This window comes from Limosilactobacillus sp. (assembly GCF_040772465.1).
Taxonomy (GTDB): Bacteria; Bacillota; Bacilli; order Lactobacillales; family Lactobacillaceae; genus Limosilactobacillus.
In genome coordinates, this window is sequence record NZ_JAXGYB010000004.1 from 1 (window position 1) to 57671 (window position 57671).

Sequence of the window (57671 nt, forward strand, 5' to 3'; positions counted from 1 at the left end):
CCGATTATATCGTGGGCCCTGCTGGTTCTTGTGTCGCCATGCTGCATGAGTATCAGTTTATGTTAAAAGATGACCCAGAATATGCACAAAAGGCTAAGGAATTGGCTAATAAGTCATACGAATTTTCCCAATTCCTTTACCGCGTACTTGGGGTTGTCGATGCTGGTGCTGAACTGGATACGGTTGCTACATATCACCGTTCCTGCCACATGACGCGGTTATTAGGCGAACGGGAAACACCATACATCCTTTTGAAGCACGTCAAAGGTTTGGATCTCAAGCCATTGCCACATGTTGAAAAGTGCTGTGGCTTTGGTGGGATGTTCTCTGCAAAGGAACCAGCACTGTCTCAACCAATGGTCGACGAAAAAGTCGACAGTATCGTCAGCACCGGTGCCAAAACGCTGATTAGCTGTGACCCCGCTTGTCTGATGAACATCGGTGGCCGGATGAACCGCCGTGGCATCAAGATGAACGTGATGCACCTAGCCAACGTTCTTAACCACAACGTAGATCCGTCACGGATTAAGTTCGTCAAAGACGTAGACAAAGCTACTATTTAAGGGAGGAATCAGAATGGGACTAGAAACTACTGAAAAACCCTTCCTTGAACGTGTCGAGGAAGCCAAAAAGGATAAATTTATGCAGGGCTCTGTTGCGAAGGCCCAAGACGCACAATTAATCAAGCGTGAAGATGCCCGGGCAGAACTCGGCCACTGGCAGCAGTGGCGTGAACTCGGTGAACAGATTCGGAAGGAAACCGTGCGCTATCTGCCGGACTATCTGGAAGAATTCGCTGATAACGTCGAAAAACAAGGCGGGCACGTCTTTTTCGCTAAAGACGACAAGGAAGCGGCTGCTTTCATTCGTCAGGTGGCTGTCGAAAAGAAAGCCAAAAACATTGTTAAGTCCAAGTCAATGGTCACCGCTGAAATTGGCTTGAACAAACAGTTGCTGAGTATTCCTGGTGTCTCCTTAATGGAAACCGACCTGGCTGAATTTATCCTGCAGGAAGACAACTGGGATGAACCAACCCACATCGTCTTCCCTACCCTGCATAAAAACCGGACGCAGATTCAAAAGATCTTCCAGAAACTAGGCTACGAAGGCGACAATGACCCAAGCACGATGGCTAAGTTTGCGCGGAAGTACCTGCGTAACAAGTTTATCCACGCTGACCTGGGCATTACTGGTTGTAACTTTGCCATTGCTGACAGCGGGATGATCAACCTGGTTACCAACGAAGGTAACGCTGACTTATGTATGGCCATTCCTAAGACTCAGGTTGTCGTAATGGGGATGGAACGGATCGTCCCATCACTGAAAGAAGCCGAAACGCTCGACAACATGCTTTCACGTTCTGCCGTTGGCCAAAAGTTAACCTCTTACTGCACCTTCTGTGGGAAGAAGCAAGATGATGAAAGCGATGGCCCTGATGACTTCTACGTTGTTATCGTTGACAACGGTCGTTCCAAGGCTCTGGGAACCGTCTTTGAACCAGTTCTGCAGTGTATCCGTTGTGGTGCCTGCTTGAACGTCTGCCCAATTTACCGTCATATCGGTGGTCATGGTTACGGATCGATTTACCCAGGCCCAATCGGTGCGGTCCTTTCTCCAATCCTGGATGGCTACGAAAAGTTTGGCGACTTGCCATTTGCATCCAGTCTTTGTGCTGCCTGCACGGAAACTTGCCCTGTTAAAATTCCTTTGCACCATCTCCTGATCGAACACCGGAGAATTATGATGGATAAGATTCACACTGATCACACCTTCACCAACCAGATTATGAAGATCATCGGCGTGGGTACCGGTTCACCATTCCTCTTCAAGTCCGTCTTGCGTTTCGGTCATGTTGGCATGAACGTCTTGACCACTAAGAAACCAGCAAACACCGTTTCCGGTTTCTTGTATCAACAAGGACGTGTCGGCAAGGTCAACCCTCCTCTGCCAAAGCTGATGCTGGGCTGGACCGACTTGCGTGACTTGCCAAATGTTTCTAAGAAGCACAAGAACTTCCGTACATGGTTCAAGCACCACAAGCCTGTCAAGGCCGTTGCTCATCCGCAACCATTGAAGTAAGGAGGACATCAAGATGGAAAAATTAGAAATGGGAAAAGCCAATCGCGAAGCCTTCTTAAATCATTTGGCTAAAAAATCCGGCCGGCCTCGTCACCAATTAAAAGATCATCCCTTTAAACCAATTAATGATCTGCCACACACAACCTTAGCAGGTCACAGTCAAGATGAATTGTTAGATATCGCCGAAAAGAACAGTTCAGCTGTCCACGTGGATTTTCGTACCACTGATAAGGCTGGTTTAGCAGATGTTTTAAATCGCTTCTTGGACGCTAAGAACGCTCAACACCTACTCCTGCCAACTAGTGACAAGTGGTCAAATTTCGACTTAGCCAACTGGTTTAACGACCACCAATCCAAGGCAATGTTGTGGGAACCAGGTGCAACCCGCGCTGAAAATCTCGATCGTGCTGAACAAGCCGATGCTGCAATCGGTTTTGCTGACTACCTCTTAGCAGAATCAGGCACAATTACTGTTGCCACAACTCCAGGTCAGGGGCGAGCCTTCAACTTCTTGCCACAACACTACTTAAGTATTATTCCTAAGAGCCATATCGTTCCTCGTTCTACCCAAGCGATGGACCATTACGATGCTGATATCAAATCTGGCAAATTGAAGACTTCCAACATCAACTTCATCACCGGCCCTTCCAACTCAGGTGACATTGAAATGGTACTGGTTGTTGGTGTTCACGGCCCACTGGACATGACTTACGTCGTGGTCAATGACCTATAAAATTTCATCACATAAAGAAAACGGACAATGGATTTTCTCCACTGCCCGTTTTTTATTCGCCTGAAAAATTAACTAACCTTTCTTTTCATCCTGAATCGCTTGTGGCACCGGATTCTTCATCAGTGCCGCCGCTTGCACTTCGACCGTCGAATTATGGTTTAGTCGTGCGAATGCAATCGCATCTTGTAGTAACTCGCGCACCTGCCATGAACGCTGACCTTCAGCAATCGCGTTCTTGGCTGCCAGTAACTTAGCCCGTGGCATGCACGTTGTCGTATTGCGATCACTGCACAGAGTGACTAATTGCGATAGCCATTGATCACTCTCTTTGTAATTCTGGCGAGCATTAGCAAATTCTGCCATCGCCAGTGTCAATAGTTGAATCAAACCATATTCCATTGGTGAAAGATTACGTAGTGAGTGCGTTAGGTAGCGCTTCAGCTCACCGCTGACCTTGCCATAGAAAAAGCAAGCTCCCTCAGTACCAGCTTTTCGCGAAAGGCAAATGCCTAAAGCAATGTAGGCTAAGTATGAACTGGCTTTTTCATGATCTTCATCATACTGGTCCAGCACTTTGGCGCTCGCCACTAGAACGTCAGACCAGGACTGATTCGTCATCGCCAAGGCTAAGGCACGTAAACCGCAGTAATTAGCTCGCGCCTCATCGTTAGTTAGTTGATCAGGATTAATCTGCTCCAAAAGTTTTAAAGCAGCTGGGTACTTTTCTGTATTCAACGCCTGGACAACTTCATCAAAGACTTGCCTGTTAGGATTAGTTGGATTAGCCTTGCCATTTTCAAGACTGTCGATACTCATTCCGAGACGATCGCACAGTTGACTCAAAATGCCCACAGAAGGGATTTGATCGTTATTCTCAAATTTACTGAGAGTTGATTGGGTGCAAATCCCCTGACAAAGCTTAACTTGTGAAAGACCGAGTTCTTTGCGGCGGTCGACGAACTTTTTTGTGTCGATCATCGCGACCACCCCTCACATATGAATTCCTAAAGAAATCTTGGCAAACTTGGACATCCGGTCAATGCTCCAAGCTGGTTCCCAAACCAAGTTGATCTTACAGTCAGTCACACCATCAACGCTCTTGACTGCTCGTTTAATCGCTTGATCCAGCAGATCACCAATTGGGCAGCCCATCGTCGTTAGCGTCATCGTAACGGTACAAACACCATCGTCTTCGACATCGATGCCGTAGATCAAGCCTAGGTTAACCAGGTCAATCCCAAGTTCTGGGTCAATCACTTGTTCCAGTGCATCTTCGACCTTATCTTCAAGCATGCCGTTATCAATTTTCTTCGCTTTTTCGTCAGACTTTTTTTCTTCAGCCATTATCTTGCCTCCTTAGCCAATGGATCCTTCCATTTCAAAACTAATCAGCCGGTTGAGTTCAACGGCGTATTCCATCGGTAATTTCTTGGTAAATGGTTCAACAAAGCCCATGACAATCATCTGGGTAGCCTTTTCTTCGGAAATCCCACGACTCATCAGGTAATAAAGTTTCTCTTCAGAAATCTTGGAAACACGTGCTTCATGTTCCATGGCAACATTAGAGTTATTAACTTCATTGTACGGAATCGTGTCTGAACTCGACTTATCATCCATAATGATCGTATCACATTCAACGTGGGCCTTGGAACCATCCGCCTTCTCGGTGAAACGAACCTGACCACGGTAGTCGGTTGAGCCGCCACTCTTAGCGATCGACTTGGATACAATTGAACTACTCGTGTTTGGTGCATTGTGAATCATCCGGGCACCAGAATCCTGGTGAATGCCATTAGAAGCGACAGCAATTGACAGCATCGTTCCCCGAGCATTCTTGCCATCAAGGTAAACACTTGGGTACTTCATAGTGACCTTTGAACCAAGGTTACCGTCGACCCATTCCATCGTGGCGTTTTCCTGGGCAGCCGCCCGTTTAGTTTCCAGACTGTAAACGTTGTCGGACCAGTTTTGGATTGTCGTGTACCGGCAATAGGCATTCTTTTCGACATTTACTTCAACGACAGCCGCGTGCAGCGAATCACTGGAGTAGTTCGGTGCCGTGCAACCCTCAACGTAGTCGACACTAGCCCCTTCATCGACGATGATTAAAGTCCGCTCAAATTGCCCGGAATTTTCGGCGTTCAAACGGAAGTACGATTGAATTGGAGTCTTGCACTTCACGCCCTTAGGGACATAAATGAAAGAACCACCGGACCAAACAGCCCCGTTTAAAGCCGCAAACTTGTTGTCCGTTGGGTGCACCAGTTTGCCAAACCATTTCTTAAAGAGCTTCGGGTACTTCTTCAATGCCGTGTCAGTATCAGTGAAGATAATGCCCAGCTTGTCAAACTGCTGCTTCATGTTGTGGTAGACAACTTCAGATTCATATTGAGCTGATGAACCAGCCAGGTACTTCCGTTCGGCTTGGGGAACCCCCAGACGGTCAAAAGTCTTCTTCAGATCTTCAGGCACATCTTTCCAGTCACGGTATTTCTTGTCCGTCATCCGCTGGAAATAAAGCATATCCTTTAAATCAAGGTCTGACAGATCCGGGCCAAACTTTGGCATCGGCATCTTCTTGTATATCTGGTAGGACTTGAGACGAAAGTCCAGCATCCACTTTGGTTCATGCTTAGCAGCGGAAATTTCACGGACGGTTTTCTCTGTCAGTCCACGACCGGTTGAGTATTCAGGCTTAACATCATCGTGGAAGCCATATTCGTAATCTTTATCTTTAACAATATCTGATGCTTTTTCGCTCATATCTCTACTCCTTTGCCTGACTGCTGTCAGCATTATCATCGTCAGCATCTTTTTCCAGAGCACGGGTCAATGCCCACCACGAAAGCGTGGCGCATTTGATCCGGGCCGGGAATTGCATAATGCTGGTTAATGCTTGGGCATCCCCTAATTTAGCCAGTTCATCTGATGAGTGCTTCTTGCCAATGGCTTCGTCAGAAAAGATCTTGGCCATTTCCAAAGCTTCTTCCTTGCTCTTGCCCAGAACTGCATCAGACATCATACTAGCTGAAGCTTGTGAAATCGTGCAACCATCACCCGTAAAGCCTACGTCCGCAATCTTGTCTTGCGAATCTACTTTCAGCTGAAGATTAACGGTATCACCACAGGTCGGATTATGGAGGGTCATTTGGTTGGTTGCCCCCTCAATCTCGCCCTTATGGTGCGGGTTTTGGGCAGCATCCAAAATCACTGCCCGGTACAAATTATTTAGTTTTGACAGTGCCAATTTTGAAGAACTCCTTTGCGTCTTTAATCGAATCCAAGAGCTGGTCCGCATCTTCCATGTTGTTGTAGAGATAGAAACTAGCTCGAGCAGTAGCAGTAACTCCTAAGTCTTTCATCAACGGTTCTGCACAGTGGTGACCGGCACGAACGGCCACCCCATCCATATCCAGAGCAGTAGCCAAGTCATGCGGATGCAAACCATCAAGGTTAAAGGCAACCACGCCGCTATGCTTAGCCGGGTCCTGGGGGCCATAAACGGTAACGTGATCAATCGCCTCCAACTTTGGCAGCAGGTAATCGATGATCTTCTGTTCATGGGCTTGAACCTTGTCCATCCCCAACTTATTGAGATAATCGATGGCCTTGCCTAAGCCAATCGCACCAGCAACATTTTGCGTCCCCGCTTCGAACTTGTACGGTGGTTCAGCAAAAATCGTCCGTTCCCGGCTGACATCGCTGATCATTTCACCACCATACTGGTAAGGTTCCATTTCATCAAGCAATTTGCGTTTGCCATACAGGACACCGATTCCCATCGGGCTCATCATCTTATGACCAGAAAAGGCGTAAAAATCAACATCGAGGTCTTGAACATCGACCTTCAGGTGTGGGGCTGCCTGGGCACCGTCACCGATAAAGATAGCCCCGTGTTCATGAGCCAAAGCAGCTAATTCTTTCAATGGCGTGATAATGCCGAGAACATTAGAAGCATGGGTTACGGAGACGATCTTCGTTTTATCCGTAATCTTCTTCTTAGCGTCTTCCATGTCCAACTGACCATCTTTGGTCAATTCGATGAACTTCAGTGTTGCGTGCTTTTTGATAGCGAGTTGTTGCCACGGCACGAGGTTACTGTGGTGTTCCGCAATCGAAACGACGATCTCATCGCCAGCATGGATATGTTCTTCACCATAAGTGGAGCAAACCAGGTTCAGCCCATCCGTCGTTCCCTTAGTGAAAATAACTTCTTCGGGCTGACTGGCATTAATAAAGTGCTGGACCTTGCGCCGAGCATCTTCATATTCGCTTGTTGCCCGGTTGGCCAGTGTATGCACGCCCCGGTGAACATTGGCGTTATCGTTTTGATAAAAACGGATTAGTTCGTCCAGAACGGGTTGTGGGCGTTGCGCCGTAGCCGCATTGTCAAGATAGGCTAACCGTTCACCATTAACCTTCTGATCGAGAATCGGGAAATCAGCCCGTACATCATCGAACTCAGTCATGTCCCAGCTTCCTTTCCAAAATATCCAACATCTTGTCCTTTAATTCTTCCGTCGGCATGACAGTCAAGACAGCACTCAGGAAACCGCGGATAACCATTCGTTGGGCAATCGGCTCTGGCACACCACGACTCAGCAGGTAGTACATCTGGTTTTCATCGACCTGGCCCACACTAGCCGCGTGCCCGGCATCCACGTCATTTTCATCGATTAAGAGAATTGGGTTGGCATCACCACGTGCATCTTTACCCATCATCAACAGGCGGTTTTGCTGTTCTGCATTTGAACCGTGGGCGCCGTGGACAATCTGGCCAATCCCGTTGAAGATCAGTTGTGAACTGTCGAGGACAACCCCACGTTGATTGATGAGACCAGTCGTGTGCAAGCCACGGTTGGTAACCCGGTTATTGATGCCGACGTGTTGGTTATCTTCAGTTACAGCAATCAGTTTAGAATCGGCTTTGGAACCCTCGCCCAGCAATTCTGAGTCTAGATCACCAAGGGTATTACCGTCGTTCATCAAGCCCACGGCCCATTCAACGTTGGCGTGAGCATCGAGGTGAGCGCGTCGACTATGATACGTGGTCGTCTTAGCAGACAATTCATCCAGAGCTGAGAAGTGTACCTCAGAATCTTCCTGGGCGACCACTTCAACCATCAAGTTGGCACTATTGGCCTTGTCGCCGACCGTCATCAAATGTTGCATGACGGAGAACTTGGAACCCGGAGCAGCCACAATCAGCAAGTGGGAAACCATTGGCTGATTATCCACCGTGCTGTCTTGGACCAGGCTAACTTCAATTGGCTTGTCAACTGTGACACCGCGCGGCACGTAAATCAGGGCACCACCATTGACAAAGGCAGCATGATAAGCAGTAAGACGGTCTTCATCGGCCTTAATAACGGACATGAAGTACTTGTCCAGAATCTTTGGCTGGGTTTTTTCTGCTTCCGCAAAACTGCCACAGAAAACACCCTTTTCTTTTAACTGGTCATCATGGTCCTTAACCACTAATTGGTTGCCGGCGAAACCCATGAAATATGGTTTTTCGGGTTGATCCTGCTTAGCGGCCTGAATAGCCTCTTCACTGGCACTGGGAAAAGCCAGTTGCAATTTGTCGTCCTCTGGCATAATTGGCCAGCCTTTATATGAAAATTCCTGCATGCGAGGCATAGCCAACTGGTTCATTTCTTGTAAAGCAGCCAGGCGTTTTTGCGTAAATTCAGTTGATTCACCAACATCCTTAGCGGCTGCCTGAATTTGCGCCGTTAATTTATCAATATCTACCGTCATAGTTGAACCCCCTAGTCCTCATCATCAGTCAGCTTGACCTTGAGGCCGAGTTCGTCACGCAATCCAGCGTAGCCTTCCTTTTCCAGCTTCTTAGCTAATTCAGGACCGCCCTGGGCAACCAGACGGCCATCCATCATTACATGAACCGTGTCAGGAATAATGTAGTTCAGCAGGCGTTGGTAGTGTGTAATGATCAAGGAGCCAAAATTGTCGCCCCGCATGGAGTTAACACCCTTAGCAACAACCTTCAGAGCATCGATGTCCAAACCGGAGTCGATTTCATCAAGAATGGCAAATGATGGCTTGATCATCAATAACTGCAAAATTTCGTTACGCTTCTTTTCACCACCAGAGAACCCTTCGTTCAGGTAGCGTTCCGTCATTTCATCGCTCATATCGAGCAATTCCAAATTCTTGTTCAATTCCTTGATGAAGTCCATTACGGAAATTTGGTTATCCTTAGGACGACGGGCATTAATAGCGGCGCGCAGGAATTCTGCGTTGGTGACCCCCTGAATTTCCGAAGGATATTGCATAGCTAAGAAAAGTCCGCGACGCGCACGCTCATCGACTGGCATTCCCTTTAGGCTTTGACCATCCAAAAGAATGTCCCCCTGAGTGATGTGGTAATTTGGATTGCCCATAATCGTTTGCGACAGCGTCGACTTACCAGTCCCATTAGGACCCATGATCGCGTGAATTTCTCCCGTATGCATTGTCAGGTTAACACCCTTCAAAATTTCTTTTGTCTGGTGCTTTTCTTCATCAGTAACCGCGACGTGTAAGTCTTTGACTTCTAGCTTTGCCATAAGATTATTCCTCCAATGTCCTATTATCCAGTTGATTTGGAATATTCCAGATTTATTAATATTCCAAACGTATATAAGAATACGATCTAATTATAACGCAATTTAAAATGGTTAAAAGAAAAAATACCCGGTTTCCCGGATATTTCTTATTTTTTGTAACCGTCGTCATTGCCATAGCGCTGCTGTTCTTTAATTACGGCCTCGCCTTTCTCCTTAGGATGACGGATAAATCGGTCTTCACCAGCAAAGATACTGAGATAAGACATGAAGGCAGCATGAAGCTTTGCTCCAATGCGCTTTAATAGATCTTTACCCATGCGAATCACTCCTCAAGATAATTTTACAAAAAAATGCCACCGAAGTGAATCGGTGACATCTTTGATTTATTTACTTGTTTTGCTTCTTCTGCAAAGCAGAATGACGAATGCCATAGATGAAGTAGATCACAACACCGATCAAGAACCATGCACCGGCATAGAGCTTAGCAGCTGAATCCAAACCGATGAAGACAACCAGCGCGGCGATGAAGCCAAGTGCTGGCATCACTGGGTAGAATGGCATCTTGAAGGCCGGCTTGCTGATGTCCTTACCTTCACGTTGACGCAGGGCGTAAATCCCGACGGAAACGAACATGAAGGCAATCAGAGTACCAGCTGAAACCAGTTGTGACAAGAAGGCGAATGGGAACATCGCACTGATAATAACCGTAACGATCATCAATGCCAGCAAAGCGTTGTTTGGCCGGCGTTCCTTATCCAATTTGCCTAAGAAACGTGGCAACATGCCGTCACGACCGAATGAGTAGATCAGACGAGATCCAGCTAACATCATCCCGATGAGGGCGGTTAACATCCCGATAACGGCAATGGTTTGAACAACGGTCGCAACCATTGGGTGCCCTGCCGTCCGCAGTGCCAGACCAACAGGTTCAGCACTGTTTAAGTACTTGTGGTATGGCATCAGCCCAACAAGGACCAGTGATGTAGAAACGAAAAGAACAACGGCAATAACCAGTGAGCCAAGAATCCCACGCGGCATCGTCTTCTGTGGGTTGATAGCTTCGGCTGAGTTTGCAGCAATGGAATCAAAACCGATGTAAGCTAGGAACAGCATTGAGACACCGGCGTAGACCCCTTGCCAGCCACCAAAGGCACCATTAGAAGTCATCTTGTACTTTGGAATGAAAGGTACGTAGTTGTGCGCCTTAACAGCGGTTAAGCCAACAACGATGAAGAGGAGGATCGCAGCAACCTTCAGCACAACCAAGATGTTTTCAACCCGGGCTGCATCGGAAACACCACGACTGATCATGAACGCAACAAAGAGCAGAACAACCACGGCAACCAGGTCAATGACCCCGTTTTGGGTTCCGAAGGCGTTTGATAAAGAAGCAGGCAGTTTCCAACCTAGCGGAGCAATTAAAGCCCGGAAGTTAGATGACAGCCCTGATGCAACGAAGGCTAAAGCAATAAAGTATTCAGCCAGTAATGCCCAACCGGCAATCCAACCGAAAAATTCACCAAAAATGACGTTAATCCAAGAATAGGCTGAACCGGCAAACGGCATCGCTGCAGCCATTTCAGCGTAAGCAAAGGCAACCAAACCAGCGACAACGGCAGCCAGCAAGTAAGAAATTGCAACGGCTGGACCAGTGTGCATAGCGGCAACTTCACCAGGCATCGTGAAAATTGATGCAGAAACAATAGTACCAACACCCAAACCAAGGAAATCACGAACGCGGAGTGATCGAACCAGGTGACTATCTTTATCCTGGTAAACGCTCGGGTCTTCTTTGCGGGTCATGGTTTTCCATAAACTCATATTAGAAATCCCCCTCTGTTCATCAAAATGACATGAATGAACGATATATTAAAATTACATGAGTATATTCTAACAAGAGGCTAAGGATGCGTCAATAGGCAATATAAAAAGCGGCGCTGGAAATTTAATTCCTAAAGCGTCGCTCTTTCTAATGTTATTTTAATTAATCTTTGAAGTGGTGCGGATATTGTTTATCATTTTCGTAAACCAGTTCTGGTTCCTGACTAACCCGCTTGTAGTGATCCAGGGTTGAAATTTGCGACATTTCATCGGCAGTCAATTCAAAGTCGAAAATATCAGCATTTTGCTTGATCCGTGAAGCATGAACTGACTTTGGAATGAAGGAGTTGCCAACCTGCAGCTGCCAGCGCAGAATGACTTGGGCCACAGTCTTATCATGGTTTTCAGCAATCTTCATCAGAACTGGGTTCTTCATCATCTGGCCACGAGCCAATGGTGCCCAGGCCTGAATAACAATACCGTTGTCCTTGCCGAACTGACGCATCGGTGCTTGCTGAAGTTGTGGAGTCAATTCAATTTGGTCCAGGACAGGCATTTCATCTGCCTGAGTCTTCAGCAATTCAAGATGAGCCATCGTGTAGTTGGAAACCCCAATGGACTTAGTGAGCCCTTCCTTCTTTAACTCTTCAAAGGCGCGCCAAGTGTCAAAGAACTTGTTGTGGACTGGCCAGTGAACCAAGATCAGATCGACGTAGTCCATATCAAGGCGTTTCAAGGAGTCCTTCAGTGAATCGATCGCTGGTTGGTAGCCCTGGTTGGCTTCGGCAATCTTCGTTGTTACGAAGTACTTGTCACGTGGCACATTTAAGTTCTTCAGTGCCTGGCCAATCATTTCTTCATTATTGTACATCTGAGCGGTGTCAAAAAGACGGTAGCCAGTTTCATAAGCCGTCTTAATAGCAGTGGACATTTCACTCGGATCAGTAACTTTGTAGGTGCCAAATCCCTCTTGTGGAATCTTGTGACCATCAGCAAAGTTTAAGTAGGTATCGCTAATTGAAGCCATTATTGTCTCCCTCGTTTCTTAATTTCTTACAACGTATTCATTATACCCCACTTTAGTGACAAAAGCGGAATCATTGGCCTTTTGCTGGAGTAGCAGGTGCGACCCTGACGTAAGTCCGCGGTTGATTAGCAGCTGGCCAGCGATATGCCCCTGTCACTTTGATCGTATTATCTTGTCCTTCCCCCTGGTCGTCTTGATCTTCGCTATCGAGAGGAACGAGAACGCTGACATGATCATCTGGCCAGCTCGAACCATCGGAATAGTCGAATGTGGTGCCCGGTTCGACATTTAATAGGTACACATTGAAATTTAGGCTGCCATCCGTCGAAATTGCCTGCAGGTTAATGCCACGTGCCATCCGCTCATTGCCACGAAAGATGGGAGTAGCTTGATAAATCACACGTTGGTGACCCTCGATGGCATGGCGAACCTTGGCTTCGTAAATTGTCTGTAGGACTTGATTGGTGAAGTCTGTTTCGGTAAAGAGATTGCGGGGATTATCCTGGTCGCCACGTGCTTGGCGGCCGTTATACTGCCCAGTTTGAGGATCGATGCCGCCAGTTAGTGAATAAGCAATCAGGTGGCCACGGTTATACACCATTCGTTGATTGCGATTATCGTGCCAGCCTGAAGGATCCGTCTGCTGCTGAATCCGCAATGCCGTATTAGCGTGGTTGTGCCAATTAAGCATGGCAACAGTCGAAGAAGAGGTTCTTCCCAGTGAATCCATTTTTTGGTAAAGCACTTGATCGCGTTGCCAGGATTTCGGGTTAAGAGTCGACTTACCACCATGAACCTGGTAGATGGCACTATGACCACTGGTGAAATTAATTTGAGCTAAGCGCTGATACTGCTGTTGGGTTAATCCGCCAATCTGCTTAGCAGGTCTGGGATCGTGCTCGGCAAAGTGACCACGCTGCTGTAATTGACGCCACTGCGGAACAGCGATTAACAAAGCCATCGTCAAGCAGAATGACAACAAGCACCAGCAAAGCCACGAAATAATTTTGAGCATTCTGCTCATGAAAGCATCCGCCTCCAAAAGAAAAAGCCCACGACGGTCAAAGCCATCGCGGGTTTTTGAAAAGAAATTATATTAGTCGTTAGCCTGTGCATCGCGACGCTTTTCAGCGATACGTGCAGACTTACCAGTCCGCTTACGCAGGTAGAACAGCTTTGCACGACGTACCTTACCATGACGAAGGACATCGATCTTTTCAACACGTGGTGAGTGCAATGGGAAAGTCCGTTCAACACCAACACCGTTACTGATCTTACGAACAGTGTAAGTAGCACTGATCCCGTAACCGTGGCGCTTAACAACGACACCTTCGAACATTTGAACACGTTCGCGCTTGCCTTCAACAATCAGGGCGTGAACACGAACAGTGTCACCAGCACGGAAGTCAGGAATGTCGTCCCGAAGTTGGCTGGCAGTAATCTTTTCCATAAATTGGTTTTGACGCATAATATCTAATCCTTTCACCGACATTCATGCCCATCCTGAACAGCGGAATATCGTTACTCTGGCTAATAAACAGCCACAAATAAATATAACATAAGTCAGGCTAGCAAACAAGGCTTCTGTCAAGCAAATTTACTTACCGCACTGATAATACTACTATGTTAGTCTTCACTTTTAAGCTTAAAGAAAAAAATACAAGTTGTATTGATAAAACATAATCCAATTAAGTGTAATCAGTAACTTCTTCAGAAGATAACCAACTAAGGAATTGCTGAATTTGCAAATCCCATTTGCAATCTCCCTGCTTTTCTTATGTGAAATTATCATCATTCTATATGGTACTGTAGTTAATTCAATGAGCATCTAGCAATTAAAGAACGGCAGCTTGAAGATTTTTAAGTTCAGTCCTAAATAATTTCTATCAGTGCATATAATGACCATTCAGAACAACAAACACTGGGATGGTTTGATATAATGGCGCTGCCAAAATTTTATCTTTGGGGGATTGAGTATGTATTGTCCAAATTGCGGAGGCAAATTAACTCCAGGGGCCAAGTTCTGTCCTAATTGCGGGGTTAAAGTTAGTGCTACAGAATCCAAGGCAGAAAGTGCAGTAATAAAGGGCTTCGTTGACCAATTAAACACTAGAGAGAAACGTATTTTCTTATCTATAAGCTTGGGTTTAATTTTACTGTGTCTAATTGGTGTAGGTTATCGAATGCATTATTCTAAATTATCAAACGTAATGCCCGGTTCTGTTTATAAATATGTAGGACATAATTCACGAGGTCAAAGAGGAACTGCCTATTTGGCAGTTGATCGAAACGGTAATTATAATTTTTGGTTAACCAAAAAGCAAGCTAAAACAATGTCCCAAAGCCGATTTGATAAATTATTAAACAATGTTGATAGTGGCATTGGTAAATCCAAATATACAATTGATGATACCAAGAAAACAGTAACAATGAAGGATTGGCGACTCAAAAATCGTGAACCTGATGCCACAGGCCAATTTCACTTCACTAAAGTATCTAAAAATGAATTACAAGGCACTGAAAAAGGTCCTTTAAGTTGGGACGTAGCTGGGGATGATTCATACCCTACCGTCTATTTCAAAGCAATCAAAATTGGCACAGTGAAGTAGAAATAAGGCAAGTACAAGCATTACTTTATGCTTGTTGAATAATATTTTTTCTAGTAAAAATACCTGCATCTTTAAATTGAGAGGAGAAAGTTGATAATGAACCAAAAATTCTGTACACACTGTGGAGCTAAATTAACTCCAGGGGCAAAATTCTGCTCTAATTGTGGGGCTAAAGTTGGCACCGCTAGTAGTACGACAACGAATGCCAAACTGTCTGACAAATTCAGTAAATTCAAAATAAATAACCGCTACCTGATAGTAGGATTAGTTGTTATTTGCTTAATTGCTATCTTCGGTGGAGTTAAATATCGTAACGATCACTCACTGAATCATGTTTTGCCTGGATCGATCTATAAAATCACTGACAACAATGAAGATGATTATATTTATTTAGCCTTTGAGCATGGGCAATGGATTATGCCGAAACATAACTCCAAAAAGGACTTAAAAACTGTAGAGCAAGAAGGTGTTATTAAATATAATGAGAAACATTATAGTCCTGATAATAAGGAGAAAATGACTTACTCTATCCAAAAGAATATAATGTCGATGTATGAGGTAACTCCACATAAAAAAGAGCTATTCATAAAACTGAAATGCAAGGAAGTGTCACCAAAAAAGCTAAGTGGTAAAGCTATCGGCTATAATGACGATGGTAGCGTTGATGATACTTATAACTTTACCATGACTAAAGTTGGCACAATCAATGGTCAGTAAATCGACATTTTGTTAAGTTGAATTAAACCGCTTGCAGTGTCTTGAGCTCATTAAGCATTCAAATGCTACCATGGATTGGCCTAGAATTATATATTAAAATTGTGTTTTAGAACCAACAGAAATAATCTTTTGGGCAAAATTCAATCATAATTGTGGGGCTAAATTGATGTTATAGAATCTAATAATCAGCTTTTTTTAGCAAGTTTTATACTTTCCCCGCCTGTGGAAATACTTACGACTGTAGTTCTCATATTTACACCAGTCTAACTAAGAAAATATCCTTGCCGATCACAACGATTGACGGGGATGTTTCTGTCTATACACAAGATAAGTTATCCTCACGTAATTAATAACATTCACTGAATAATATTCTTAAAGTTATGGAAGATATTAGGTATGATCTACTAGTTCAAATCAACTGTAGACCTCTAACTGTCCAACCTTTTTAAAACATCTGACAATTTAAATCTGTTCAACTGGTTTATTGCAGTCTGTTAAATAACAAAAAGTTCAGAATGATATCAGACCATTCTGAACTAATCATAAATTGTTTAAAATTGGATTTGGAATTAATTTAGTTTGAAACTTATTCGTCTTCAGAATTTAAAACAACATGAGTATCAACTAACTTAATCGACTGTTTACCTATTTCAGAAAGATGTTTTGCTAGTCCATCATTAGCTTTAGACAAAGCACATTCAATCACCATTGGCAAATTTAATCCACTCACAACTTCAATATTTTTGTTTTTTGAAGCTTCAAGAACAGCAACATTGCAAGGCGTTCCGCCATACAGATCTGTTAACAATAATACTTTTTCTGTAGGTTTGATTTTATTTAATACATTGTCTAACTTCTTTTTTGTTCCTTCGATACCATCATCTGGCATCATATCAACTGTATAAAAGTTTGCCGCATCTCCTGCAATCATCTGAGCAGATTTTAGCATTGCTGAAGCCAACCCGCCATGGCTCATTAGAACTACTTTTACCATTGTGTTATCACCATCTTATAAAATGTCTTTCAAATAAGTTGTCTTATCATCTGGTGTCATTACCGTAGTTATTTCAATGCCGGCATCAAGTAATTTTCTAAAGGCAGCACTTTCATCGGGTGTGACACTAATATTTGGCTTAAGAACTTTAGTTCCTGGACGATGAGACATATTACCAACATTAATAGTAGGAAAATCAAAACCTTTATTAAGAAATGGCAATAAGTCAGTTGGAGATTTGACAATTAATAACACATTTTGTCCTTTATACTTTGAATTACCAATATTAGTTAAGGCTTTTTCAGTGGTAATAATTGAAGATGCAACACCCGCTGGCGTTGCCATTCTTAACATATCCTTTTGGATTTTATTATTAGCAACTTGGTCATTTACAACCATCAAACGTGTAACACCCAATTTATTAGTCCACATAGTGGCAACCTGTCCATGAATTAATCGATCATCAATTCTTATATTGTTAATACCATCCATTTGCATAAATGTCACTTCTTTCTCAGTTATTTCAAAATGCCACAAGCGTAAAGGACAATTGAAAGAACCATAACAATTAAAATCAACCAGATAGGTTTCACATTCTTTTTAAGGGCAACATAAACACCAAATACAAGTAGAGCAGGGATCATGCCTGGCATAATTTGATTTAGTATAGTTGAACCCTTCATCGTAAAATTGCCTTGATGGAAAGCTAATGCAATATGTGCTTTTACCACAGTAGGAATTAAGGCTCCAACCACCATAAGACCAAGAATTGATGAACTTTCCGTCACTAATTTCAAACTACTTTGTAGAGTTTCTACTAATTTAGTTCCTGATACATAACCTGCACGGAACAATGGAAAACTAACAAGTTTCAAGGCAACACTAACAGCGATCCAAAGGAAAATACCTGCTGGATTCCCTTTAATGGCTAGGTTAGCAGCAATTGCACCGAAAATAGTCCAAGGAATTACAACAAATAAACTATCGCCAATCCCAGCGAGTGGCCCCATAAGACCAGTCTTAATAGAAGTAACAGCTTCATTTGTATCTTCACTTGGATTTTCTTCCATTGCGACATTAATTCCCAGAATATATGGAGCTAACCAAGGATTTGTATTAAAAAATTGAAGATGATTAATGACTGAAGCTTTAAGCTTATCAGGCTGGTCCTTATATATAACTTTCAAAAATGGCAACATAGCATAGCAATATGCTAGCGCTTGCATTTTTTCATAGTTAGATGAAACTGAACTTGTAAAGATCCAACGCCATAAAACACGTTTTCCTGCTTTACCACTCTTCATTTGTAAAGATCCCTCTTTATTCATCTTCCATCATCCCTTCAGACATATTACTTCCGTTGCCACTATTCATATTCTTTTGATTTCGCTTAAAGACAATTAATGCAATAGCAAATCCTACTAAAGCAACACCTAATAATGAAACTTTTAAGTAAACTGCCATGACAAACCCGAGAATTAAATAACTGAAGTATTCTTTGGCTGGTAGATAGCGTAACAGTAAAGCAATACCTACAGCTGGCAATAATCCACCTGCAACCGTTAAACCACCAGTTAACCACTTAGGTGTAACACTTAAAATACCCTTGACCAGTGTAGGACCAAAAATTACTGATAAGGCAACAGGTAAACCAGTTGTTAAACAGGTGAGGAATACACCAAACATTTGCATACGACTAATGGTCTTATAATTACCCTTCTTTGCTTCAGCTTCAGAATGATCTACCATCCAAATTCCGATTGTATTACGAAGAACATCAAATTCTACCATTAGTAATGCAACTGGGATCCCGATAGCAATACCTGTAGCAGCCTTTTGCCCAGTAGTGATCGTAATAAAAGTAGCTACTATACTTGCTGTTTGATAGTCAGGAATGGAAGCACCACCAAAGTTACTGATCCCAAGTGACATCAGTTGCAAAGTACCACCAATGTATAGTCCCGTTGGAATATCGCCAAGAACTAAACCAGTAATGAATCCAGCAGTAACAGGTTGATACGTACCAAACATTGTGGAATTCTTTTCATAATTAATAAAGAATCCATATAAAATGATTATCATTATTTGCCATACTTGTGGATGCATATTATTTCCTCTTTTCTGTAAGAGCAGTCTCTAATTGAGAAAAATCAAACGAACTATTGCTTTTAATAAACACCGGAATCTGATCAATATTGGCCTTTACATCTACATTAATACCGCCATTGAACGTCTCATGAGTGTAAGGATTCAGCCAAGTAGTTCCTTTAGGCAGGTAAACATTTCTACTCGTCTGTCCTTGGTAAATTATTGGAGCAACTAATACATCACTACCTAACATATAAGTATTATCAACACTCCAAGATTTGGAGTCTTTCGGAAATTCATAAAATAGTGGCCTCATTATTGGAAATCCATATAAATGAGCTTCATTCATTAATCTTTCTAAATATGGTCTAAGACTTTCACGGACGTGTAAAAACTTAATCAATATATTTTCGACAGTTTTACCATAGGACCATATTTCGTTAGGAGCTCCTGTAACCATTGAACCGCCACCCTTATGCGATAATGGTTTACTATGTGGCTGTCTGTCTCCATGAAGTCGCAAAATCGGTGAAAACGTTGCGTACTCAAACCAACGTAGCAAGAGTTCCCTAAAGTTTTTGTCTGTAGGTACTCCACCATGAAAGCCACCAATATCAGTTGTCCACCAAGGAATACCCGCGATTCCAACATTCAATCCTGTATTAACTTGATTTCTCAGTGCTCTAAAACTTGAATCTATGTCTCCAGACCAGACAAGTGCACCATATTTTTGTGCTCCAATCCAAGCACCTCTTACCAATGTCACTACAGGATTGGAAGAATCAAGTTGTTTGCGCCCTTCATATACCATTCGAAGATATTCATTAGGATACAGATTACCTATTTCTTCAACAGTTCCTCCGTAATAACGATAATTATCAAAGTCGTACACTGAATAGCCAGGTTCAGCGACATCTAGCCAGTAGTAATCGATGCCATTTTTTGCATAATTATTTTGTAAAAGTGACCATACATACTTACGGGCTTTAGGATTGGTCATATCAACAAATACTGTATTCCCCTGTATTTGCATGGTCATTGATATGCCACGGTTAATTTTGACTAAATATCCTTTTTCAAAATAAGTATTATAGTTTCTCGCATCATTTTGTACTGTTGGCCATACTGATACCATCGGTTGAATATGATATTTTTTCTTCAACGTAGATATCATTTGTTTCGGGTTTGGCCAATAATTTTTATCAAAACAGTACTCGCCTTGAGCTGGCCAATGGAAATAATCAATAGCAATAACAGAAGGAGTAATTCCCTTCTCCTTATATTTATTTGCTACTTCAAGAACTTCATCTTGTGTTCGATACCTTAGTTTGCTCTGCCAAAGTCCTAACAATTGAGGGGGCATCTCTGGAGGACGACCTACTAACTCCGTGTACCTCTGGGTAATCTCTTTCGGACTATCTCCTGCTGTAATCCAGTAATCAATGCGATCGCTAGAATTCATAGTCCATTGTGTAACGTTTTTGGCAAACTCAACCTTACCTATACCCGGATTATTCCAAAGAAAGCCATAACCTAAACTAGATATATAAAATGGAATGGAAATTTGAGAATTTCTTTGTGCCAGCTCCAAAACATTAAATTTTTGGTTCAAAAATGGTTGTTGGTATTGGCCCATTCCAAAGATCTTCTCAGACACGTTAGATTCAAACCTTTGAATTACCTGGAAGGAACTACCTTTAGGGTGAAATTCTCTTGGTTTTAACTTCAGTGTTGAATTAAAATCATTTGTGATTTGAACCTTTCCAGCATCCTCACTACCATCATCATGTTTAACAGCCCTTTGTCTTACATATTCCTTTAGCAATACTTTTTTATGCTTGTCATAAAAAGTGAGTCGATTACGGTGATCAAGCTGCACAGATATTTTTCCGTTAATTAATTCAGCAGCATCACTACCTATTTTTCTAACATCAACACCTTTTGTATCTAATTGTTTCAAGTCAGGGTGGTAAAATTCATCATTCATGTTTTGATCAACATAATCCCTAACACGAATGCTGTTATCACCCCAGGCCTCAACTACTAACAACTCATCATTCAGACGCAAAGTAATAGATGTTTTCGAAATATCTATCATCTTTTGCCCCCCTATGGAGACTCTTCTCTTTATGTCATGTAAGTTAATTGGTTGTTTAAACTAACCATAATCATGTTAGCATACCCCCCCCGATGTAAACGCTTTATCGGGAACTGCTAGTAAACACTTGTCAAAAAATGTCTGAATTTGTTCATAAATCCACAGACTGTCTACAATGATCTAGCACAATCCTAAATTGTATAAAAAAAGCGTTTCATAGCTGCTAATTTTGCAGCAGTTGAAACGTATTTTATAAAAGCTACTTCATTTTGAATTGTCATCTTATGACATTGTTAAAACATCTTGGACAGTTGATGCAATCGAACACTTTGTTATGATGCAAGTATAAAAAGAATTAAAACATACCATTTTACGAAAAATTTCTTAAGAAAAAGCCCACGATGGTCAACGCCATCGCAGGTTTGTGAAAAGAAATTTTATTAGTCGTTAGCCTATGCATTGCGACGTTTTTCAGCTATACGTGCAGACTCATTTAGCCTGTAACATCCCTTACTTTGGCGCATCCGGATCCTCATCAATCTTAATATCCTGCAGCATCCGCTTCTGTTCCGTCGTCAGTTTGACTTTCTTCAGAAGATCTGGTCGCCGCAGGTAAGTCCGTCGCAGTGACTCCTTCATTCGCCATTGCCGGACTTTTCCGTGATCCCCACTGGTCAAAACAGGTGGGACTTCCATACCCCTAAAGTTAGCGGGACGCGTATACTGCGGATACTCCAGTAAGCCATTGGTGAACGAATCATCCATCGACGACTCTTGGTTGCCGAGGACACCGGGAACGAAGCGCACCGTGGCATCGATCATCACCATGGCTGCTAATTCGCCACCCGTCAAGACATAATCGCCAAGTGAAGCTTCATCGGTGACAAGCTGACGAATTCGTTCATCATAACCTTCATAGTGTCCACAAATAAAAGTCAGGTGATCCTCTTGCGACAGTTCTTGAGCGTAATCCTGGTCAAAGCGACGACCAGCAGGGTCCATTAAGATGACACGTCCCTTTTGATAGCCTGCTTCCTGGGCTGATTTTTGCACTGCATCATAGGCATCAAAAATGGGCTGAGCCTCTAGCAACATACCAGCACCCCCGCCAAAGGGGGCATCATCCACGTGGTTATGTTTGTCAGTCGTATACTTGCGGAAATCCGTCACGTTTATATCTAGAAGATCCTTTTCACGCGCCTTGCCAATGATCGATTCACCAAGGGTTGCCTGAAACATATCAGGAAATAGGCTTAAAACATCAATTCTCATGGCTTTATTCCAGTCCTTCCATCAATTCCACAGTCACTTTGTGGGCATCTAAATCAACTTTTTTGACAACATCGGGAATATTAGGCAAAAGCAAATCCTTTTGTTTTGGTCGAGCCACGACCCAAACATCGTTAGCTCCCGTTGGCATAATTTCCTTGATGGTACCTAGTTTTTCACCATCAACTGTTTCCACATCGAGACCGATAATCTGGTGGTAGTAATACTGACCTTTGGGCAACGGTTTGAGTTGGTCACCAGCCACTTCGAGTTCGCAATTATGGAAAGCAAGCACGTCGTTAATGTTATCCAAGCCTTTAAACTTAACCAGCAAAAACTGTTTTTGGGGACGAGCACTTTCCACAATCACATCCTGGCGTTGCCCGTCAGCTAATTTAATCGATAACTGCGAACCTTCAGCAAACCGCTCTTCTACAAAATCCGTGATGACCATCACTTTGACTTCGCCGTGAATACCATGAGTGTTGATAATCCGCCCAACTTCGTAATATTGCATTCGTGTCTCCTTATTAATATGAACAAAAAGAACCGCAGGCAAGCCAATGCTTGCTGCGGTCCTCCTCAGTTAGTGACGATAATCTTTAATCCTAAACCGAATTTTTTTAGTATTTGCATGACGATTGCGACTACCTTCAACGATAGTTCGCAACGCAGCAGCCACATGTCCTTGTCGGCCAATCACGCGGCCAACATCGCTCGGAGCGACTGATAAGTAGTACCGGCGATAACGACCCTTGTCATCTAAGCTGACCTTAACCGCATCGGGGTGCTTGATTAGTGGCGTCACTAAAGTTTTAATCAATGCTTCAGGATTGATTTCAGTCATGAATGCTCATCACTACTTCTTTGCGTACTTAGCTTCGTGGAACTTTTGCATCACACCAGCAGCTTGCAGCATGTTGCGAACCGTGTCTGATGGTTGAGCACCCTTGTTCAGCCAGTCAAGAATAGCATCTTCATCAAACTTAACTTGCTTTGGGGTAGTCAGTGGATTGTAAGTACCAACAGCAGTGATAAAACGACCGTCACGAGCGCGACGTGAGTCAGCAACTACGATCCGGTAGAATGGGTTCTTCTTTGAACCCATGCGCTTCAAACGAATCTTTACGGACATCGACCTACACCTCCTCAGATATTTTTAACATGTTTAAATATACCAGCCTTATCCCCAATTGTAAAGTAAATTTCCTTAACAGTTAGAAAAATCATCTAAAAAGTTGAGGTAAGGGCGGATATTCCAATGCTTTTTGAACTTAGAATATTCATTTTGCCTCTTTAAAGCATGAATATCGTCACTTGTTATGATAACGGATACTTTTCGTGTCATAATACTTATATATTATTGGAATATTGAGGTGCATATTAATGGATAATATGTCAAGTCAACACAGAATCATCAACCATATCGACCGGCTAGCAATTCCAATTGCCCGGCGTCTCCATGACTTAGGCTTACATAATGGAGTGACGGTACGCATAGTTCGTCAGTTTCCTTTTCACGGGCCAGTTGTAATTGAGTACCAGCGGCAGCGAATTGGTTTACGCTACCCCCTCTTTGCATCAATCACGGTCGATGATCATGAGTAAAACAGTTGCTTTCATCGGTAATCCCAATACCGGGAAAACCACCATATTCAACTTTATCAGTGACCAGTACGCTTATGTCGGCAACTGGACCGGCGTAACGGTTGAAAAGAAAGTTGGTCAGCTGAAACACAGCAATACACAATTAGTGGACCTACCAGGCGTCTATTCACTGAGTCCCCTGACCAAAGACGAATCGGTGGTCACTAACTACCTATTAGATGAAGAACCAGACCTTATCCTCAACGTGGTCAACGCTAACCAGTTGCAACGCAATCTCCTATTGACGATGGAACTGATCGAACGCGGGTGTCCGCTAATCTTGGATCTTAACATGATCGATGACCTCCACCGCAGTGGCTACGATATCGATGCAAAAAAGCTAGGAAAGATCTTGGGATGCAAAGTTGTCGCCACCAACGCCCGTAACCACGAAGGCGTGGATAAGTTGCGCAGCGCTATTACTGCTGAGGAGCGGTTGGGGCACCCTCACCGAATTACTTATCCAGAAGAAATTGAAAAGGCAATTGCTATACTTCTGCCAAAAATGACGAAGAAGTACCAGCTCGATCCTGCATATACGCGCTGGCTCATCATCGAGGCTTTTAACCACAATACAGCTGTGCGTAAGTTTGCGGGAAAACATCATCTGGACGTCCTGACCGAGTATGCTAAGCAAGCTGACCAGCAGAAATTTAGTGAGAAGATATACGAGACTCGTCTCCACTTTATCCAGCAACTAATTAAGGATTGCTTGGTGGTCAACCTTTCCAACAAGCGGCCTTCGCTGACCGCCAAAATTGACCGCATTGCCACCCATCCCCTTTTAGGACTTCTCGTCTTTGTTGGCATCTTTTGGTTGATTTTTAAAATCAGCTTTGACTGGGTGGGCACCCCTTTGTCAGACATCTTAGACGCCTGGATTTCCGGGCCAGTCTCCACAGTCACTTCTCACTGGCTAACCTCTGTCGGTGCTCTCCCTGTTCTCCGCTCGTTAATCGTCAACGGGATCATCACGGGTGTCGGCGGGGTCTTGGTTTTCATTCCCCAGATTTTCGTTCTCTTTGCCTGCATCACCATTCTGGAGGACTCTGGCTACATGGCACGTGCCGCACTGGTGACCGATCGATTGATGCAAACGATTGGTTTGAGCGGTCAGTCATTCATCCCGTTGATCATCGGCTTTGGCTGTAACGTTACCGGGATTATGGCAGCACGGACAATTCAGCAACCGAAAGAGCGTTTAGTAACAACGCTGATCGAGCCTTTCATGTCATGTTCGGCCCGTTTACCAATCTACAGTCTCTTTGTGGCGGCCTTTTTCCCGAAACACCAAGCCGTCATTGTGCTTTCCTTATATTTTCTTGGGATTGCCGTTGCGCTCCTGGTTGCCAAAGTTTACCAGATCATTTTTCATTTGCGACATGAATCGCTCTTCGCCATCGAATTGCCGGAATACCACCTGCCGCGATTGGAAATCGTCTTGCATGGTACCTGGGACAAGGGCAAGGGATTTGTTCACAAAGCCGGTACTGTCATCTTTGCCGGCACCGTTTTAATTTGGTTCTTGACCGACTTTTCAATGCACGGTTACACTACCCACGCCGACGCCAGTTTTGCCGCAGCCATTGGCCACGCTTTATTGCCGCTTTTCCATCCAATGGGTGTCACTACTTGGCAACCGATCAGTGCCCTCGTGACTGGTGTCCTCGCCAAAGAGGTCATTACCTCTAGCATGATGGTGATGTTCCACACATCCAGTCAAGCTTCATTGATCGCCTCGATCGGCCATTTCTTCAATCCAGTTGCAGCTTATGCACTGTTGGTATTTATTCTTTTGTACACACCATGCTTTGCGACGATCGGTACAATCAAGGCTGAGACTGGCAGTTACAAGTGGCCCGCCTATTCAGTTGCGTCTAGTTTAATTATCGCTTACTTAGTTGCCACCCTTATTTTCCAGCTTGGCAGCTTAATCCTGTGAGGTGTTATTGATGAAAATTTTGGTAAATCTAGTCATCGTCATTTTAATTGTGGGTCTCGCTGCCTGGCAACTCGTCAAAACATTCAAACGAGCCAAAAAAGGCAAATGTGCAGCCTGCGATTACAAATGCCCCATCAAACAACAGATGGATCCGATGAAAATGCATTCCCTCAAGCATTAACTAGTATTTGATACTGTACAAATCTTTAATTTATAGTATGCTAGAAGTTATGAGGTGATCGTCAATACAAACCGTTCGACCACTAAAATCTTATTTTCTCTGAGGAGGTTTTACGATGCTCCAAACAATCAATTTGAAGAAGGGCATGGTATTTAAGCAAGGCACCAAGTTATTCCAGGTTATGGAAATTAACCACCACAAGCCTGGTAAAGGTAACACCTTGATGCAAATGCGGATCAAGAACGTGCGCAACGGTGCGATCGTTCAAACTACGATGCGTCCATCCGAAAAGGTTGAAAACGTTACTATCGATAAGAAGGACGCTCAATTCCTTTACAACGAAGAAGACAACTACGTCTTCATGGACCTCGAAACGTACGACCAATACAACATCGACAAGGCCCAAATTGCTACCGAAGTTCCATACCTGGTTCCAAACATGAACCTGACTTTGGAATTCGTTGGTTCCGAACTGGTTGGTGTTGAACTGCCAGCCACTGTTACCCTGAAGGTTGCTAAGACTGAACCAATGATCAAGGGTGCTACTATCGATGGCGGTGGTAAGCCTGCTACCATGGAAGGTGGCCTGGTTGTTAACGTTCCTGCCTTCGTTAAGAATGGTGACGAAATCATCGTTAACACAACTGATGGTTCATACAAGTCACGTGCTTAATTCAAATTAATCACATTAAAAAAGCTTGTCGGTTTTCACGCCGGCAAGCTTTTTTGCGTTATTTACTATTATTAGGAATTGGGTCCTAAGTTAATCGTGCGACTTAGTCTTCGCTGTCACGAACAGCCTTCAAACTTGAACCAAAGATCTGTTCAATAGTAACTGGGTCGCGGTGGTCAAAGAACTGACTTTCACCCTTGTCTAATTGAGCAATGGTCTTCATTTCATCGTCACTCAGTTCAAAGTCAAAGACGTCGATATTTTCTGCCATCCGCTTCTGGTGAACAGACTTTGGAATAACCGTGATGCCACGTTGAAGAAGCCAGCGCAAGATGACTTGGCCGTTAGATTTGTTGTGGTTAGCAGCAATCTTTGCCAGAGTTTCGTTAGTAAAGATCTGGTGCTTACCTTCGGCAAATGGGGCCCAAGCTTCCACCCGGACATCTTCATCCTGGTTCAATTTCACTTCCTGCTTTTGTTGATACCAAGGGTTAACTTCAATCTGGTTGATGGCTGGCTTAACGGGCATCGTCAGTTCAAGGTTCTTGAGTTGATCGGCATAGAAGTTCGAAACACCAATGGCACGAATTTTACCGGCTTTTTGTGCTTCTTCCAGTGCGCGCCAAGCACCCATAGTGTCACCGTAAGGTTGGTGCAGCAGATAAAGATCCATGTAGTCTAGACCTAATTTTTGCAGTGAAGTATCAATTCCTGCCTTAGCCCGCTTGTAGGAGAAGTCGGAAACCCACAGTTTCGAAGTAACGAAGATCTGGTCACGCGGAACACTGCTTTTCTTAATGGCTTTGCCAACAGCTTCTTCGTTTTGATAAGCTGCAGCCGTGTCAATCAGACGGTAACCAGTATTCAGGGCATCAGTAACAGCTTGTTCAGCCTGACTGAGATCAGGAACCTGGAAAACACCGAAGCCAAGGGTTGGCATTTCGACACCATTGTTTAGTTTTACAGTTGGTACATTTACATCAGACATATTTTAATCTTCCTTTCAAAATCCTTATTGATTAGCTGATGACTATATAGTAATAGCAGTTAGTACAAAACAAAATTGCTAATAAGGAATGGTGGTATACGTTTAACGTATTCTCACTCGTATGCATCCTAGTTATCAGCATTCACACAAGATAAGTATTTCTCATTGCTAACAATCATTCTTATAATAGAAGGAGAACAAAGGAGTGATTGAAAGATGGAATATCAGAACCTTGGAAACACTGACATCAAAGTCTCCAAACTCTGTGTCGGTTGCATGAGCTTTGGCAAGGCCGGCACTATGCACGACTGGACGGTGGGGCCTGAAGAAACGGAAAAGATCGTTAAGCACGCCTTAGACCTTGGAATCAATTTCTTTGACACGGCCAACGTCTATTCTAAGGGAACCAGCGAAGAATACCTGGGTCACGCCATTAAAAATAACGTTGCTCGTGACAAAGTGGTCATCGCTTCAAAAGTGTACTTTAACCCTGGTCGCCTTTCAAAGGAAGCCATTCATCGTGAAATCGATGGTACCCTTAAACGTCTTGGCACTGACTACCTAGACCTCTATATCATTCACCGTTTTGACTATAACACCCCGATTGAAGAAACGATGGAAGCCTTAAATGACCTGGTCAAAGCCGGTAAAGTGCGGGCAATCGGTGCTTCTGCTATGTACGGTTACCAATTCTACAATATGCAACTTGCCGCTCGTGACAACGGTTGGGCGCAGTTCCAAACCATGGAAAACCACTACAACCTGCTCTACCGTGAAGACGAACGCGAGCTCATCCCGATCTGCAAGCAAATGAACGTCTCATTGATGCCGTACAGTCCCCTCGCCGGTGGTCACCTCACCCGTCCAACGTGGAATGCTGACACGTTGCGCAGTAAAACCGACCGGGTTGCGATGGGCAAATACGACGGAATGGAAAAATATGACATTCATATCGTCGAACATCTTCACAAAATCGCTGAAAAGTACAATGCCCCAATGGCTGAAGTAGCCATCGCTTGGGAATGGGCCAAGGGAATCACGTCACCAATCATTGGTGCCACCAAAGCCCACCACTTCGATTCTGCGGTTAACGCCCTCAAGCTTAAATTAACCGACGAAGACATTGCCTACCTCGAAGAGCCCTATGTACCGCACCCGATTATCGGAGCCATCGATCATAACCCGGCAGCTGGGGTTACCCTCTTGAACAAGAAATAAATAAACCTCATAGACGCAAAAAGCTTGTCAGCCATGGTGTTGATCACCATAACTGGCAAGCTTTTCTTTTTCACTTTACTTCAACAATTTGTAGAATTAATCCTGCTTTCGCTTCTTTCCCAAAATCATTGCAGCCAGTGCGGAGATAAATCCGGCACCAGTCAAAGCTGCGACAGCACGGTCATTGCCAGTTTGTGGCAAGCGTGCCTGGCGCTGACCTTGAGCACTAGATGCATTTTCTTGGTTTGCAGCATCGTTACCAAACATCTTAGTTGAAGTTCTGGTTGACCCTTCTAGCTGTCCTTCTCCATTAGCGTGATTACCATGTTGAACAGGTTGCCCAGTCTCTCCTGGAATTAAACCATTATCATAATTAGAACCTGGATGCTGCGGCTGACCTGGTTCGTGGTGATGCAAACGATCATTAGAATTGTTTGCGTTTGGATTATCAGGGTTCAGTGGATGAACTGTTGTCGAAGGATTGGTCGGTTGGGTCGGCATGGACGGCTGACTCGGCTGCGATGGCGTTGATGGCTGAGTCGGTTGACTCGGTTGCGATGGCGTCGTTGGCTCTGATGGCTGAGTCGGTTGACTCGGTTCTGACGGCTGGCTTGGCTGTGACAGCGTTGATGGCTGAGTTGGTTGACTCGGCTTGGACGGCGTTGATGGCTGACTTGGTTGACTCGGCATGGACGGCTGGCTCGGCTGTGACGGCGTCGTTGGTTGGCTTGGCGTAGATGGCTTTGTCGGTTGAACCGGAGTGCTTGGTTTGATTGGTTGGGTCGTATAAGTAACGGTGAAGTTGAGATCATTACTGTCATAACCAACAGTTTGGCTAGGAATAGAGCTCTGATCAGCATCGTAACCATCAATAACGGGACTAGCAACCGTCTCAAAGGTTTGACTAGCGACAGGTAGCCAAGTTGTGTGCCCAGTTACCTGGTCATTTGTGCCATGCTGAGTAAAGTGCAGTGTCTGAACGTTACTATTGTATGCCTTTGACCCATTACTGAAGACATAGTGGATAGTTTCAGTAACTGCACGACTTCGACTAGTAGGTTGAATGCCATGCTTGAAATGAACCTCATATGTCTGATCTACTGCTGGATCATCATCAAAGATAAGTTCCTGACCATTAGTTGAGTCTGAAACGAGTTGATAATGCTGATTCTTATACATCTGAATATCAGATTTGGTGTTGTACTTACTGTCGGCGTTGCTCAAGCCATCTTTACTGATAGTCTTCAATACCTTGCCAGTCGTATCATCAATGAACTTCACACTAAGTTTTTGACTCTGTGGTGTGTAAGTAACGGTCTTGATGATATTATTTGAATTAAAGTTGGCGGTAATAGACGGAATAAATGCGGTGTCTGCTGTGTAACCCTTAATATCCGGACTATCAACCTGCTTGAAGCTCTGATTCTTTGCATTTGTCCAAGCAGTATCACCAGTTACTAAGTCCCTTATCCCACTTTCAGTGAACTTCAGAGATTGCACATTATCCTTCGGCGAAGTTGTGCCATCAACCATGACATAGTGAACTGTCTCCGTGACCGTCTTGCCACGGTTAGTTACTTCAGTGCCATGCTTTAAATGAACTTCATAAGTCTGATCTATTGCTGGATCAGCATCAAAAATAAGGTCCTGACCATTAGTTGAGTCAGAAACAAGTTGATAATGCTGACTATCATATACCTGAATATCGGATTTCGTGTTGTATTTGCTATCAGCATTCGTCAGACCAGCTTTATTAATGGTCTTCAAAACTTTGCCTGTCGTGTCATCAATGAAATGAACGTTCAGCTTTTGGGATGTCGGTGTGTAGTACACGGTCTTGATAATATCCTTAGAGTCATAGTTAACAGTTGTTGTTGGAACAAATGCAATATCAACTGTGTAACCCTGAATAGCTGGACTGACTACTTTTGCAAAGATCTGGTTATTTGCTGGTGTCCAGCTAGTATGACCAGTGACTAAGTCAGTTACACCATTTTCAGTAAACTTTAAATATTGAACTATATCCTTAGGTGCCTTCGCACCATCAGCCATGACGTAGTGAATTGTTTCAGTAATGTTCCTGTTTCGAACAGCTGTAGTGGTCTCATGTTTCAAATGAACCTCATAAGCCTGATCAGTTGCTGAATCATCATCAAAGATCAGATCCTGACCATTAGTTGAGTCTGAAACAAGTTGATAATGCTTATCCTTATACGTCTGAATATCATCTTTAGTGTTGTACTTACTGTCAGCATTGCTCAATCCAGCTTTATTAACAGTCTTCAAGACTTTGCCAGTAGTATCATCGATGAACTTTACATTCAACTTTTGATCTTCTGGTGAGTAAGTTACCGTCTTATTAATGTCCTCTGAATCATAGTTGACGGTTGCTACTGGGACAGAATTGATATCAGGAGTGTAACCCTTAACACTTGGACTGTCGACCTGCTTAAAGTTCTGACTCTTGGATGATGTCCAAGTAGTATTGTTGGTTACCAAATCAGTGGTTCCGGATTCTGTAAAGTGAACCGTTTGAACATTATCACCCGGTGCTTTAGTACCGTCAGACATGACGTAATGGATCGTTTCCTTAACATCCTTTTGACGACTCGTCCTAGCAGTATTATGGGTCAAATGAACTACATAACTTTGATCAACCGTTGGATCGGTATCAAAGAACAAATCAATGCCGTTAGTTGAATCACTAACCAGTTTGTAATGATCTTTCAGATAACCGTCAATATCATCCTTCGTGTTGTAATTACTGTCACCATTCGACAAACCGTCTTTGGTAACCGTCTTTAAAGTCTTTCCGGTAACATCATCAATAAACGTTACGGTTAACTTTTGGGCTACCGGTGTGTAGGTAACCGTCTTAGTAATATCCTTATCGCCAAAACCAACCGTCACACTTGGCTCAGTGGATACATCAGGAGTGTAACCCTTAACACTTGGACTATCGACCTCCTTAAAGCTCTGGCTGTCAGCTGGTGTCCAAGTAGTCTTTCTGGTTACCAAATCAGTGGTTCCGGATTCCGTAAAGTGAACTGTTTGAACATTGTCGCTCGGTGCTTTCGTACCGTCTGACATAACATAATGGATCGTTTCTTTAACATCCTTTGGACGACTAGCTTGTGCCGTTTCATGCTTGAAGTGAATCGTGAAGATCTGAGTTGTTGCATTATCGTTATCATATTCACCAAAAATGGTTGACCAATCAATCTTTGAACTATCCTTATTGCCCAAACTAGTCTTGTCACTATCCTTAGTAACGCCATTGAATTCATAGTGATCTTTAATTAAATTATTAATGTTTTTTGCAATATCTTGGAAAGCAATATGCGACCCACTATCACCACTGGCAACGACAGTAGCTGGCATATTAGTATTGGTTGGATCATCATCATCTACATATCTTAATTGGGCTTTTTGAATAGATTGCTTCTTAACATAAATAATGTAAGAACTTGGATTTGCCTTGTTAGCAGTGCCAAAGTTGTATGAACCGATCTGTGATGGATCAAAACCCTTAATTTCAGTTTCTGTACCATCTTTGCCAACACTGACTGCTTTGACAAAGTCATAACCTGATAAGCCATTATAAGCAGATTGAGCATCATCAAAATGAATCGTCGTTCCAGTGGCTCCCTGGAAGATTACACTATTAGCAACAGCTTTCTTAGTTGCTAAATCTTCAAAACTCAAAGTATTTGTCACAAGGTCACTAGCGGAACCACCACCGGTAACAGAACCATTGGCATTATAGAGAATTCCAGCAGACCATTTGCCACCGTAAACTCCAGAAGGACTACCAGCTTTGCCATTTTGATAAGGTGTAAAGACTGTTCCAGCGATTGGCAAGGATTTCAAATCATTCATCAATGCTTCATTATCAGTTTTGGCGCCACTATATGTATCAGTGTTGACAACATTATCTTCATCTTGTGCATAAGAATTGATTCCCATTGGCATTGTAAAGCCACTGGCTGTCGCCTCCACAGTATTAACACTACTATTTTCCTTAAACTCAATGTCTGGATTAGTCGTCGGATCAAGGTTGACTATTTTGACATGCCACTTACCAGTTAGTTGGGATCCAGTATCAATTTTTTGGAAAGTTACCTCAACTTTTACTTTTGGTTTGGCTCCAGCTTTAGTTTGAACATTAACAAAAATGTTTGGATCAGAGCTTACACTGTTCTTTAAGGAACGAGTATCATCCGTCGCAATTTCATCTTCTAGTTTCTTTTGCATATCTGCCGCACTAGTAAATGTGTAATGTACCAAGCCAGTCGGATCTTTCGTTACTGTTGTCTGGATATCAAATTCATCACCCAGGTCTTTGGTAGAAAGCGATACTGCCGTATTGCTATACCAAAAAGTATCGACACTAACGTTGCCTTTACTATCCCAAGTTCGGTTATAACTACCCACACTGGATGCTCCAGTCTTTAGGTTGCCAATACCAGCGTTCTTAGCAGTATAGATGTAAGTGCCCTTAATTTTATAACCACTAGTAAACGTTTGACCATTGATATTGATATCATCGTGTGGGAAGTAATCAAAAGTCGTACGATCCTTACTCAGATCATTAGTAGCCTGATAAATATAGCTCGTGTGGTCATTAATAGAAGAATGAGTATTGTCATTTCTAGATGCATCTCGATTAGAGCCCCATTGCAACGTTACCTGCACATTAGGATTGCTCAATGCTGCACCCTTATCATTAAAGACGATCCGATAATAAGTTCCCATATTATAAGCTTTACCAATAACCTGTCCACCATCTTCAACTTGGAGTGGTTTATTGGATAATTTGGTATCATAAAGTTTATAAGCTTGACGACCATTATCATCTTTGTACGGCACTCCTAAGTGGACATCAATATAATCACCGTTATGTATGTTGCCTTTTAACTGAATATTCATTGACAACTGTTCATTACCAACAAAACTGGAATTACTTACATTGTTAGTAGTAGCCGATATTTTATTAATCTGGAAATTGTTAGTGCTCATTTGATGCAAGCCAGGTGCAACTGTATAAGCAACCTCACTATTTTTGTCATACCATTGGGCACTATTAAAACTGCCTGTATATGTACGAATATATTGGTATGTTTGACCATTACTCAATGTAATTGAACCAGTGCCACCACCTGCACTGCTATCACCATAAGCATTTATGTTCTTATTAATTGGCATCAAAAGTGGTGACCACTGATTATAAGTATAAGTTCCACCTGCACTAGGATTCAGTTTAAGTGATGCCGTAATAGATAGAGGGTTGCTATAACTTGGTGTTTCTGCGAGGCTAAGCAGGAAAACTTTTTCTTCATTTGGGCCTACATTTCCAAGATCTTGAATATTTATATCTAGTCCAGCATCGGTTCGACTAAAAGCCAAACCAGTATTTTTAAATGTATTGTCTGTTGAAGCAATTTCAAAACCAGCAGGAATCATAAGCAAATATTGCGTTTTACCTTGAAAATCTTGAGAATTTTCAACATTTGTGCCATTCCAACTTTGAATTTGATACTTAATAGTTGATGTGGTTGAAGTATCAGCTACTTTATAAACTGCATCAGCAGCATTTCCATCCCATTTTCCTGTGACATTATTCGGTTCCCAATCAGTAGTTCCAGTATAAATGGGAGTATTAACCTGAATTTTGCTGTTGGCTAAACCATTTGCTGATAAAACACTAGATTTAAAGCTATTAGGTGAAACAATTTGTTTGTTTGAATCATTAACGGATTGAAAATCTTCAGTAGCACTGGAAGCAGCCGAATTCAATGCTCCAATATCAGTTTTTAGATCAGTCTGCTGACTCGGCTGACCACTAACCGATGTATTGATTGCAGCCGCACTCCCCTGGTTGCCGCTCTTCAAAACAACTTGCTTATTAGCATTGCTCGAATCCGCATTTGCCGAAACTTCAGTTTGTTGATCTGCCTGTGCTGCAGGAGCATCAGCATTGGCAACCACACTTTGAGCACCCATAAAGAAAGTCGTTCCCAACAGGACGGAAGCGACGCCGACAGTAAGCTTACGTAAGCCAAACCGTTGGCGTTTGTTAATATGTTTTAAATTAGCTTGTTTTTGATTATTTTTCGATAACATTTTTCGCGTACTCCCCCAAATGAACTTTTCTTTCACACAGCTCAATTATAACGCGATTAACTTTTTAAACATACTATTAACGATTTTTTATAAATTAAAGATAGCAACTACTACTCTAGCAACGACTCCACCATTGAAATAAAAACGGCACAAATGATATCTTCATCATAGATATAATAAAAAAGTGTCCCACTATTGTGAGACACTTTACCACATATTCAATTAATGCCGCCGGCGACGCAACTTGCGCAATTTCTTGTACTTGCGCTGCTGGTTTTTCTTGATACCACGTGCCATCCGGTTCATCGCCATCTGACCCATCTTACCACCAGGCATCTGACCACCAAACATGTTGGATAAACCACCCATGTTACCGTTGGAAACCTGCTTCATCATCTTACGCATTTGATTAAACTGCTTAATCATCCGGTTAACTTCGACGATTGGCCGACCCGCACCAGCAGCGATCCGACGCCGCCGACTCGGACTCATCAGATCAGGATTTTCACGTTCCTCCTTGGTCATCGACATCACGATGGCCTTCAAGTGAGCCATTTCCTTTGGCGGAATATTGACATTCTTCAAAGCAGGATTATTGGCCATCCCCGGAATCATCTTCATGATATTTTCCAGTGGGCCCATCTTATGCAGCTGATCGAGCTGTTCCACGAAGTCATTGTAGTCGAACGTGTTCGACCGCATCTTGTCCATCGTTTCCTGGGCAGCTTCTTCGTCGTAGTTCTTTTGAGCCTTCTCGATCAGGGTCATCATATCACCCATGCCGAGAATCCGTGAAGCCATCCGGTCCGGGTGGAAGACGTTTAGATCAGTCATCTTTTCGCCTTCACCGACGAACTTAATTGGCTTACCAGTGACCGAACGAATCGACATGGCAGCACCACCACGGGTGTCACCATCGAGTTTAGTGAGGACAACGCCGGTGATATCGAGCTTGTCATCAAAACCCTGTGCCGTATTAACGGCGTTTTGCCCAGTCATCGCATCGACGACAAGCAGGATTTCATTGGGCTGCGCCACTTCTTTGATGTTTGCCAGCTCATCCATCAACTTTTCATCGATCTGCAGACGACCAGCAGTATCGATGATCACGTAGTCGTTATGCTTTTCCTTGGCTTGGGCTAACCCGTCCTTCACGATTTGGACAGGATCAACGTCGGTACCCTCTTCAAATACCGGAACGTCAATCGAATCAGCTACCTGCTGCAACTGGGTGATAGCGGCAGGACGATAAACATCGGCTGCAATAAACAGTGGCCGCGCCTTCTGGTCATTCTTCAGCTTCAAAGCCAACTTACCGGCAGTCGTCGTCTTCCCGGCCCCTTGCAACCCGACCATCATGATAATGGTTGGAATGTGCTTGGCCTTGTTCAACGGAACAGCTTCTTCACCCATCAACTTGGTCAGCTGTTCATTAACGATCTTAACGATTTGTTGAGCTGGGTTCAGTCCCTTCAGAACCTCAGCACCAGCTGCTTCCTGGCGAACAGTCTTAACAAACTTTTTGACAACACTGAAGTTGACGTCCGCTTCAAGCAGTGCCAACCGAATTTCGCGCATTGTATCGCGTAAGTCCGCCTCAGTGACTTTTGGTTTGCGGCGGAGCTTTTCCATCGCCTTCTGGAGACGTTCAGTTAATCCTTCAAATGCCATTATTAAAAACTCCTGATTGCTAGTTTATTTGACTCTTCAAATTTACGTAACCGATTATATCATAGCCAACCACGGAAATAAGCTAGGATGCCTCATTGCTCTCTATTCCGCTTCCAAATGATCCAGCTGACCGATTAAATGCTGCAACTCATGGTCATCACCATAGTGTTTCTTCGCATACTCACTCAGTTGGTCCAACTTGTAATTGCGCAAGTCAAATTCTAGTGCAAGATGCAATTTAGCTTCATAACCGGTCAGAATTTTTTCAGTCCGGCGAATATTATCATAGACAGCCTGACGACTGACCTGAAAGTTTTCTGCAATTTCACCAAGAGAATAATCATCCCCGTAGTAAAGCTGCATATATTCTTGTTGCTTCTTAGTTAAAAGTGGGGAGTAGAACTCCAGCAAGTCGTTAATTCGCTCGTTTTTTTCAAGTTCCATCCCAGCCACCTCCTAGTTCGTGGTAACTAAGCCTTTGAACAGTCCGTAAACAAATTCTTCGGCGTTAAAGGCTTGCAAGTCGTCAACCTTTTCACCTAAACCGACGTATTTGACCGGTAAGTGCAATTCATTGCGAATAGCTAAGACAATCCCACCGCGGGCCGTTCCATCCAGTTTAGTGAGGATAATCCCGGTCACATCCGTATTCTGCTTAAAGAGCTTAGCCTGGCTGAGAGCGTTTTGCCCCGTCGTAGCATCAACTACCAGCAATACTTCGTGGGGAGCTGCCGGAATTTCTCTGGTGAGGACCCGCTTCATCTTGGCCAGTTCCTTCATCAAGTTGACCTTATTTTGAAGACGGCCGGCCGTGTCGACCAGTAAGATATCGTAATTTTCCGACTGGGCTTTCTTAACGGCATCATAAACAACCGCCGCCGGATCACCATTTTCTGGTCCCGTCACGATATCAACGCCATCGCGCTTGGCCCAAACATCAAGCTGTTCTGTGGCACCGGCACGGAAAGTATCAGCAGCCGCCAAAATCACTTTCTTTCCTTGGCGCTTATACATCGCAGCCATCTTGCCGATAGTCGTGGTCTTGCCGGCACCATTAACCCCGACAAACATAATCACGGTTGGGCCTTCTTTGGCGAAATTGATAGCAGAGTTCTCGCCCTTGCCAGCTTTCTCGTATAGATCGACCATCTTCTCAATGATGACGTTAGAAACTTCCTGCTTGGTTTTCGCATTTTGTAACTTTACTTCATCCCGCAACTCGTCGGATAGCTGTGTCGTCATATCGACACCAACGTCAGATTCAATCAGCAAATCTTCCAGATCGTCAAAGAAGTCTTCATCAACGTGCCGAAAGTTAGCAAGAAAGCGATTGAGACGAGCTCCAAATCCATGACGTGACTTAGCCAAGCCGGCATCATACTTCTTTTCAACTGTTTGGTTAGCGTCTTCTTGATCTTCATCTTTTTGTTCAGCTGCTGTCTCTTGTGTGTTAGCTGAATTGCTTTGTGATTCAGACTCCAGTGCAGATTCACTGACTGATGGAGCGACGCTTTCGGTTGTTGATTGTGTTTGACTCAGACTGACAGAATTGCTCTCGCTATTTAACGACTGACCTGCCACCGATTCGCTCGTCTCAGTGCTGAAACTTGTGGAAACAGCAACTGATGTCGAATTGACAGATTCACTATGTTCTTGAGATTGATCACTAGCTTCTGCTGCACTAGCTTGACTCAGACTTACCGAACTGAGAAATTGTTCACTTAAACTCTCAACTACAGAAACGCTAGCACTTTCGCTTTGTTTCTTCTCATCTTTTTTACGGTGACGACGAAATATATCAAATAAACCCATGATAAGATCCTTTCGTTAGTTATTGCTGCCCGTTTCCGCTGCTGAAAGAGCATCAGCTACGTCGACAGAAACCATCTTTGACACACCAGATTCCTGCATAGTCACACCATACAAAACATCAGCGTTCATCATTGTGCCCTTCCGGTGGGTAATCACGATGAACTGGGGACCGTCATTGCCAAATCGTTCAAGATAGTGTGCAAAGCGGTCGACATTCACCGCATCCAAAGCAGCTTCCGGTTCGTCCAGAATGGCGAACGGTACCGGACGAACTTTGAGAATGGCGAAAAGCAAGGCAATGGCAGTCAACGCTTGCTCACCGCCTGATAAAAGCGATAACTGCTGGTTACGTTTGCCAGGAGGCTGCGCCATAATATCAACACCAGTCTCGAGCAAATCATCAGGATCAGTCAAAATTAACTTAGCCCGGCCACCCTCAAAGATATCGCTGAAAGTCTGTGAAAAGGCCGCTGAAACTTTATTAAACGTCTCCAAGAATTGGTCTTTGACTTGCTTATCAATCGCATTCATGGTCGTCAGTAATTGATTTTTGGCTGTAACCAAATCTTCACGTTGGCTTGTCAAAAAGTCATAGCGCTCTTTAACTTGATGATATTGATCAATGGCACCGACGTTAACCTCACCCAGTTCGCTAAGACCACGCTGCAATAACTTTAATTTTGTGGCCACCGTTTGGTCATCCGCGTCACTGACATTCTGCTGGGCTTCTGCCAACGACATACTATAACGTTCGCTCAAACGATTCATGCCACTGTCAATTGAGGCCGCTAGCTGGGCATGTTGGTTATTTAACCGGTTGAGATCGTCGACCGTCGCATTCTGCAATTCACGGAGACGTTCTAGTGACTGACTATGATCTTTTATTTGCTGGTCAATTTCAGCCAACTTATCAGCATTCACTTGCTGATCCCTTTTAGCTTGTGCCAAATCTTTTTTGCACTCAGCCAGACTAGCCGTTGATGATTTCTGATCATCGTCACTGGAATGATCATCGGCCTGAATTCGTGATTGGTCAGCATGATTTGCCGTGATGGCTTGCTTGTTTTCATCTGATGATTTCTGTAAAGCTTTGAGTTCACGTCTTAATTGAGCCCGCCGCTCACTAGCAACCGCCAACCATTGTTCTTCCTGGTGAATTTGTTCAGCATTATTGCTTGCGTTATCAGCCAGTTCTTGCTGATGCTTTTGGGCAGTTGCAACCTTTTCTTTCACATCAGTCAATTCGGCCTGAACATTGTCCAAGTCCGTTTGTAATTGTTTCTGCTTCTGAAGATACTTACTGTGACCTTCTTCTTGTGAAGCACTTTGGTACTGCATTGCATCCAACTGACGTCGCAGGTTAGTCAGCTGATTCTGGGTCACCTTTTGGCTGGCCTGCTCATCATTGTACTTAGCCTGCAACTGAGCATAACGATTTTGCAACTGATCCAAAGATTCGCGCTCTGCTGTGCGACGTGCATCAAGCTGTTGAACTTCTTTTTCAGCTTTATTAGCAGAAGCTTTAACCTGATTCAACTCGTCTTGCATAGACTCAGCCTGGCGTTTTTGCGTTAAAAGGCCCATCCGGTGTTGACGATTGGCACCACCAGTCATCGAACCGCTAGCATTGACAACCTGACCGTCAAGCGTAACGACCCTGGCCTGGTGGTGGGCCGCCCGGGCAATCTGCGTCGCGTGGTCCAGGTTATCAGCAATTACCGTTGTTCCTAAGAGGTGGTCGACGACTACCTGAATGTTCGCCTGGAACTTAATCAGTTGGTTTGCAACGCCGATGTAGCCAGCTAATCTATCTAAACCCATCGGCCGCAAAAGCCGTCCCCGACTCAGTGTATCTAACGGCAAAATAGTGGCTCGTCCGGCACGGTGTCTAACTAGATAATGAATGATATCCTTAGCCGTTTGTTGATCAGAAACAACCAATTGCTGCAACTGACTACCCAGTGCTGTTTCAATAGCGGTCGTCAACTTAGCGGGAACGTTAATCAACTCACTGACTGAGCCCAACAAATGAGGAAAAGATTGTCTTTGTTTAAGTACAGCCGCTACACCATAGTAATATCCGGAATAGTCGGCTTGCATTGAACGGTAGTTTTTAATCCGACCTTCAGCTGCATGAACATCCCCAAGCAGTCGATACCAATCATGCTGCGCCTGCTCATAGCGCTGTTGAATTTGCTGCAAACTATCCTGATTATATGACAGCTGATCATGAATACCCTGCAGCTGTTCACTATCTTTAGTCAATGTATCTGCCGTCTGATGAGCTTGTTGCTGAAGCAAAGCCAAACGCTGACGACTAGCCTGCAACTGGGTATCATTTTCGTGTGCTTGCTGAGCAGAACGGTCGTGAGTCTGCTTGGCAAAAAGCAACTGGTTGTGTAAGTCCGTTGATCGCTGCATCAAATCAATCTGATGGTTGCGTAACTGTTCGATCTTCGCTTTGACAGCTGATTCCTGTTCTGCAGAAGATTGAGATTGGAACTGTTTCAAGGTTTGCTGGTGCTGTTCAATCGTGGCTTGCTGTTTTGCCAGTGCCTTTTTCTGTGAATTGATCTGTTCACTCAGTCTTTGCCCTTCCTGCTGAAGATCAACGAGCTGATCGCGCAACTGAGCCAGCTGCTTTTGCCGCTCTTCCCGATGAATTTGGGCCATCGACTGTTTATTATTCAACTTAGCAATCAACTGGGTAATGGACAAGACCTTAGCTGCCAGCTGATCCTTGTCTTGAACCCACTGACGTTGCGAATCCTGCAAGGTTGTGAGCTTAGACGATGACTTCTGAATTTGTTGGCCGTAATCATCATCTTGTTCGTGAACCTGCTTCAATTGCGCCTGTAAATTGACAAGTTGTTTTTGTTTCGTGCTGATTTGACGAACGGTCTGGGTCCGGTCATAGAGGTCAAATTGCTTTTTTTGTTCCAGATAATCCTGGGCAATCCCGGCCTCTTCCTCGAGCGGATCCAGTTGTCCCTTCAGTTCAGCGACAATATCATTGACCCGGTTAAGGTTATCATTGGTATCAGCCAATCTTTTCTGAGCGGTTGTTTTATTTTGCTTATACTTAGCCACTCCGGCAACCGTTTCAATGATTTGACGCCGGTCTGCTGGTTTCCCGTTGAAAATGGCTGCAATCCGCCCTTGCGAAATGACAGAAAAGGATTCCCGGCCAAGCCCTGAGTCAATAAAGAGATCATTAATATCTTTAAGACGTACCTGGGAGCCATTAAGCAAGTATTCACTATCGCCATTGCGGTACAACTTACGTGTAACTTCAATCTCGGTGTAATCACTTTGCAGGTAGTGGTCGCTGTTATCGAACTTCACCGAAACCATCGCTCGATTGAGGGGCTTTCTATCAGCTGAACCATTGAAAATTACGTCGGCCATCTTATCGCCACGCAAATTTTTCGCAGACTGTTCCCCCAGAACCCAGCGGATAGCCTCAATCAAGTTGCTTTTACCACTGCCGTTGGGGCCAACGATACCAGTAATGCCCGGCTCAAATTTGATAATGGTTTTATCTGCAAATGATTTAAAGCCATTCAGCTCTAACGACAACAATTGCATAATGAACTAACTTTCGCCCCTAATTTTTTTGACGCAAACTATCGAGTGCTGCTTTAGCGGCAGCCATTTCGGCATGCTTCTTGGAACTGCCTTGTCCCTGGCCAATTTCCTGACCATTAGCGGTCACGTTAACCTTAAAGACCGGCTTATTTTCGGAACCGCGTTCAGCCAAAAGATGGTATTCGATGTCGACATCGCCGTGCCGCTGTAAGAACTCCTGCAGACTGGTCTTCGAATCGACAGCGTGGTCGAACCAACCCATGTCGAGCTTTGGAAAAATGACGCGGTGAATAAACTTTTCAACAGCGTCTTTTCCTTGATCCAGATAGAGGGCGCCGATAAAGGATTCGAAAATGTCACAGAGCAGTCCAGAACGGTGACGTGCGCCTGCCTTTTCCTCGCCCTTGCCTAAGCGAATGTACTGATCAAAGTGACATTCTTTAGCAAACTTGGAGAAACTGTCCTCACAAACCATTGCGGCACGCAAACGTGTCAGCTTACCCTGTGGCAACTGAGGATAGCGCTTGTAGATATATTCTGAGACGAACAATTGCAAAACAGCATCGCCCAAAAATTCAATCCGTTCGTAAAACTTCAAACCCTGATTGGGATGTTCATTAACGTAAGATGCCTGTGTGAAAGCCTCAGCTAACAAATCCCGGTTATTAAAATGGATTGAAAACTCATCAGCTAAATAGTGCTGGAGCGCGGTGATGTCATCCATTTCCTAATACCTCCTTGTCGAAAAAAGACCACGGGTTGTATCGGCCGTGGTCAATCTACTCTTATTTATCGTTTTGGTGAGCGGCAATGTAGTCAACGACTTCGCCGATGGTGCTGAGTTTTTCAGCTTCCTCATCTTCAATTTGTTGGCCAAACGTGTCTTCCAATTCCAACATAAATTCAACGAAATCAATGGAATCGGCGTTTAAATCAGTCCGCAAATTCAAATCTTCCGTAATTTTAGCGCGATCAACATCGAAATGATCGGCCACAATGGACGATACTTTATCGAAAATTTCCTTTTTTTCCATTTTGATTGAACCTCACATTTGATTAAACAATACACTGCTTATTTTATTAGTTTTGTTCTTGATTGTCTATGCTTTTTGCTTGGTTTTGTTGACTAAAGAATTCAACCGTCTGCTCAATCATCTTCGTATCAATCATCTGGTGAATTTGGGCAATCGTGCTTGCCACAGCCTTCGCATCTGAAGCACCGTGGGTCTTAACAACCGGAGCTTTTAAGCCTAATAGCACCGCCCCACCATAGGTAGAAGATGACATCGAATGACCAATCTGGTGCAGCACGGGACGCAGAAGCAAGTAAGCTAATTTGGCCCGCAAGCCACCGTTTTCGATGCCGTGCCGAATCAAATTCATCAAGACTTTGGCGGTGCCTTCGGTGGCCTTTAAAGCAGCGTTAGCAGTCCAGCCATCACTGACGAGGACATCAACCTTACCGTTTAACAAATCGCCGCTTTCGATATTGCCGACGAAGTTAAGATCTTTTTCATTGTGTAAGTCTTGCCAAACTGCCTTATGCAGAGTATCACCCTTATCTTCCTCTGCACCATTGTTTAGGAGACCAATTCGTGGATTCTTGACGTTAAACATCCGCTCAGCATAAAAGCGGCCCAGGTAAGCGAACTGAACCAAGTTCTTTTCTTTGCTCTCAGCGTTGGCACCAGAATCCAGGTAAACCATCTGCTGACTAGTGGCGTTAGGATTGGCCACCGGCAGAACACTGGTCAAACCGGGACGGCTAATGCCCTTAATTCGGCCCACAATAAAAATACCCGCTGCTAAAACAGCGCCGGTGTTACCAGCAGAGAAAAAGGCATCCGCATCACCATTCTTAACGGCTTGGGCAGCCCGGACAATTGAAGAATCCTTCTTATGACGAATTGCCTTAACTGGTTCTTCACCCATGCTGATTTCCTGTGTTGTTGGCACAATCTTCAACCGGTCCTGATTCTTGATCAACGGCTTCACCTTAGCAGGATCGCCATAAAGGTCGAAATCGATGTCATCAAAACGATCGCGGGCCTGCTCAACCCCTTCGATGATAGCTTGGGGAGCATTGTCGCCGCCCATCGCATCAACAGCAATTTTCATAATAATCCTCCTACTTAGTTTCTCAATCTCAATCAAAGTGCGTCGCTAACTGGTGACGCTGCAAATAAAGCACCAGTGGCTGATTCTCATCCTGTTCATCCCAGCCGGGCGTGCGCAACAAATCCTCAGCGTCTTGACGGGCTAACTGCAAAATTTTGAGATCACCGACCGGATCACCAATTTTAAAATCGGGAATTCCAGACTGCTTGTTGCCCAAAACATTACCGGAGCCACGTAGTTCGAGGTCGCGTTGAGCAACCTTAAAGCCATCGGTAGTGGCAACCATGGTGTTCATCCGTTCCGCACCTTCGTCCGTTTTTGGATCAGCAATCAAGAGGCAGTAACTCTGCCGATCACCCCGACCGACACGGCCCCGCAATTGGTGCAACTGAGCCAAGCCAAATCGATCGGCATTGTAAATCATCATGACCGTCGCATTCGGGTTATCAACCCCAACTTCAACCACCGTCGTCGCAACCAGGATCTGAATCTGACCATCTTTAAATTGTTTCATCACTTGTTTTTTTTCGTCATCGTCTAATTGACCATGCAATAAACCAACTTTGTAACGATCACCGAAGTATTTGGCGAGCTTTTCGTAGAGTTCAGTGGCATTTTTTACGTCCAGTGATTCTGATTCAGCAATCAGTGGACTGACAACATAAGCCTGAGCACCATCAGCGAGCTGTTCTTCCAAGAATTGCAGCGCAGCCGGCGATTGATTCGAACGCAACCATTTTGTGATAATTGGTTTTCGGCCAGCAGGCATTTCATCAATCACTGAAACGTCCATTTCACCATAAGCAGTAATGGCCAGCGTCCGTGGTATCGGCGTGGCCGTCATAGCAAGGACGTCAGGGCGGTTACCCTTTTCACGCAGCAATTGTCGCTGATGAACCCCAAAACGGTGCTGTTCATCGATAACCGCCAGGCCGAGATTAGCATAGTCTACTGAATCAGAAATCAAGGCATGGGTGCCAACAATTAAATTAATCGACCCCTCCTTGATCCCAGCAATCAGTGCTTGATGTTGCTTTGACTTTAGCGATCCGGTCAGCAATCCGACGTGTACCGGTGTACCATCAAAAATTTTAGCTAATTTTGCGGCATGCTGTTCGGCTAAAATTTCGGTTGGTGCCATTAAGGCAGCCTGATAGCCGGCATTGATTGTCGCGTAGATCGCAATAGCGGCAACGATGGTCTTGCCAGAGCCGACGTCACCTTGCAACAGGCGATTCATTTCGTAAGGCCTTCGCAAGTCACGGCAAATTTCGTTAACGACCCTTTTTTGTGCCTTGGTCAGTTCAAACGGAATCGTTTTGATAAAAGCCTTCAGTTCATCATTATGGTAAAGAATCCGGTTGCCAGCAACCTGTTCGTTAGCAAGTTTTGTTGCTTGCAGTCGCAGCTGAAACAAGAAAAATTCTTCATAGCTACCTGTTCGTCGTGCAGCTTTCAAAGTCGATGTATCATGTGGAAAATGCAATTCCCTGATCATATCGCGTCGCTCCATCAACTGGTAACGGTGACGAAGATTGATCGGCAGCAAAGTTGCAATTACGTCTTGATACTGGTTATAAGCAAGCTTGATCAGTTTGCGCAACGTTGTTTGACGAACGTGTTTGTTGCTGGGGTAGATGGCTCCCAACTCGTCTTCCTTATCCGTAGCTTGTTTTGTAATGAGTTTCGTACCAAGGATTTGTTGACGGGCTGCTTCCCATTTGCCCAGAATGGTCACCTCGTCATTAAGGGCCACCTGCTTTTTAAGGTATGGTTGGTTAAAGAATGAGACCATGACGACATTTTGATCGACCAATACTCGGAAACTGAGGCGGTTTCGGCGATAACCAAAACGCGAAAGAATGGGCTCTGACATCACCGTGCCAGCGACCGTCACCTTTTGTTTGTCCTTAGCAGTAGTCAAATCAGTCGGTGCAAAATCATCGTAGCGGGCCGGATAATGACTAAGAAGATCAGCAACGGTATGGATGTCCAGTGTTGCTAAATTATCAGCCATCTTGGGGCCAACGCCCTTGAGTGCCGTGACTGGATCCTGTAAGCTTTTCATCCTAACACCTCCCGTCAACTTGCTCAGACTGCAAGGTACTCAAATATTATTTTCAACAATGTATCAACTAAGATAGCAATGGGCCCCAGTTCAGCCGTAGCTGGACACTGGAGCCCCATTGTTATTCAACGCATTGTTTATCAGCATTCACTGACCAAGGCTGCCAAGTCTTATTCGACAGAAATTAGATAAGGATAAACCGGCTGATCGCCTTCATAAATCTGCACATCTAATTCGTCGTCAAAGCCCATGACGGCATCTTGGATCTGTTTGGCTTGGTCTTCATCACCATCAGAGCCATAGATAATAGTGACAACTTCACTGTCTTCATCAAGCATCCCGTGAACCATCTGAATTGCAGCCTTGACTAAGTCAGGATCAGTGTTGGTAATGGTGCCGTCGACAATGCCCATGTAGTCGTCTTTCTTAATGGAGCGTCCGTTGATCTTAGTATCACGAACCGCAATCGTTACTTCTCCACTCTTGACGTTTGCACAGTTAGCTTCCATGGCATCATGATTCTTTTGTAAATCACTTTCCTGGTTGTAATCAAGCAAAGCAGTCAGTCCCTGTGAAATGGACTTAGAATGAACTACCTTTGTCGGAATTTTAGCCACATCAGCGGCTTGGTCTGCGGCCATAAAGATATTGCCGTTGTTAGGCAAAACCAGCGCTTTCTTAGCACCACTATTGTTGATGGCATCAGCAATATCCTGAATGGATGGGTTCATCGTCTGACCACCGTTAATCACGTGGGTCACGCCCATGCTCTTAAAGAGCTTAGCAACGCCGTCCCCAGCGCAAACCGCAATCACCGCGGTTTCGGGAGCTTCTTTTTCTTCCTGTTTAGCAGCGGCAGCTTCTACTGGATTGTTTGGCTCTTCTTCGTCGTGCTCCATAATTTGTTCTTGTTGCCAACGCATGTTGTCAACTTTAACGGTTTGCAGATCACCGAATTCTTGACCCCATGACAGAACCTTGCCAGGATGTTCTGTGTGAACGTGGACCTTGACGACTTCGTCATCATTGATGACTAGCAAACTATCACCTAAGTTAGCCAGGTAGTCGTAGAAAGTATCGTAATCAAATTTACGATCAACTTCTTTACCCCGACCCAGACGCACCATCATTTGGGTGCAGTAGCCATACTTAATGTCGGCCGGATCCAGTTTGCCCTGTGCACTTTGGTGGTGCTTTGCATTGATCATTTCATCAATCTGGGCATTATCTGGGACTGAACCTTCATCAACGCTCTTGCCAGTCAAAGCATCATAGAAGCCCTGCAAAACAAAGACCAAACCTTGGCCACCTGAATCAACCACGCCAACTTCTTTCAGAACTGCCAGCAAATCAGGGGTGGTCTTTAAAGCCTTTTCCGCTGCATCTAGCATAACCTTCATCACAGCGATGACATCCGTGTCAGGATTTTCTTTAATGTCGTTAAGGCCCGCCTGTGCAGATTCACGAACGACAGTTAAAATCGTTCCTTCAGTGGGTTTCATCACGGCTTTATAAGCTGTTTGAGCACCGGCTGCGTACGCATGGACCAATTCTGCTGCGGTTAGAGTCTGCTTACCTTTGACATCCTTGGAAAAGCCACGAAAAATCTGGGATAAAATGACGCCAGAATTACCACGTGCCCCCATCAAAAGGCCCTTAGCTAATGCAGCGGCTAAGTCGCCGACAGCGGTGCTGGTTTCATCACGTTCGTACTTAGCACCACTAGCCATTGACATACTCATATTAGTGCCAGTGTCCCCATCCGGTACCGGAAAGACGTTTAATGAGTTAATAAACTTAGCCTGTTGATTCAGCTTAGCTGACGCAGCCTGCACCATCTTACCAAATTCAAGGTTGGTTATTTCCTTTACTGCCAATTCAAATGCCTCCCGCTGTAACTAATCACTAACAACCCGTACACCTTGGACAAACACGTTGACTGAGCTAGCCGAAATTCCCAGCATTGATTCAAGGTTGTACTTAACTTTTTGCTGGACGCTCTTGCAAACTTCGGAGATCTTCGTTCCATAGCTCACAATAATGTTAACGTCCACTGAAATGCCGTTATCTAGTTGACGAACCACAACACCCTTGCTGTAGTTCTCGCGGCGCAGGATCTGGTTAAAGCCATCCCGAACAGGATTATGGCTGGCCATCCCAACTACCCCGTAGTTGTCTGTTGCAGCGCCACCAACAACTGTCGAAATTACATCGTTAGCAATGTCAATTGTACCAGCGTGCGTCTTAATCTTTACCGCCATCGTAACGGCCTCCTTGTTTAATTTGTGCGTAATCAATTGTTGTTATTTTAACATATGGTACGCTAAATAAAAAACCGTCCGCCAAAGCTGCGAACGGTTGAGAAATTAGAACCCGAACTAAGCGCGGGTAACCTTGCCTGACTTCAGGGTACGTGCAGAAACGTAAACCTTCTTTGGCTTACCGTTTACCAAGATGGTAACCTTTTGCAAGTTAGGCTTCCAGCTACGACGGTTGGCATTGAGGGCGTGTGAACGCTTGTTACCAAACCGGGTACGCTTGCCAGTGAAATAATCTTTAGCCATGGTTTCCCCTCCTCTGCTTTCATTTTTCGCCACGCATTTGCGCTTTAACTCACTTAAATAATTTACCATAGCCACATCACGATTGCAACAATTAGTTTCAAGTATTTTTGCTTGACAGCTTATTCAGGCTGTCCTGAATGGTCAGCCGAAACGTCGCGCGACTGGATAACCGCAACGATTCCGGAGCCAAGTGAAAAGTGGTTGACGTCACCAACAAATTCGTTGCTGGCCCATGATACCGGCACTTGGCTATCCCAATGCTGAACTAATCGAGTATATTTTTCATCAATCAGTGTCATATCCTTTACAGCGGTCAAATTGACGAATGCCAAGTACTTCATCGATGGCAATTTTTTGATAGCATAATTGCCTGGTTGATAATAACGAACCACGTTGCCACGGTCGATAATACATAAACGGGTTAGTACCTGATCAAATGGAGCAATCAATGGCAAAAACAAGTTATTGAGAAAGTGATCAATTCGTCCGCCAGTAGCACCCCAAAGGTTAACTTGTTCAAAATCGAAGTGATCGAGAACCGCTTTGATGCCCAGTTGGGTATCAGTATAATCCTTGGGCTCAGGTGGGAAAGTCCGTACCCTTCCGACTGCTTTGACGACGGCTTTTTCTTCTTCCTTCGTACTCGAATCGAAGTCACCCAGGGCATAATCTGGCACCATCCCCATCTTAACGAGGCGGACAGCACCTTTATCAACAGCTACCCATGGTTCCTGGCGATGTGCAACTACCAAGTCCCAGGGAATTAGCTCTTCAGGGCCCCCAACCATTAAATTGACAACGCGGACTTTTTCTTTTTTCTGGTTTTGCATCTTAACATCCCATAAAAAGATTTCCCTAGCACACAATCACCTGGCACTAGGGAAATAAATCATTAGCTAAATTATGATTACAAACTATTTAGTAGCGTTCTTAATGGCGTTAACCCGTGCAACCGGATCATCAGAGCCAAAGACGTATGAGCCAGCCACAGCAACCGTTGCACCAGCCTTGTAACAATCAACAACGGTCTTATCGTTGATACCACCATCGACTTCGATGTCGTAGTCGTAGCCCTTTTCCTTCTTGATTTCGTTGAGTTGAGCAATCTTGTCAACAGTTTCTGGTAAGAACTTTTGACCACCGAAGCCTGGGTTAACGGTCATAACCAACACTTGACCAACCATGTGCAGAACTGGTTCAACCATGCAAACAGGAGTACCAGGGTTCAGTACAACTTCTGGCTTCATCCCGTGGTTCTTGATCAGCTGCATTGCCCGGTGGATATGCTTAGTTGCTTCGACTTGAACACCTAAAATGTCTGAGCCGGCATCAGCGAACATCGGAATCAGGTGTTCCGGGTTTTGAACCATCAGGTGAACATCCACGGTCATGTTAGTGATGGCGTTAACAGCCTTAGCAAAGCCTGGGCCGTATGAAATGTTAGGAACAAAAGTACCATCCATCACATCGACATGGACGTATTCTGCTCCACCCTTTTCAACTTTTTCAATATCCCGCTGCAGGTTCATGTAATCTGCACTCAAAATTGAAGGCGCAACTTTAATCATTAATGATCTCTCCGTTTCTCATATGTTGGTTTGCGGTTGGCAATTAACTCCTGAAACTGGAGATAGTTGTCATAACGCGACTCCATAATTATACCATCACTGACGGCTGCTTTCACTGCACAACCCGGTTCCTTCATGTGGAGGCAACCGCGAAAGCGACAATTAGGCGCTACTTTAGCCATTTCAGGGAAGAGTTTTGGCAATTCTTCCTTGCTTATCGATAAATCTTCGTAGGACGAAAATCCTGGAGTGTCCGCAATCAAAGCTTCTCCAACGCGTAACAAGCTAACTTTCCGGGTTGTATGACGGCCACGCTTCAGTGCGGTCGAAATTTCACCCGTTTTCAGGTTTAATTCTGGTGCTAGGTGGTTGAGTAAAGTCGATTTGCCAGCTCCAGTCTGACCCATCATCGTGACAACATGACCATTCAGCATCTTTTGAAGGCGTTGCATCTGTTGCTGATCAAAAGGATCGCGAGCAGCAAAGACTTCATAGCCTGCATCCCGGTAACCAGCGGCTATCGGCAAAAAGGATGACCATTCATCATCACTAGCTAAATCGGTCTTGGAGAAATATAACAATGCTGTAATGCCTTGCTTTTCTAATGCCACTAGTTGCCGGTCCAGTAAATTAGTTGACATTGTGGGCTGAACAACCGCTGTGACAACAACGGCCATCTCAACATTGGCCACCGGAGGTCGACGCAGTTCATTAACCCGCGGCAAAACCTTCAAAAGATAGCCATGCTGATCATCGTCGCTGCTGAACTCGACCCGGTCACCAACAATCGGTTTAATGTTCCTAGCACGGAAGTTTCCCCGTGCCCGTGTCCGATACAGGTGGCCATCACTCAAAATATCATAAAAACCGCTTAGTGATTGTTGAATAGTTCCTTTCACAAAGTCCTCCTAGCCAGTGATATTGGTTGCACTCATGATCGTCCGTCCGTTGCGAATAACCCGGTAAGAGCCGGTTTGCCCCTTCTTCAACGTAAACGGCACGTTAATCGTTGTTTCCTGATTGATTGTAATATCCTGATACTCCATCGTCAGGTTGTGGTTAGCGTCGGCAATGTAAACCTGAACCCGGTTTTCGCGCTTGCCTTCGTTGCTATCAAATGGGATATTGATCTGAATATTGGTAGTCCGCGTTTGGTTACCAGATGTAGCAACCCCAACCGTTAGAGTATCACCGGATGACAATTTAGAACCAGCTCGTGGCGTCTGACTAACCACGTGGTTGGTTGCCACTGTCTTTGAACGCTTTTCGGTCGTGGTCAACTGCAAGCCATACTTATTAGCAAAGTCCTGAACGTCACGAATGTCCCGGTTCTTAAAGTTAGGAATCACAAACTGCTTTTTCCCTGCGCTAACCGTCAGAGTCACTTGATTGTGATTGGGTTTAATCACAGAATCTTTGCTGTAGTTTTGGGAAATAATAGCTCCTTGATCGACATTGTTAGAATAACGTTTCTTAACGTGTACGACAAAGCCCTTTTCCTGCAAGTCATCACTTGCTTGGTTGGCAGATTGACCGACATAGCTTGGCATCTTGAATGACTTCACGCCTGTGCTGACAACCAAATTCACAGCCTGGTTGCGTTTCACATGGCCATCAGGATGGTTAGTGCGAATAACATGGTTAGCAGCGACATCACGGCTAAATGCGGTTTTAACCGTCCCCACTTTAACGTGGTCCTTTTGCAAATGCCGACGAGCGGCTTTTTCACTCATTCCTGTGACATCAGTAAACGGAATTTCCTGATTGTAATACCATCCGACACCAATCCCGGCAATGACGACAATCCCGGCCACGCTAGCAATCAGTTGTCGCTTATAGCGATGCCAAAAACTAGGCTTGCGCGGTTTTGGCTTGTCATCTTCAGCCTCGTCCTGGTCAGCTGCTTGTTCCTGACGCTTCTTGCGTAGTTCATTGATGTCCAGCACTTTCGTTTCACCATCATCATCATGGTGCAATGTAAATGGCTGCTCATTTTTGCGCGCTGGATCCAGCGATGTCTTAAGATCATCAGCCATGGCTTTAGCCGATTGGTAGCGATCTTCCGGACGTTTCGCGGTGGCATGCAGAACGACGTTTTCCAAAGGTTGCGGAATTGACGGGAATTGTGAGCGCACTGAAGGTACATTATCCCGTGAATGCTTTAAGGCAATTGAAACGGCGTTTTCACCTTCAAATGGTACTGTTCCGGTCAATAATTCATAAAGAATAATACCCAAAGAATAGATATCTGACAGCGATGTTGCCATACTGCCACGCGCCTGTTCAGGCGACAGGTAGTGAACAGAACCCAGCAAAGTATTAGTCTGGGTCATTGAGTTAGCTGAAGTCGCTGTGGCAATGCCAAAATCAGTAATTTTAATATTTTTATTGTCATCGATAAGGATGTTTTGTGGCTTCAAATCACGGTGAATAATTCCATGCTGGTGGGCTACTTCAACCGCTGAGAGCACTTGCTCCATAATATCGATCACTTGAGGAAGTGGAATTGGGAAATACTGGTTAATGTACGCTTTAAGGTCCATCCCATCAACATATTCCATTACCATGTACTGCATTCCTTGATCAACACCCACATCATAAACACCTACAATGTGAGGATCGCTCAACTGGGTAGTCGCCATTGCTTCGCGTTCGAAGCGGTGACGCGTCTTCGGGTCATCACGTAGATCAACCCGCAGCAGCTTGACAGAGACGTATCGATCAAGAACCAAATCCCGGGCAAGGTACACGTTTGCCATTCCACCTTCACCAAGTGACCGGACGATTTGATACCGGTTACTAAGCTTATATCCAGGCTTCATTTTTTTATAACCTCTCCTGGTCTTGTTGACTGATTAATACGGTGATGTTATCCGGTCCACCCGCTTTATTAGCCATTTTAATTAATTGGTTACACTTTTTGGTCAGTTTTTTATTTGAACTAAGAACCTGACTAATTTGTGTCTTATTAACCAAATTGGTTAGACCATCCGTACAAAGCAAAAGCTGGTCCCCGTTTTTAAAAGGAAAACGGTTAACGTCAGCATTAGCACTCGGTGAAATACCGATTGCACGGGTAATAATATTTTTTTGTGGTGAGCGGGCGGCTTCTTGCTCAGTTAAATCACCATTTTTAACTAATTCGTTTACCAGAGAATGGTCAATTGTGATTTGCGTCAACATATCGCCGTGCATAATATAGCCACGGCTATCACCGATATTGGCAACCACCACAGATTCTTCAAAAAAGACGGCGGCGACAAGCGTTGTGCCCATCCCCCGGTATGAACTTTTTTCTTTTGATTTTTTTAAGACTTGATTGTTAATTGATTGCACCTGCACAGATAGCCATGAACTTGCTTCATTTTCATCGCTAGGTGCGTCGCTCATGAAATCACGACCAAGGCTTTTAATGGCTATTTCCGCTGCCAAGTCACCACGTTGGTTGCCACCAATACCATCAGCGACAACTGCTAATTGTGGGCCCTGTTCACTAGTAAATTTGGCCACCCGGTCTTGATTTTGTGACCGTTGACGGCCGATATTTGATTGGAAAGCAGTTCTCATTGTCTCCCGAAATTTCCCTTCTAGCGGATCCGACACAAACTGCTGATAAAGAAGCCATCGCTTCCCACGTCACTAGGCAAAATTGTCAGTGTAGCAGTTGCTCGATCGTCTTTCACTTCCCGCACGGTACGAGTTTTTATCAATTTAAAATCAGGGTGATCTTGCAAGAATGCTCGAACGGTCCCATCATTTTCTCGCTTTAACAATGTGCAGGTGCTGTAAGTTATTATACCGCCCTTTTTGATCTTTGCAGCAACAGCATCAAGAATTTCCAACTGAATTCGGTGCAGATGCTCACTATCCGCGCGACTTTTATCGTAGCGGATCTCGGGTTTACGTCTTAACAGACCAATACCGCTGCAGGGAGCATCAACTAAAATAGCATCAAAAGTATTATCGTCAAAAATTTGGCCTACTTTGCGACTATCCATCTGCTGAGCATTAACTTGGTCTACCAATCCCATGCGCTGGGCATTACGTTGAATTAAGCGGATTTTATTGGCATGAAGGTCTAGAGAAGTGACTTGGCCGCCTTTTTCTGGATCCAACTGTTCTGCAATCTGAGTAGTTTTGCCACCTGGGGCTGCACACGCATCCAAGACTTTCATATCAGGCTGCAGGTCCATACTCTCAACCGCCAGTTGGGCACTTTCGTCCTGAACCGTCACTAAACCCTTGGCAAAAGCCGAACTCGCCAAAACATTGCCGCTCTCAACAACTAAACCATTAGCAGCCAGCTGACTCGGCCGCGCTTCTATTTTTTCATTTGCAAGCGCCGAGATAACCTTAGTTACGGTTGTCAGAGCGGTGTTAACCCGAACAGCTAGGTGAGCTGGGCGGTTAAAACTATTCAAAACCTTTTCTGCTACTGCTTGTCCATAATCATGTACCAAGTTGTCAACTAGCCACCGTGGTTCACTGGTGCTAACGGATAGACGTTCGCGTGGATCCTTAAGCTCATCAAAAGAACGCGCGCCTTTGCGCAAAAAAGCGTGCAAAATGCCCGTTACTAAACGCCTAGTACCAGGGTTGCCCTTTGCTTTGGCAATATCGATGCTTTCATTAGTAACAGCATATGCAGGCAAGCGGTCCAAATAATGATATTGATAAATGGCTGTCCATAAGAGCACCCGAACCCAATTATCAATTTTTTTACGGCCAATAAAAGGCTCAAGCCAATAATCAAGTGTTAATTTGTGCTGCAACACTCCGTAAACAATGTTGGTCATTAAATGACGGTCGGCATCGCTGAGCGGATGAGTCTGCAAAACCTGATTGAGTTGAAGATTCGAATAAGCGTGCTGCTTAGTGACCCGGTCCAAGACACCAACTGCCAACCAGCGTGCATTGTTTTTACTTATTGCCATCGGTTACTGCCTGAAATCCTTCCTTTAAGTTTTGGTGTCCATTTAAATATGGCGTAATTGCCATCTTTTGCTTACCGGCTGGCTGTAATTCGTTGATTTGATATGTGGTTCCCTGACCTGCCGCCAAAACCAAGCTATGTTTGGTGACACGCACAACCTGCCCGGCTGCCAGCGTTGTCTTTTCATCCAGTGGGGTCACGTCATAAATTTTGGTTCTCAAACCATCGACGATCATGTTAGCAATTGGAAATGGCCGCAACCCACGCACCTTATCATCAATCTGTTGAGCAGTCATTCGGTAGTCGATGCGTTCCTGCTGACTGCTGATGTTAGGAGCAAAGGTAACTTTAGCTGGATTCTGTTTAACCGGCGTGATGTCGCCAGCCAAGAGTTTTGGTAAGGTCGTCAGCAAAAGATCGCGGCCCAGCAAACTCAGCTTATCAAACATCGTTCCGGAATCATCTTTAGCGGTAATTGGAATCGATTTTTGGGCAATGATGTCACCGGCATCCATCTTCTTAACCATGTACATAATTGTGACTCCGGTCTCAGCATCCCCATTAATTACCGAATATTGAACTGGTGCGCCACCACGATACTTGGGGAGCAATGAACCGTGAACGTTAATGGCTGCGACCTTAGCTGCCTGCAGCAATTTATCAGGCAGAAACTGGCCAAAGGCAGCCGTAATAATCAGATCAGGATTGATCTCAATCACCCGGCCCATCTCTGGGCTATGGTTGATCTTTTCCGGTTGTAAAACTTCGATCTGTGCTTCTACTGCTGCCTGCTTAACTGGTGAAGCACTCAAAACATGCTTACGCCCCACCCGCCGATCGGGCTGGGTGACGACAGCTTTTACGTCATATTCAGGACTGTCAATTAAACTTTTTAAAATTGGGACGGCAAACTGCGGAGTTCCCATGAAAACAACTGAGGTCATATTTACAATCTCCTTACATAAAGTACTGTGGATCCGGATCAATCGTGATTTGCACATCACGAAAGTTTTTCTGCTGGTTAGTGTTTAATACTTCCGTCAGCAATTGATGCAGTACCGGATCATTTTTATATTTGATCACAATTTGGTAGTAGTAGCGGCGTTTCATCCGGGCAATAGGTCGCGGCGATGGTCCCAGTACTACCGTTGAAGGGGCCAGGTTCGTTTGGAGCTGTTTGGCAATCTTATTAATTGCTCGCAAGGCTACCGCTTGATCTTCATGGCTAGCCATCAGCTTAACCGCATAGTAGTAAGGCGGGTAACCCGCGCGATAACGAAGGTTCATCTCCGTAGCAAAAAATCTTTCGTAATCATGCGCCTGAGCAAGCTCAATAGCATAGTTAGTGGGGTTAAATGTTTGAATCACCACGTAGCCGGCCTTATCAGCACGGCCAGCGCGACCGCTGACTTGAGCCAAGAGATCAAAGGTGTGTTCGCTAGCACGAAAATCAGGCAGATCCAAGCCCGTATCCGCATTGAGGACCCCAACCAAGGTCACATTGGGGAAATCCAAACCCTTAGCAATCATCTGCGTCCCCAGAAGAATATCAGCCTTGTGCTCGCCAAATTCCTTTAGCAGTCGCTCGTGCATACCCTTGCGACGAGTCGTATCAACATCCATCCGAATGACGCGTGCCTGCGGTAAAAGCCGCTCAAGCTGGGTAGCAACTTTTTCGGTTCCTGTGCCATAATAACGAATCTTATGACCATGACAGTGGGGACAGATGCGCGGAATGGGTTCTTCGTGACCACAGTAATGACAGCGCATCGTGTGGCTAGCCATGTGAAGTGTTAATGAAATGTCACAGTTAGAACATTTCAGGACGAAGCCACAGTCGCGACACATCACAAAGGAAGAAAAGCCACGCCGATTCAACATCAAAATACTTTGTTCGCCCTTCTGCAGACGATCAGCCAGCAATGAAATTAAGCGCGGGGAAAAATCCGTTTCCCCCTCACGTTGTACTACTGGTCGCATGTCGACGATTTCCGTTCTCGGCAGTGGGTGGTGATTGACCCGGTGCCGCATCCGTAAAAGATGGTAAACCCCAACGTGAGCGCGGCTCCGGCTTTCGAGACTCGGTGTCGCTGAACCCAAGACGACAACGGCCTGGTTGTATTGACCACGCCATTTTGCGACCCGTCGTGCTTGATAGCGAGGTGTATCCTCCTGCTTATAGTTTGGTTCATGTTCTTCATCGATAATTATCAAACCAAGGTGGTGGAGCGGCGCAAAAATTGCTGAACGGGCGCCGACGACAACCTGCGCTTCACCCCTTTCGATCCGCCGCCATTCGTCATAACGCTCACCGCGGGAAAGGGAACTGTGCAGTATGGCGACTCTGTGGCCAAAGCGCCCGCGCAGTTGATGCACCATCTGGGGTGTCAGTGAAATTTCAGGTACTAGCATGAGGGCGGTCTTACCTTGTTCCAACGCTTTGGCGATTGACTGCATATACACTTCCGTCTTGCCACTGCCGGTCACCCCTTCTAATAGGAAGGGTTTAGTATCACCGTCTTGAATGGCCTGACTAATTGCGTCAAAGGCCTTTTGTTGTTCTTCATTCAAAT

Annotated in this window: 52 protein-coding genes (1 of these 52 running past the window's edge); 10 read left to right on the forward strand and 42 right to left on the reverse strand. The window is 44.5% G+C overall.

Features of this window, described 5'->3' with window-relative positions; all coding sequences use genetic code 11:
- The 3 genes from AB3114_RS04745 to AB3114_RS04755 form a co-directional block, all read left to right on the forward strand.
- Positions 1–563 (forward strand): heterodisulfide reductase-related iron-sulfur binding cluster (locus tag AB3114_RS04745; RefSeq protein ID WP_367342121.1); only part of this gene is annotated, 563 nt, incomplete at its 5' end.
- Between the two features lie 13 nt (positions 564–576).
- Complete coding sequence (locus AB3114_RS04750; RefSeq protein WP_367342122.1) at positions 577–2079, forward strand: LutB/LldF family L-lactate oxidation iron-sulfur protein; 1503 nt, start codon at positions 577–579, stop codon at positions 2077–2079.
- 28 nt (positions 2080–2107) lie between these two features.
- Positions 2108–2812 (forward strand): lactate utilization protein C, encoded by a 705-nt coding sequence (locus tag AB3114_RS04755; RefSeq protein ID WP_367342322.1) that lies wholly within the window; start codon positions 2108–2110, stop codon positions 2810–2812.
- A gap of 72 nt (positions 2813–2884) precedes the next feature.
- Here AB3114_RS04755 and AB3114_RS04760 read toward each other — a convergent pair whose 3' ends face one another.
- From AB3114_RS04760 to rplS, 12 genes are all read right to left on the reverse strand, one after another.
- Complete coding sequence (locus AB3114_RS04760; RefSeq protein WP_367342123.1) at positions 2885–3790, reverse strand: helix-turn-helix domain-containing protein; 906 nt, start codon at positions 3788–3790, stop codon at positions 2885–2887.
- A 12-nt stretch (positions 3791–3802) separates the two neighbouring features.
- Entirely contained in the window at positions 3803–4105 is a 303-nt protein-coding gene (locus AB3114_RS04765) for a metal-sulfur cluster assembly factor (RefSeq protein ID WP_367342323.1), read from the reverse strand.
- Positions 4106–4168: 63 nt separating this feature from the next.
- The gene (sufB, locus tag AB3114_RS04770; RefSeq protein WP_367342124.1) at positions 4169–5575 is read right to left on the reverse strand and encodes a Fe-S cluster assembly protein SufB; all 1407 of its coding nucleotides are present in this window, start codon (positions 5573–5575) and stop codon (positions 4169–4171) included.
- A 4-nt stretch (positions 5576–5579) separates the two neighbouring features.
- Complete coding sequence (sufU, locus tag AB3114_RS04775; RefSeq protein ID WP_367342125.1) at positions 5580–6059, reverse strand: Fe-S cluster assembly sulfur transfer protein SufU; 480 nt, start codon at positions 6057–6059, stop codon at positions 5580–5582.
- On the reverse strand, positions 6037–7281 hold the full coding sequence (locus AB3114_RS04780; RefSeq protein WP_367342126.1) for an aminotransferase class V-fold PLP-dependent enzyme: 1245 nt from the start codon (positions 7279–7281) through the stop codon (positions 6037–6039). The genes sufU and AB3114_RS04780 overlap by 23 nt, the downstream gene beginning before the upstream one ends.
- Complete coding sequence (gene sufD / locus AB3114_RS04785) at positions 7274–8572, reverse strand: Fe-S cluster assembly protein SufD (RefSeq protein WP_367342127.1); 1299 nt, start codon at positions 8570–8572, stop codon at positions 7274–7276. Before sufD ends, AB3114_RS04780 begins: the two co-directional genes overlap by 8 nt.
- 11 nt (positions 8573–8583) lie before the next feature.
- Positions 8584–9381, reverse strand: coding sequence for a Fe-S cluster assembly ATPase SufC (gene sufC, locus AB3114_RS04790; protein ID WP_367342128.1), 798 nt, complete (start codon positions 9379–9381; stop codon positions 8584–8586).
- 146 nt (positions 9382–9527) lie between these two features.
- Entirely contained in the window at positions 9528–9698 is a 171-nt protein-coding gene (locus tag AB3114_RS04795) for a hypothetical protein (RefSeq protein WP_367342129.1), read from the reverse strand.
- 70 nt (positions 9699–9768) lie between these two features.
- Positions 9769–11202 carry an APC family permease gene (locus tag AB3114_RS04800; protein WP_367342130.1) on the reverse strand — a complete coding sequence of 478 codons (1434 nt, stop codon included), beginning with the start codon at positions 11200–11202 and terminating at the stop codon, positions 9769–9771.
- A gap of 163 nt (positions 11203–11365) precedes the next feature.
- Positions 11366–12229, reverse strand: a complete 864-nt coding sequence (locus AB3114_RS04805; protein WP_367342131.1) for an aldo/keto reductase — start codon at positions 12227–12229, stop codon at positions 11366–11368.
- A 70-nt stretch (positions 12230–12299) separates the two neighbouring features.
- Positions 12300–13253, reverse strand: a complete 954-nt coding sequence (locus tag AB3114_RS04810) for a DNA/RNA non-specific endonuclease (RefSeq protein WP_367342132.1) — start codon at positions 13251–13253, stop codon at positions 12300–12302.
- A 72-nt stretch (positions 13254–13325) separates the two neighbouring features.
- The gene (gene rplS / locus AB3114_RS04815) at positions 13326–13697 is read right to left on the reverse strand and encodes a 50S ribosomal protein L19 (protein ID WP_367342324.1); all 372 of its coding nucleotides are present in this window, start codon (positions 13695–13697) and stop codon (positions 13326–13328) included.
- 508 nt (positions 13698–14205) lie between these two features.
- On the opposite strand from rplS, the gene AB3114_RS04820 reads away from it, so the two are divergent.
- Positions 14206–14838, forward strand: a complete 633-nt coding sequence (locus AB3114_RS04820) for a zinc-ribbon domain-containing protein (RefSeq protein WP_367342133.1) — start codon at positions 14206–14208, stop codon at positions 14836–14838.
- Positions 14839–14934: 96 nt separating this feature from the next.
- On the forward strand, positions 14935–15555 hold the full coding sequence (locus AB3114_RS04825; RefSeq protein WP_367342134.1) for a zinc-ribbon domain-containing protein: 621 nt from the start codon (positions 14935–14937) through the stop codon (positions 15553–15555).
- Between the two features lie 586 nt (positions 15556–16141).
- On the opposite strand, the gene AB3114_RS04830 is transcribed toward AB3114_RS04825, so the two are convergent.
- The 9 genes from AB3114_RS04830 to rpsP form a co-directional block, all read right to left on the reverse strand.
- Positions 16142–16549, reverse strand: a complete 408-nt coding sequence (locus tag AB3114_RS04830) for a PTS sugar transporter subunit IIA (protein WP_367342135.1) — start codon at positions 16547–16549, stop codon at positions 16142–16144.
- Positions 16550–16564: 15 nt separating this feature from the next.
- Positions 16565–17047: a PTS sugar transporter subunit IIB gene (locus AB3114_RS04835; protein ID WP_367342136.1), complete on the reverse strand. Its 483-nt coding sequence runs from the start codon at positions 17045–17047 to the stop codon at positions 16565–16567.
- 20 nt (positions 17048–17067) lie between these two features.
- Complete coding sequence (locus AB3114_RS04840) at positions 17068–17877, reverse strand: PTS system mannose/fructose/sorbose family transporter subunit IID (protein ID WP_367342137.1); 810 nt, start codon at positions 17875–17877, stop codon at positions 17068–17070.
- Positions 17870–18655: a PTS mannose/fructose/sorbose/N-acetylgalactosamine transporter subunit IIC gene (locus tag AB3114_RS04845; protein WP_367342138.1), complete on the reverse strand. Its 786-nt coding sequence runs from the start codon at positions 18653–18655 to the stop codon at positions 17870–17872. Before AB3114_RS04845 ends, AB3114_RS04840 begins: the two co-directional genes overlap by 8 nt.
- Before the next feature lies 1 nt (position 18656).
- On the reverse strand, positions 18657–20735 hold the full coding sequence (locus AB3114_RS04850; RefSeq protein WP_367342139.1) for a TIM-barrel domain-containing protein: 2079 nt from the start codon (positions 20733–20735) through the stop codon (positions 18657–18659).
- A gap of 510 nt (positions 20736–21245) precedes the next feature.
- On the reverse strand, positions 21246–22007 hold the full coding sequence (gene trmD / locus AB3114_RS04855; protein WP_367342140.1) for a tRNA (guanosine(37)-N1)-methyltransferase TrmD: 762 nt from the start codon (positions 22005–22007) through the stop codon (positions 21246–21248).
- Positions 22008–22011: 4 nt separating this feature from the next.
- Entirely contained in the window at positions 22012–22521 is a 510-nt protein-coding gene (gene rimM, locus AB3114_RS04860) for a ribosome maturation factor RimM (RefSeq protein WP_367342141.1), read from the reverse strand.
- Positions 22522–22590: 69 nt separating this feature from the next.
- Positions 22591–22851, reverse strand: a complete 261-nt coding sequence (locus AB3114_RS04865) for a KH domain-containing protein (protein WP_367342142.1) — start codon at positions 22849–22851, stop codon at positions 22591–22593.
- 12 nt (positions 22852–22863) lie between these two features.
- A complete protein-coding gene (gene rpsP, locus AB3114_RS04870; protein ID WP_283584340.1) occupies positions 22864–23139 on the reverse strand; it encodes a 30S ribosomal protein S16 in 276 nt (91 codons plus the stop codon).
- 251 nt (positions 23140–23390) lie between these two features.
- On the opposite strand from rpsP, the gene AB3114_RS04875 reads away from it, so the two are divergent.
- From AB3114_RS04875 to efp, 4 genes are all read left to right on the forward strand, one after another.
- Positions 23391–23612, forward strand: coding sequence for a ferrous iron transport protein A (locus AB3114_RS04875; RefSeq protein ID WP_367342143.1), 222 nt, complete (start codon positions 23391–23393; stop codon positions 23610–23612).
- On the forward strand, positions 23605–25593 hold the full coding sequence (feoB, locus tag AB3114_RS04880) for a ferrous iron transport protein B (protein WP_367342144.1): 1989 nt from the start codon (positions 23605–23607) through the stop codon (positions 25591–25593). The genes AB3114_RS04875 and feoB overlap by 8 nt, the downstream gene beginning before the upstream one ends.
- 10 nt (positions 25594–25603) lie before the next feature.
- Positions 25604–25774 (forward strand): FeoB-associated Cys-rich membrane protein, encoded by a 171-nt coding sequence (locus AB3114_RS04885; RefSeq protein WP_367342145.1) that lies wholly within the window; start codon positions 25604–25606, stop codon positions 25772–25774.
- A 115-nt stretch (positions 25775–25889) separates the two neighbouring features.
- Positions 25890–26447, forward strand: coding sequence for an elongation factor P (gene efp / locus AB3114_RS04890; protein ID WP_367342146.1), 558 nt, complete (start codon positions 25890–25892; stop codon positions 26445–26447).
- A gap of 103 nt (positions 26448–26550) precedes the next feature.
- On the opposite strand, the gene AB3114_RS04895 is transcribed toward efp, so the two are convergent.
- A complete protein-coding gene (locus AB3114_RS04895) occupies positions 26551–27435 on the reverse strand; it encodes an aldo/keto reductase (protein ID WP_367342147.1) in 885 nt (294 codons plus the stop codon).
- A gap of 216 nt (positions 27436–27651) precedes the next feature.
- Here AB3114_RS04895 and AB3114_RS04900 point away from each other — a divergent pair, with 216 nt between their 5' ends.
- On the forward strand, positions 27652–28653 hold the full coding sequence (locus AB3114_RS04900; protein WP_367342148.1) for an aldo/keto reductase: 1002 nt from the start codon (positions 27652–27654) through the stop codon (positions 28651–28653).
- A 96-nt stretch (positions 28654–28749) separates the two neighbouring features.
- On the opposite strand, the gene AB3114_RS04905 is transcribed toward AB3114_RS04900, so the two are convergent.
- The 20 genes from AB3114_RS04905 to priA form a co-directional block, all read right to left on the reverse strand.
- Positions 28750–34776 (reverse strand): YSIRK-type signal peptide-containing protein, encoded by a 6027-nt coding sequence (locus AB3114_RS04905; RefSeq protein ID WP_367342149.1) that lies wholly within the window; start codon positions 34774–34776, stop codon positions 28750–28752.
- Between the two features lie 222 nt (positions 34777–34998).
- Positions 34999–36447 (reverse strand): signal recognition particle protein, encoded by a 1449-nt coding sequence (gene ffh, locus AB3114_RS04910; protein ID WP_367342150.1) that lies wholly within the window; start codon positions 36445–36447, stop codon positions 34999–35001.
- A 102-nt stretch (positions 36448–36549) separates the two neighbouring features.
- Positions 36550–36891, reverse strand: a complete 342-nt coding sequence (locus AB3114_RS04915; RefSeq protein ID WP_367342151.1) for a putative DNA-binding protein — start codon at positions 36889–36891, stop codon at positions 36550–36552.
- A 12-nt stretch (positions 36892–36903) separates the two neighbouring features.
- The gene (ftsY, locus tag AB3114_RS04920; protein WP_367342152.1) at positions 36904–38259 is read right to left on the reverse strand and encodes a signal recognition particle-docking protein FtsY; all 1356 of its coding nucleotides are present in this window, start codon (positions 38257–38259) and stop codon (positions 36904–36906) included.
- Positions 38260–38274: 15 nt separating this feature from the next.
- Positions 38275–41847 (reverse strand): chromosome segregation protein SMC, encoded by a 3573-nt coding sequence (smc, locus tag AB3114_RS04925; protein ID WP_367342153.1) that lies wholly within the window; start codon positions 41845–41847, stop codon positions 38275–38277.
- A gap of 19 nt (positions 41848–41866) precedes the next feature.
- Positions 41867–42571, reverse strand: coding sequence for a ribonuclease III (gene rnc, locus AB3114_RS04930; protein WP_367342154.1), 705 nt, complete (start codon positions 42569–42571; stop codon positions 41867–41869).
- Between the two features lie 61 nt (positions 42572–42632).
- Entirely contained in the window at positions 42633–42881 is a 249-nt protein-coding gene (acpP, locus tag AB3114_RS04935) for an acyl carrier protein (protein WP_367342155.1), read from the reverse strand.
- Between the two features lie 46 nt (positions 42882–42927).
- A complete protein-coding gene (plsX, locus tag AB3114_RS04940; protein ID WP_367342156.1) occupies positions 42928–43965 on the reverse strand; it encodes a phosphate acyltransferase PlsX in 1038 nt (345 codons plus the stop codon).
- Positions 43966–43993: 28 nt separating this feature from the next.
- Complete coding sequence (gene recG / locus AB3114_RS04945; protein ID WP_367342157.1) at positions 43994–46033, reverse strand: ATP-dependent DNA helicase RecG; 2040 nt, start codon at positions 46031–46033, stop codon at positions 43994–43996.
- A 170-nt stretch (positions 46034–46203) separates the two neighbouring features.
- Positions 46204–47910 carry a DAK2 domain-containing protein gene (locus AB3114_RS04950; RefSeq protein WP_367342158.1) on the reverse strand — a complete coding sequence of 569 codons (1707 nt, stop codon included), beginning with the start codon at positions 47908–47910 and terminating at the stop codon, positions 46204–46206.
- Between the two features lie 21 nt (positions 47911–47931).
- Positions 47932–48294, reverse strand: coding sequence for an Asp23/Gls24 family envelope stress response protein (locus AB3114_RS04955; protein ID WP_367342159.1), 363 nt, complete (start codon positions 48292–48294; stop codon positions 47932–47934).
- 117 nt (positions 48295–48411) lie between these two features.
- Positions 48412–48597, reverse strand: coding sequence for a 50S ribosomal protein L28 (gene rpmB, locus AB3114_RS04960; RefSeq protein ID WP_367342160.1), 186 nt, complete (start codon positions 48595–48597; stop codon positions 48412–48414).
- A gap of 119 nt (positions 48598–48716) precedes the next feature.
- A complete protein-coding gene (locus AB3114_RS04965) occupies positions 48717–49427 on the reverse strand; it encodes a thiamine diphosphokinase (protein WP_367342161.1) in 711 nt (236 codons plus the stop codon).
- Between the two features lie 84 nt (positions 49428–49511).
- On the reverse strand, positions 49512–50165 hold the full coding sequence (gene rpe, locus AB3114_RS04970) for a ribulose-phosphate 3-epimerase (RefSeq protein ID WP_367342162.1): 654 nt from the start codon (positions 50163–50165) through the stop codon (positions 49512–49514).
- Positions 50165–51064 carry a ribosome small subunit-dependent GTPase A gene (gene rsgA, locus AB3114_RS04975; protein WP_367342163.1) on the reverse strand — a complete coding sequence of 300 codons (900 nt, stop codon included), beginning with the start codon at positions 51062–51064 and terminating at the stop codon, positions 50165–50167. The genes rpe and rsgA overlap by 1 nt, the downstream gene beginning before the upstream one ends.
- A 9-nt stretch (positions 51065–51073) precedes the next feature.
- Positions 51074–52987 carry a Stk1 family PASTA domain-containing Ser/Thr kinase gene (gene pknB, locus AB3114_RS04980; protein ID WP_367342164.1) on the reverse strand — a complete coding sequence of 638 codons (1914 nt, stop codon included), beginning with the start codon at positions 52985–52987 and terminating at the stop codon, positions 51074–51076.
- Positions 52988–52991: 4 nt separating this feature from the next.
- Positions 52992–53732, reverse strand: coding sequence for a Stp1/IreP family PP2C-type Ser/Thr phosphatase (locus AB3114_RS04985; RefSeq protein WP_367342165.1), 741 nt, complete (start codon positions 53730–53732; stop codon positions 52992–52994).
- A gap of 20 nt (positions 53733–53752) precedes the next feature.
- Positions 53753–55099: a 16S rRNA (cytosine(967)-C(5))-methyltransferase RsmB gene (rsmB, locus tag AB3114_RS04990; RefSeq protein ID WP_367342166.1), complete on the reverse strand. Its 1347-nt coding sequence runs from the start codon at positions 55097–55099 to the stop codon at positions 53753–53755.
- Positions 55086–56042: a methionyl-tRNA formyltransferase gene (gene fmt, locus AB3114_RS04995; RefSeq protein ID WP_367342167.1), complete on the reverse strand. Its 957-nt coding sequence runs from the start codon at positions 56040–56042 to the stop codon at positions 55086–55088. Before fmt ends, rsmB begins: the two co-directional genes overlap by 14 nt.
- Positions 56043–56055: 13 nt before the next feature.
- On the reverse strand, positions 56056–57671 hold the 3' portion of the coding sequence (gene priA, locus AB3114_RS05000) for a primosomal protein N' (protein ID WP_367342168.1). 808 nt of this gene lie beyond the right edge of the window; only the last 1616 of its 2424 coding nucleotides appear in the window; the start codon falls outside the window, past its right edge; it ends in the stop codon at positions 56056–56058.

Bases quoted from the DNA above. Each gene is read 5' to 3' on its own strand.
- pknB (WP_367342164.1), bottom strand. From the start codon at position 52,987: ATGAAGCCTGGATATAAGCTTAGTAACCGGTATCAAATCGTCCGGTCA.
- AB3114_RS04780 (WP_367342126.1), bottom strand. From the start codon at position 7,281: ATGACTGAGTTCGATGATGTACGGGCTGATTTCCCGATTCTCGATCAG.
- AB3114_RS04850 (WP_367342139.1), bottom strand. From the start codon at position 20,735: ATGATAGATATTTCGAAAACATCTATTACTTTGCGTCTGAATGATGAG.
- AB3114_RS04915 (WP_367342151.1), bottom strand. From the start codon at position 36,891: ATGGAACTTGAAAAAAACGAGCGAATTAACGACTTGCTGGAGTTCTAC.
- AB3114_RS04800 (WP_367342130.1), bottom strand. From the start codon at position 11,202: ATGAGTTTATGGAAAACCATGACCCGCAAAGAAGACCCGAGCGTTTAC.
- ftsY (WP_367342152.1), bottom strand. From the start codon at position 38,259: ATGGGTTTATTTGATATATTTCGTCGTCACCGTAAAAAAGATGAGAAG.
- AB3114_RS04795 (WP_367342129.1), bottom strand. From the start codon at position 9,698: ATGGGTAAAGATCTATTAAAGCGCATTGGAGCAAAGCTTCATGCTGCC.
- rnc (WP_367342154.1), bottom strand. From the start codon at position 42,571: ATGGATGACATCACCGCGCTCCAGCACTATTTAGCTGATGAGTTTTCA.
- AB3114_RS04830 (WP_367342135.1), bottom strand. From the start codon at position 16,549: ATGGTAAAAGTAGTTCTAATGAGCCATGGCGGGTTGGCTTCAGCAATG.
- fmt (WP_367342167.1), bottom strand. From the start codon at position 56,042: ATGACCTCAGTTGTTTTCATGGGAACTCCGCAGTTTGCCGTCCCAATT.
- AB3114_RS04750 (WP_367342122.1), top strand. From the start codon at position 577: ATGGGACTAGAAACTACTGAAAAACCCTTCCTTGAACGTGTCGAGGAA.
- efp (WP_367342146.1), top strand. From the start codon at position 25,890: ATGCTCCAAACAATCAATTTGAAGAAGGGCATGGTATTTAAGCAAGGC.
- AB3114_RS04865 (WP_367342142.1), bottom strand. From the start codon at position 22,851: ATGACTGAAATCAATCCTGAAGCATTGATTAAAACTTTAGTGACGCCA.
- AB3114_RS04895 (WP_367342147.1), bottom strand. From the start codon at position 27,435: ATGTCTGATGTAAATGTACCAACTGTAAAACTAAACAATGGTGTCGAA.
- AB3114_RS04845 (WP_367342138.1), bottom strand. From the start codon at position 18,655: ATGCATCCACAAGTATGGCAAATAATGATAATCATTTTATATGGATTC.
- rsmB (WP_367342166.1), bottom strand. From the start codon at position 55,099: ATGGCAATAAGTAAAAACAATGCACGCTGGTTGGCAGTTGGTGTCTTG.
- sufD (WP_367342127.1), bottom strand. From the start codon at position 8,572: ATGACGGTAGATATTGATAAATTAACGGCGCAAATTCAGGCAGCCGCT.
- AB3114_RS04835 (WP_367342136.1), bottom strand. From the start codon at position 17,047: ATGCAAATGGATGGTATTAACAATATAAGAATTGATGATCGATTAATT.
- AB3114_RS04885 (WP_367342145.1), top strand. From the start codon at position 25,604: ATGAAAATTTTGGTAAATCTAGTCATCGTCATTTTAATTGTGGGTCTC.
- AB3114_RS04810 (WP_367342132.1), bottom strand. From the start codon at position 13,253: ATGAGCAGAATGCTCAAAATTATTTCGTGGCTTTGCTGGTGCTTGTTG.
- AB3114_RS04955 (WP_367342159.1), bottom strand. From the start codon at position 48,294: ATGGCGGTAAAGATTAAGACGCACGCTGGTACAATTGACATTGCTAAC.
- rimM (WP_367342141.1), bottom strand. From the start codon at position 22,521: ATGCAATATTACGAAGTTGGGCGGATTATCAACACTCATGGTATTCAC.
- AB3114_RS04875 (WP_367342143.1), top strand. From the start codon at position 23,391: ATGGATAATATGTCAAGTCAACACAGAATCATCAACCATATCGACCGG.
- sufC (WP_367342128.1), bottom strand. From the start codon at position 9,381: ATGGCAAAGCTAGAAGTCAAAGACTTACACGTCGCGGTTACTGATGAA.
- plsX (WP_367342156.1), bottom strand. From the start codon at position 43,965: ATGAAAATTGCTGTTGATGCGATGGGCGGCGACAATGCTCCCCAAGCT.
- smc (WP_367342153.1), bottom strand. From the start codon at position 41,847: ATGCAATTGTTGTCGTTAGAGCTGAATGGCTTTAAATCATTTGCAGAT.
- ffh (WP_367342150.1), bottom strand. From the start codon at position 36,447: ATGGCATTTGAAGGATTAACTGAACGTCTCCAGAAGGCGATGGAAAAG.
- AB3114_RS04985 (WP_367342165.1), bottom strand. From the start codon at position 53,732: ATGAGAACTGCTTTCCAATCAAATATCGGCCGTCAACGGTCACAAAAT.
- AB3114_RS04840 (WP_367342137.1), bottom strand. From the start codon at position 17,877: ATGAATAAAGAGGGATCTTTACAAATGAAGAGTGGTAAAGCAGGAAAA.
- rpmB (WP_367342160.1), bottom strand. From the start codon at position 48,597: ATGGCTAAAGATTATTTCACTGGCAAGCGTACCCGGTTTGGTAACAAG.
- rplS (WP_367342324.1), bottom strand. From the start codon at position 13,697: ATGCGTCAAAACCAATTTATGGAAAAGATTACTGCCAGCCAACTTCGG.
- rpsP (WP_283584340.1), bottom strand. From the start codon at position 23,139: ATGTCCGTAAAGATTCGTTTGAAGCGCATGGGTTCAAAGAAGAACCCA.
- AB3114_RS04755 (WP_367342322.1), top strand. From the start codon at position 2,108: ATGGGAAAAGCCAATCGCGAAGCCTTCTTAAATCATTTGGCTAAAAAA.
- AB3114_RS04820 (WP_367342133.1), top strand. From the start codon at position 14,206: ATGTATTGTCCAAATTGCGGAGGCAAATTAACTCCAGGGGCCAAGTTC.
- AB3114_RS04825 (WP_367342134.1), top strand. From the start codon at position 14,935: ATGAACCAAAAATTCTGTACACACTGTGGAGCTAAATTAACTCCAGGG.
- sufB (WP_367342124.1), bottom strand. From the start codon at position 5,575: ATGAGCGAAAAAGCATCAGATATTGTTAAAGATAAAGATTACGAATAT.
- AB3114_RS04760 (WP_367342123.1), bottom strand. From the start codon at position 3,790: ATGATCGACACAAAAAAGTTCGTCGACCGCCGCAAAGAACTCGGTCTT.
- recG (WP_367342157.1), bottom strand. From the start codon at position 46,033: ATGAAAAGCTTACAGGATCCAGTCACGGCACTCAAGGGCGTTGGCCCC.
- feoB (WP_367342144.1), top strand. From the start codon at position 23,605: ATGAGTAAAACAGTTGCTTTCATCGGTAATCCCAATACCGGGAAAACC.
- AB3114_RS04900 (WP_367342148.1), top strand. From the start codon at position 27,652: ATGGAATATCAGAACCTTGGAAACACTGACATCAAAGTCTCCAAACTC.
- rpe (WP_367342162.1), bottom strand. From the start codon at position 50,165: ATGATTAAAGTTGCGCCTTCAATTTTGAGTGCAGATTACATGAACCTG.
- acpP (WP_367342155.1), bottom strand. From the start codon at position 42,881: ATGGAAAAAAAGGAAATTTTCGATAAAGTATCGTCCATTGTGGCCGAT.
- AB3114_RS04805 (WP_367342131.1), bottom strand. From the start codon at position 12,229: ATGGCTTCAATTAGCGATACCTACTTAAACTTTGCTGATGGTCACAAG.
- AB3114_RS04905 (WP_367342149.1), bottom strand. From the start codon at position 34,776: ATGTTATCGAAAAATAATCAAAAACAAGCTAATTTAAAACATATTAAC.
- AB3114_RS04965 (WP_367342161.1), bottom strand. From the start codon at position 49,427: ATGCAAAACCAGAAAAAAGAAAAAGTCCGCGTTGTCAATTTAATGGTT.
- trmD (WP_367342140.1), bottom strand. From the start codon at position 22,007: ATGAGAATTGATGTTTTAAGCCTATTTCCTGATATGTTTCAGGCAACC.
- AB3114_RS04765 (WP_367342323.1), bottom strand. From the start codon at position 4,105: ATGCTTGAAGATAAGGTCGAAGATGCACTGGAACAAGTGATTGACCCA.